Origin of the sequence: Candidatus Chloroploca mongolica (assembly GCF_004762035.2) — a bacterium.
In the GTDB taxonomy this organism is placed as follows: domain Bacteria; phylum Chloroflexota; class Chloroflexia; order Chloroflexales; family Chloroflexaceae; genus Chloroploca; species Chloroploca mongolica.
Genome location: NZ_SIJK02000015.1, coordinates 1 through 57,671, shown reverse-complemented (window position 1 = coordinate 57,671; position 57,671 = coordinate 1). Strand labels below are relative to the sequence as shown.

55 protein-coding genes and 1 pseudogene are annotated in these 57,671 nt (G+C 58.5%); 22 read left to right on the top strand and 34 right to left on the bottom strand.

Annotation, left to right across the window (positions count from 1 at the left end):
- Window positions 1-46 precede the first annotated feature (46 nt).
- From EYB53_RS10375 to EYB53_RS10360, 4 genes are all read right to left on the bottom strand, one after another.
- The gene (locus EYB53_RS10375; protein WP_135478116.1) at window positions 47-826 is read right to left on the bottom strand and encodes an ABC transporter ATP-binding protein; all 780 of its coding nucleotides are present in this window, start codon (window positions 824-826) and stop codon (window positions 47-49) included.
- Between the two features lie 25 nt (window positions 827-851).
- A complete protein-coding gene (locus tag EYB53_RS10370) occupies window positions 852-2,231 on the bottom strand; it encodes a branched-chain amino acid ABC transporter permease (protein ID WP_135478115.1) in 1,380 nt (459 codons plus the stop codon).
- A gap of 2 nt (window positions 2,232-2,233) precedes the next feature.
- Window positions 2,234-3,406, bottom strand: coding sequence for a branched-chain amino acid ABC transporter permease (locus tag EYB53_RS10365; RefSeq protein WP_135478114.1), 1,173 nt, complete (start codon window positions 3,404-3,406; stop codon window positions 2,234-2,236).
- A gap of 150 nt (window positions 3,407-3,556) precedes the next feature.
- Entirely contained in the window at window positions 3,557-6,010 is a 2,454-nt protein-coding gene (locus EYB53_RS10360; RefSeq protein ID WP_135478113.1) for a branched-chain amino acid ABC transporter substrate-binding protein, read from the bottom strand.
- 399 nt (window positions 6,011-6,409) lie between these two features.
- Here EYB53_RS10360 and EYB53_RS10355 point away from each other — a divergent pair, with 399 nt between their 5' ends.
- Entirely contained in the window at window positions 6,410-6,706 is a 297-nt protein-coding gene (locus EYB53_RS10355; RefSeq protein WP_135478161.1) for a DUF952 domain-containing protein, read from the top strand.
- 377 nt (window positions 6,707-7,083) lie between these two features.
- Here EYB53_RS10355 and hisS read toward each other — a convergent pair whose 3' ends face one another.
- From hisS to EYB53_RS10335, 4 genes are read right to left on the bottom strand one after another with little or no spacing between them, the layout of a single operon-like run.
- Window positions 7,084-8,385 carry a histidine--tRNA ligase gene (gene hisS, locus EYB53_RS10350; RefSeq protein WP_135478112.1) on the bottom strand — a complete coding sequence of 434 codons (1,302 nt, stop codon included), beginning with the start codon at window positions 8,383-8,385 and terminating at the stop codon, window positions 7,084-7,086.
- Window positions 8,386-8,399: 14 nt separating this feature from the next.
- On the bottom strand, window positions 8,400-9,554 hold the full coding sequence (locus EYB53_RS10345) for an E3 binding domain-containing protein (RefSeq protein WP_135478111.1): 1,155 nt from the start codon (window positions 9,552-9,554) through the stop codon (window positions 8,400-8,402).
- A 7-nt stretch (window positions 9,555-9,561) separates the two neighbouring features.
- Entirely contained in the window at window positions 9,562-12,111 is a 2,550-nt protein-coding gene (recG, locus tag EYB53_RS10340; RefSeq protein WP_135478110.1) for an ATP-dependent DNA helicase RecG, read from the bottom strand.
- Window positions 12,112-12,132: 21 nt separating this feature from the next.
- Window positions 12,133-12,987, bottom strand: coding sequence for a DegV family protein (locus EYB53_RS10335; RefSeq protein ID WP_135478109.1), 855 nt, complete (start codon window positions 12,985-12,987; stop codon window positions 12,133-12,135).
- 224 nt (window positions 12,988-13,211) lie between these two features.
- Here EYB53_RS10335 and rpmB point away from each other — a divergent pair, with 224 nt between their 5' ends.
- Complete coding sequence (gene rpmB, locus EYB53_RS10330) at window positions 13,212-13,397, top strand: 50S ribosomal protein L28 (protein WP_129671274.1); 186 nt, start codon at window positions 13,212-13,214, stop codon at window positions 13,395-13,397.
- Between the two features lie 116 nt (window positions 13,398-13,513).
- Here rpmB and rdgB read toward each other — a convergent pair whose 3' ends face one another.
- Window positions 13,514-14,110 (bottom strand): RdgB/HAM1 family non-canonical purine NTP pyrophosphatase, encoded by a 597-nt coding sequence (rdgB, locus tag EYB53_RS10325; RefSeq protein ID WP_135478108.1) that lies wholly within the window; start codon window positions 14,108-14,110, stop codon window positions 13,514-13,516.
- A 177-nt stretch (window positions 14,111-14,287) separates the two neighbouring features.
- On the opposite strand from rdgB, the gene EYB53_RS10320 reads away from it, so the two are divergent.
- The 18 genes from EYB53_RS10320 to EYB53_RS10235 all read left to right on the top strand — a co-directional run bounded on the left by EYB53_RS10320 (window position 14,288) and on the right by EYB53_RS10235 (window position 29,195).
- Window positions 14,288-15,268 carry a decaprenyl-phosphate phosphoribosyltransferase gene (locus EYB53_RS10320; RefSeq protein ID WP_135478107.1) on the top strand — a complete coding sequence of 327 codons (981 nt, stop codon included), beginning with the start codon at window positions 14,288-14,290 and terminating at the stop codon, window positions 15,266-15,268.
- Between the two features lie 33 nt (window positions 15,269-15,301).
- A complete protein-coding gene (locus EYB53_RS10315) occupies window positions 15,302-16,120 on the top strand; it encodes an isopentenyl phosphate kinase (RefSeq protein WP_135478106.1) in 819 nt (272 codons plus the stop codon).
- Complete coding sequence (locus tag EYB53_RS10310; protein WP_135478105.1) at window positions 16,107-17,063, top strand: stage II sporulation protein M; 957 nt, start codon at window positions 16,107-16,109, stop codon at window positions 17,061-17,063. The genes EYB53_RS10315 and EYB53_RS10310 overlap by 14 nt, the downstream gene beginning before the upstream one ends.
- A gap of 24 nt (window positions 17,064-17,087) precedes the next feature.
- Window positions 17,088-18,110, top strand: a complete 1,023-nt coding sequence (locus EYB53_RS10305) for a hemolysin family protein (protein WP_135478104.1) — start codon at window positions 17,088-17,090, stop codon at window positions 18,108-18,110.
- 72 nt (window positions 18,111-18,182) lie between these two features.
- Window positions 18,183-18,917, top strand: a complete 735-nt coding sequence (locus tag EYB53_RS10300) for a helix-turn-helix transcriptional regulator (RefSeq protein ID WP_371879093.1) — start codon at window positions 18,183-18,185, stop codon at window positions 18,915-18,917.
- Between the two features lie 29 nt (window positions 18,918-18,946).
- On the top strand, window positions 18,947-19,726 hold the full coding sequence (gene sufC, locus EYB53_RS10295; protein ID WP_097654224.1) for a Fe-S cluster assembly ATPase SufC: 780 nt from the start codon (window positions 18,947-18,949) through the stop codon (window positions 19,724-19,726).
- Between the two features lies 1 nt (window position 19,727).
- A complete protein-coding gene (gene sufD / locus EYB53_RS10290; protein WP_135478102.1) occupies window positions 19,728-20,936 on the top strand; it encodes a Fe-S cluster assembly protein SufD in 1,209 nt (402 codons plus the stop codon).
- 40 nt (window positions 20,937-20,976) lie between these two features.
- A complete protein-coding gene (locus tag EYB53_RS10285) occupies window positions 20,977-22,215 on the top strand; it encodes a cysteine desulfurase (protein WP_135478101.1) in 1,239 nt (412 codons plus the stop codon).
- Window positions 22,216-22,229: 14 nt separating this feature from the next.
- Window positions 22,230-22,631, top strand: a complete 402-nt coding sequence (gene sufU, locus EYB53_RS10280) for a Fe-S cluster assembly sulfur transfer protein SufU (protein WP_135478100.1) — start codon at window positions 22,230-22,232, stop codon at window positions 22,629-22,631.
- Window positions 22,632-22,657: 26 nt separating this feature from the next.
- Complete coding sequence (gene sufB, locus EYB53_RS10275) at window positions 22,658-24,073, top strand: Fe-S cluster assembly protein SufB (RefSeq protein ID WP_129671263.1); 1,416 nt, start codon at window positions 22,658-22,660, stop codon at window positions 24,071-24,073.
- 116 nt (window positions 24,074-24,189) lie between these two features.
- Complete coding sequence (locus EYB53_RS10270; RefSeq protein ID WP_135478099.1) at window positions 24,190-24,507, top strand: non-heme iron oxygenase ferredoxin subunit; 318 nt, start codon at window positions 24,190-24,192, stop codon at window positions 24,505-24,507.
- Between the two features lie 96 nt (window positions 24,508-24,603).
- Complete coding sequence (locus EYB53_RS10265; RefSeq protein WP_135478098.1) at window positions 24,604-25,455, top strand: sulfurtransferase; 852 nt, start codon at window positions 24,604-24,606, stop codon at window positions 25,453-25,455.
- Window positions 25,456-25,548: 93 nt separating this feature from the next.
- On the top strand, window positions 25,549-25,935 hold the full coding sequence (locus EYB53_RS10260; protein ID WP_135478097.1) for an iron-sulfur cluster assembly scaffold protein: 387 nt from the start codon (window positions 25,549-25,551) through the stop codon (window positions 25,933-25,935).
- A gap of 33 nt (window positions 25,936-25,968) precedes the next feature.
- On the top strand, window positions 25,969-26,901 hold the full coding sequence (locus tag EYB53_RS10255) for a PLP-dependent cysteine synthase family protein (RefSeq protein ID WP_135478096.1): 933 nt from the start codon (window positions 25,969-25,971) through the stop codon (window positions 26,899-26,901).
- The gene (locus tag EYB53_RS10250; RefSeq protein WP_135478095.1) at window positions 26,902-27,375 is read left to right on the top strand and encodes a M67 family metallopeptidase; all 474 of its coding nucleotides are present in this window, start codon (window positions 26,902-26,904) and stop codon (window positions 27,373-27,375) included.
- Between the two features lie 64 nt (window positions 27,376-27,439).
- On the top strand, window positions 27,440-27,715 hold the full coding sequence (locus tag EYB53_RS10245) for a MoaD/ThiS family protein (RefSeq protein ID WP_135478094.1): 276 nt from the start codon (window positions 27,440-27,442) through the stop codon (window positions 27,713-27,715).
- A 2-nt stretch (window positions 27,716-27,717) separates the two neighbouring features.
- Window positions 27,718-28,872: a molybdopterin-synthase adenylyltransferase MoeB gene (moeB, locus tag EYB53_RS10240; protein ID WP_135478093.1), complete on the top strand. Its 1,155-nt coding sequence runs from the start codon at window positions 27,718-27,720 to the stop codon at window positions 28,870-28,872.
- A 74-nt stretch (window positions 28,873-28,946) separates the two neighbouring features.
- Complete coding sequence (locus tag EYB53_RS10235; protein ID WP_135478092.1) at window positions 28,947-29,195, top strand: hypothetical protein; 249 nt, start codon at window positions 28,947-28,949, stop codon at window positions 29,193-29,195.
- 141 nt (window positions 29,196-29,336) lie between these two features.
- Here the strand turns inward: EYB53_RS10235 and EYB53_RS10230 are convergent, their stop codons facing one another.
- The 21 genes and pseudogenes from EYB53_RS10230 to EYB53_RS10135 form a co-directional block, all read right to left on the bottom strand.
- A complete protein-coding gene (locus tag EYB53_RS10230; RefSeq protein WP_205712626.1) occupies window positions 29,337-29,495 on the bottom strand; it encodes a DUF4258 domain-containing protein in 159 nt (52 codons plus the stop codon).
- A gap of 4 nt (window positions 29,496-29,499) precedes the next feature.
- A complete protein-coding gene (locus EYB53_RS26600; protein ID WP_135478091.1) occupies window positions 29,500-29,874 on the bottom strand; it encodes a GNAT family N-acetyltransferase in 375 nt (124 codons plus the stop codon).
- A 130-nt stretch (window positions 29,875-30,004) separates the two neighbouring features.
- Window positions 30,005-30,778: an SAM-dependent methyltransferase gene (locus EYB53_RS10220; RefSeq protein ID WP_167857336.1), complete on the bottom strand. Its 774-nt coding sequence runs from the start codon at window positions 30,776-30,778 to the stop codon at window positions 30,005-30,007.
- A 357-nt stretch (window positions 30,779-31,135) separates the two neighbouring features.
- Window positions 31,136-31,396 (bottom strand): BrnA antitoxin family protein, encoded by a 261-nt coding sequence (locus tag EYB53_RS10215; RefSeq protein WP_254151010.1) that lies wholly within the window; start codon window positions 31,394-31,396, stop codon window positions 31,136-31,138.
- Entirely contained in the window at window positions 31,374-31,688 is a 315-nt protein-coding gene (locus EYB53_RS25575) for a BrnT family toxin (RefSeq protein ID WP_254151009.1), read from the bottom strand. The genes EYB53_RS10215 and EYB53_RS25575 overlap by 23 nt, the downstream gene beginning before the upstream one ends.
- Window positions 31,689-32,076: 388 nt before the next feature.
- Window positions 32,077-32,349, bottom strand: coding sequence for a hypothetical protein (locus EYB53_RS10205; protein ID WP_135478088.1), 273 nt, complete (start codon window positions 32,347-32,349; stop codon window positions 32,077-32,079).
- 32 nt (window positions 32,350-32,381) lie between these two features.
- The gene (locus EYB53_RS10200; protein ID WP_135478087.1) at window positions 32,382-33,080 is read right to left on the bottom strand and encodes a DUF6994 family protein; all 699 of its coding nucleotides are present in this window, start codon (window positions 33,078-33,080) and stop codon (window positions 32,382-32,384) included.
- Window positions 33,081-33,137: 57 nt separating this feature from the next.
- The gene (locus EYB53_RS26595; protein WP_135478086.1) at window positions 33,138-33,329 is read right to left on the bottom strand and encodes a BrnT family toxin; all 192 of its coding nucleotides are present in this window, start codon (window positions 33,327-33,329) and stop codon (window positions 33,138-33,140) included.
- Window positions 33,330-33,333: 4 nt separating this feature from the next.
- A pseudogene (locus EYB53_RS26590) lies at window positions 33,334-33,573 on the bottom strand (GNAT family N-acetyltransferase); the annotation flags it as partial.
- Window positions 33,574-33,591: 18 nt separating this feature from the next.
- On the bottom strand, window positions 33,592-33,960 hold the full coding sequence (locus EYB53_RS10190) for a type II toxin-antitoxin system VapC family toxin (RefSeq protein WP_205712624.1): 369 nt from the start codon (window positions 33,958-33,960) through the stop codon (window positions 33,592-33,594).
- A 14-nt stretch (window positions 33,961-33,974) separates the two neighbouring features.
- Window positions 33,975-34,211, bottom strand: coding sequence for a type II toxin-antitoxin system Phd/YefM family antitoxin (locus tag EYB53_RS10185; RefSeq protein ID WP_135478084.1), 237 nt, complete (start codon window positions 34,209-34,211; stop codon window positions 33,975-33,977).
- A gap of 59 nt (window positions 34,212-34,270) precedes the next feature.
- Window positions 34,271-34,522 (bottom strand): DUF2442 domain-containing protein, encoded by a 252-nt coding sequence (locus EYB53_RS10180; protein WP_129671242.1) that lies wholly within the window; start codon window positions 34,520-34,522, stop codon window positions 34,271-34,273.
- 9 nt (window positions 34,523-34,531) lie between these two features.
- The gene (locus EYB53_RS10175) at window positions 34,532-34,789 is read right to left on the bottom strand and encodes a DUF4160 domain-containing protein (RefSeq protein WP_167857335.1); all 258 of its coding nucleotides are present in this window, start codon (window positions 34,787-34,789) and stop codon (window positions 34,532-34,534) included.
- Window positions 34,790-35,016: 227 nt separating this feature from the next.
- Window positions 35,017-35,496, bottom strand: a complete 480-nt coding sequence (locus EYB53_RS10170) for a GNAT family N-acetyltransferase (protein WP_135478083.1) — start codon at window positions 35,494-35,496, stop codon at window positions 35,017-35,019.
- 309 nt (window positions 35,497-35,805) lie between these two features.
- Entirely contained in the window at window positions 35,806-36,270 is a 465-nt protein-coding gene (gene aroQ, locus EYB53_RS10165) for a type II 3-dehydroquinate dehydratase (RefSeq protein ID WP_135478082.1), read from the bottom strand.
- The gene (locus EYB53_RS10160) at window positions 36,267-43,913 is read right to left on the bottom strand and encodes a NosD domain-containing protein (RefSeq protein ID WP_135478081.1); all 7,647 of its coding nucleotides are present in this window, start codon (window positions 43,911-43,913) and stop codon (window positions 36,267-36,269) included. The genes aroQ and EYB53_RS10160 overlap by 4 nt, the downstream gene beginning before the upstream one ends.
- A gap of 12 nt (window positions 43,914-43,925) precedes the next feature.
- Window positions 43,926-48,152, bottom strand: coding sequence for a right-handed parallel beta-helix repeat-containing protein (locus EYB53_RS10155; RefSeq protein WP_167857334.1), 4,227 nt, complete (start codon window positions 48,150-48,152; stop codon window positions 43,926-43,928).
- 153 nt (window positions 48,153-48,305) lie between these two features.
- Window positions 48,306-48,530: a hypothetical protein gene (locus tag EYB53_RS10150; protein ID WP_135478079.1), complete on the bottom strand. Its 225-nt coding sequence runs from the start codon at window positions 48,528-48,530 to the stop codon at window positions 48,306-48,308.
- A 281-nt stretch (window positions 48,531-48,811) separates the two neighbouring features.
- Window positions 48,812-50,083, bottom strand: a complete 1,272-nt coding sequence (locus tag EYB53_RS10145; protein WP_135478078.1) for a M16 family metallopeptidase — start codon at window positions 50,081-50,083, stop codon at window positions 48,812-48,814.
- Between the two features lie 366 nt (window positions 50,084-50,449).
- On the bottom strand, window positions 50,450-50,713 hold the full coding sequence (locus EYB53_RS10140; protein WP_135478077.1) for a hypothetical protein: 264 nt from the start codon (window positions 50,711-50,713) through the stop codon (window positions 50,450-50,452).
- Window positions 50,714-50,895: 182 nt separating this feature from the next.
- The gene (locus tag EYB53_RS10135; RefSeq protein ID WP_135478076.1) at window positions 50,896-52,383 is read right to left on the bottom strand and encodes an MDR family MFS transporter; all 1,488 of its coding nucleotides are present in this window, start codon (window positions 52,381-52,383) and stop codon (window positions 50,896-50,898) included.
- A gap of 150 nt (window positions 52,384-52,533) precedes the next feature.
- Between EYB53_RS10135 and EYB53_RS10130 the strand changes: the two genes are divergently transcribed.
- A complete protein-coding gene (locus tag EYB53_RS10130) occupies window positions 52,534-53,400 on the top strand; it encodes a metallophosphoesterase family protein (protein ID WP_135478075.1) in 867 nt (288 codons plus the stop codon).
- Between the two features lie 7 nt (window positions 53,401-53,407).
- Entirely contained in the window at window positions 53,408-54,298 is an 891-nt protein-coding gene (locus tag EYB53_RS10125; RefSeq protein WP_135478074.1) for a DMT family transporter, read from the top strand.
- A 67-nt stretch (window positions 54,299-54,365) separates the two neighbouring features.
- Here the strand turns inward: EYB53_RS10125 and EYB53_RS10120 are convergent, their stop codons facing one another.
- The 4 genes from EYB53_RS10120 to EYB53_RS10105 form a co-directional block, all read right to left on the bottom strand.
- The gene (locus EYB53_RS10120) at window positions 54,366-55,247 is read right to left on the bottom strand and encodes a DUF4230 domain-containing protein (protein ID WP_135478073.1); all 882 of its coding nucleotides are present in this window, start codon (window positions 55,245-55,247) and stop codon (window positions 54,366-54,368) included.
- A gap of 27 nt (window positions 55,248-55,274) precedes the next feature.
- The gene (locus EYB53_RS10115) at window positions 55,275-55,991 is read right to left on the bottom strand and encodes a ubiquinone/menaquinone biosynthesis methyltransferase (RefSeq protein ID WP_135478072.1); all 717 of its coding nucleotides are present in this window, start codon (window positions 55,989-55,991) and stop codon (window positions 55,275-55,277) included.
- Window positions 55,992-56,122: 131 nt separating this feature from the next.
- A complete protein-coding gene (locus EYB53_RS10110) occupies window positions 56,123-56,920 on the bottom strand; it encodes a class I SAM-dependent methyltransferase (RefSeq protein ID WP_254151008.1) in 798 nt (265 codons plus the stop codon).
- 455 nt (window positions 56,921-57,375) lie between these two features.
- On the bottom strand, window positions 57,376-57,671 hold a 296-nt coding region (locus EYB53_RS10105), incomplete at its 5' end, for a DUF4351 domain-containing protein (RefSeq protein WP_205712623.1).

Here is a 57,671-nt window from a genome sequence, read left to right as displayed (position 1 = left end):
GAGAAGGATGCCCCACCAGGGCGAGCGCGCCACGTTACCGGGGCAGCTAGGCAGCGGCCCCGGCGGCTCCCTTACCGAGGTAGGCCTCGATCACCCGCGGATTAGAACGAATCGTATGCGCATCTCCCTCAGCGATCTTCGTCCCATAATCGAGCACCGAAATGCGCTCAGAAATCGCCATCACGAGGCGCATATCGTGCTCGATCAACACCACAGTCAGACCAAGATCATCGCGGAGGCGGCGAATCAAACCCGTAGCCGCATCGGTCTCCTGGGGATTCATCCCTGCGGTCGGCTCATCGAGCAAAATCAACTTGGGATCACCAGCGAGCGCACGGGCAATCTCAAGGCGACGCTGGTCACCATAGGGTAAATTCTTGGCAAGCTCTTCGCGTTTAGCATCAAGGCCAACGTAGGCAAGGCGTTCGCGGGCCTCATCGCGCGCCTTCGTCTCTTCACGACGGACACCAGGGGCGCTCGCAATAATTTGCCAGAAAGGGACATGGAGGCGGGTATGCATCCCAACCAGCACATTTTCGAGCACCGTCATATTATCAAAGAGCCGAATATTCTGAAACGTCCGACGCATCCCGAGGGCCGCAATCTGATCCGGGCGTGTCCCAGCGATCGACTTGCCATCAAAGAGGATCGCCCCTTTATCGGGCTTGTAGATCCCGGTCAACATATTAAAAAAGGTCGTCTTCCCTGCGCCGTTGGGTCCGATCACACTAGCAATCACGCCCTTTTCGATGATCAACGTCACATCGTTGACCGCAGTCAAGCCGCCAAAGGTTTTGGTAATGTTGGTTGCTTCCAACAGCGCCATAACGGTTCCTCTCGCATCATACAAGCTAGGTAATTGGACCACTACCGGGCGGAGCCTGGGTCGGCGGGGGTGGCTGGCCACCATCAACTTCGCCATCATCGAGGGGCAAATCTACCACCTGATCTTCCACCAGTTCTTCCTTGCGCCGTTCATCGGGAAGAATTCCTGTCGGGCGAAAGATCATCATCAAGATCAGCAGCAGACCAAAGAAGAGGCGCTGATACTGGGTCGGGTCAAAAGCCGACGGAATCGGCGCACCAGCGCGCTGCAGATCACGCAGCACCGTCGCCAAACGAGGCAGGATCTGCAGATCAAGCATCGTCACCAGCACGGCCCCAAGCATAACCCCAGGAATCGAACCCATCCCACCAAGAATGACCATCGCCAGAATATTGATCGACCGAATGAGGTCGAAGGTCGGCGGATTAATGAAGAGCTGCTTGGAGGCAAAGATCACGCCCATCGCCCCGGCAAACGAAGCGCCGACGGCAAAGGCCAGCAATTTGGTGCGCACCAGCGGAATACCCTGGGCAATCGCGGCGGTTTCGTCCTCACGGATCGCTTCCCAGGCACGCCCGATCCGCGAGTGCTTGAGGCGACTCACTACCACCACAGTCAACAGCACAATCAGCAGCACCGTAAAGTAGAAAAACTGCTGATAGAGTTGCTGATCATCGAGGTTGAGACCGAGGGTATTGCGCACAAAATCGGCAAAAATCAGCGGAGGGCGTGCAATCCCACGAATACCCTGCGAGCCATTGGTAATATTGATCGGGCGATCAAGGTTATTAGCCAGCACCCGGATTACCTCACCAAAGCCGAGGGTAACAATCGCCAGATAGTCGCCGCGCAAGCGCAGCACCGGGAGGCCAAGGAGCACACCGAAAATGGCCCCGACGATCAGGCCAAGGAAAATAAAAGGGTAGAACATAATCGGCGGCACCGGGCTCCAGGCCGGATTCATGAGCGTCATCTGTTCGGTGCTCAAGATCCCCCAGAGATAGGCCCCGACAGCAAAAAAGGCCACGTAGCCAAGGTCAAGCAAGCCCGCAAAACCGACCACCACATTGAGCCCCAGGGCCAGCGCCACAAAGATACCAGCCTGGGTCGCCACATCAATATAGAAAGGATTGAGTGTTCCAAAGATCGGCAAGACCACCAGGAGCATCACACCACCGAGGGCCACCTTGAAGCCAAGGGCCACCTGCGAGCGATAAATAATGAGCAGCAGCAGCAGAAAAAGGGCAAAGGCAATATCGGTATTGAGGCTTGTCCGCGGATTCGTCAGCAAGAGCCAGGTACAGATCGCCGCATACAGACCGAGAAAGCTATAGCCGGTCGGCCCACGCGATAATGTAGCCTTCACCTGCTCCCAGAGATTGGTTGGTGGAGACATCGTCGCCATAGCTACACCTTCTGCGTTGTCGACTCACCGAGCAAGCCGGAGGGTCGGAAGATCAGGATCAGAATCAAGATACTAAAAGCGACAATATCGGCATAGGCCGCTCCAGAGAGCGCACCATTGGTAAAGAGCGACAGATACGACGCCACAAACGCCTCGAGGAAGCCAAGCACCAACCCGCCGACCATCGCACCGGTAATATTGCCGATACCACCGAGCACCGCTGCGGTAAACGCCTTGAGACCAGGAATAAAGCCCATATAGGGGTTGACGGTACCGACATTGAGACCAAAGAGCGCACCAGCGGCACCACCCAGGGCCCCACCGATCAAGAAGGTGAGGGTAATAATGCGATTAACATTAATGCCCATCAAACTTGCCGTCGGCATATCCTGTGCTGTCGCCCGAATTGCTTTGCCAAGGCGGGTTGCATTGACCAGATAATTGAGCACGATCAGCATAATCACCGCAGCGGTAATGAAGACCAACGCCTTGGGACTAATAATAATCGGCACGGGACGATCACCGAGGGTCATCTCAAAGAGGCGAATAGGCGGGCCAAAATCAGGGGCATTATAACGCGCATTGAAACCCATCGGGGAATTGGTCATAATCAAGCGCACAACATCCTGGAGCACCAGCGACACCCCAATCGCTGAAATCAGCGGCACGAGACGGGGCGTCCCACGCAAGGGCCGATAGGCGACTCGTTCCACGGTCACGGCCAGCGTCCCACTGACGATCATCCCGATCAGCACCACTAGCAGCACAAAGAACAGTGGGTTCATGCCTTCCAGGAGACCAATACTAGCCAGAAAGAGCCCCACTGCCGCCCCGGTGACACCACCCACCATAAAGATCTCACCATGGGCGAAGTTAATAAACTCGAGCACACCATAGACCATCGTATAGCCGAGCGCGATGGTTGAAAAAAGAAACCCGCGCACCAGACCATCAATAAGCACCTGTGGGAGAATGGTCAGCGTCCGGGTCAAAAGATCGGGGCGTGCGCCAAGTTGCACCAGTGAGAGAAGGATCACCAGCAAACTCAACGCGATGGCACTGCCAACCACAAAGAGCAACAACTGAACAAGCGGGCCAAAGACGGTTCGCAGGGTCTCAACAATGGGGCGTCGAACAGCTTGAGCTGACGTTTGGGCGTTTGCTTCCGCAGCCATGAACCTCACCAGACTATATATGTCGTGCGTACGGCATACCGCACGCACGACAAACTGTTGTGCGGGAGCACCGCACAAGGCCAGGAGTGAAGGTGAGCAAGCGTGTGACCAGGACGCGCCTGGTACACACGCTTGGCCACAGCGTACAAGCTATTGCGGCGGCGCAATATCCAACCGGGTGATCAGGGCATTCTCATTCCAGTCAACAATGTTGGCCTGGAGCACGAAGTAGGTCGCAACCTCGGGATCACCATTCTCATTGAACTTGTAGTCACCGGTAATGCCACCAAGCGCTGGCAAGCCACGGATCGCGTCAACCACCTGGGCACGCGTCGGGGCAGCAGCGGCATCAACGGCCGCCTGGAGAATACCAGCCACACAGAAAGCAGCCGAGTCATACGCCTGAGCCGAGAAAGGTGTAGCAGGCCCATTAAACTGCGCCTCGTAGTCAGTTGCAAACTGGGCTGCATTGGGGAACTGGCTCACCGGTGCGGCCACCGAGGTGTAGTGCATGCCATCAACGGCATCACCCGCCAGCGTCGCCAACTCGGGGCTATCCAGACCATCGGGGCCAAGGAACTGCGCCGTGATGCCACGGTCGCGGGCCTGGCGGAAGAGCGGGCCAGCCTGCGGATAGAGCCCACCGAAGTAGATCAGGTCAGGATTGGCGGCCTGGATCGGGGTCAGAATCGCCGAGAAATCACTCTGCTCTTCGGTACCCTCGAAGCCCAGCACTTCCATGCCATTCTCTTCAGCCGCCAGGCGGAAGAACTCGGCTACACCCTGGCCGTATGCGGTCGTATCGTGAATGATATAGACCGAGGCAGCGCCAAGCTCTTCGCGGGCAAACTGCTCGCCCACGATCCCCTGGACATCATCGCGACCAACGACGCGGAAGGCCACGCCATAGCCACCCTCGGTGATGTTCGGGTTGGTATTGGCCGGCGACACCATCGCCAACGAGGCATTCTGATAATCGGGCAGCGAGGCCAGCGCCACACCCGAGTTCAGGTGGCCAACGACACACAGCACATCGGGATCCGAGACGATGTTCTTGGCATTGGCCGAGCCAACCTCAGCACGAGCCTGATCGTCAAACGGGGCCAACTCAAAGGTCACACCAGCATCAGCCAGTAACTCATTGAGTTGTTCCACATTCAATTCGGCGCCATTGCGGATACCCGTACCAAGCGCGGCCTGCGGGCCACTCAGCGGGCTCTGCGACGCAAGCTTGATTGTGCCAAGGTTCAGATCGGCAACTTCAGCCCCAAGCGCAGCAATCAAATCAACCAGTGGCTCAGCCTCGGTTGCCGCAGGAGGAGGAGTCGTCGTACTCTCAGATCCTGGAGGAGCAATTTCGAGGCGGGTAATTAACGCATTGGCATTCCAATCAGCAACATTGGCCTGAAGCACAAAGTAGGTTGCCGGATTGGGGTCGCCATTCTCATTGAAGGTATAGTCGCCAGTAATACCCTCATACGCAGCCAGACCCTTCAACTCTTCAAGCACCTGGGCACGGGTCGGCACGCCACCAGCGGCCTCGGCAGCAGCGGCAATACCAGTAATACAGATCCCAGCGGCATCATACGACTGAGCCGAGAAAGGTGTTGCCGTGCCATTAAACTGCGCCTCGTAGTCAGTTGCAAACTGGGCTGCATTGGGGAACTGGCTCACCGGTGCGGCCACCGAGGTGTAGTGCATGCCATCAACGGCATCACCCGCCAGCGTCGCCAACTCGGGGCTATCCAGACCATCGGGGCCAAGGAACTGCGCCGTGATGCCACGGTCGCGGGCCTGGCGGAAGAGCGGGCCAGCCTGCGGATAGAGCCCACCGAAGTAGATCAGGTCAGGATTGGCGGCCTGGATCGGGGTCAGAATCGCCGAGAAATCACTCTGCTCTTCGGTACCCTCGAAGCCCAGCACTTCCATGCCATTCTCTTCAGCCGCCAGGCGGAAGAACTCGGCTACACCCTGGCCGTATGCGGTCGTATCGTGAATGATATAGACCGAGGCAGCGCCAAGCTCTTCGCGGGCAAACTGCTCGCCCACGATCCCCTGGACATCATCGCGACCAACGACGCGGAAGGCCACGCCATAGCCACCCTCGGTGATGTTCGGGTTGGTATTGGCCGGCGACACCATCGCCAACGAGGCATTCTGATAATCGGGCAGCGAGGCCAGCGCCACACCCGAGTTCAGGTGACCAACAACACACATAATCTCGGGATCCGAGACGATGTTCTTGGCATTGGCCGAGCCAACCTCAGCGCGCGCCTGATCGTCAAACGGGGCCAGTTCGACCGTAAAGCCGAGATCGATCAACGGCTGAGCCAGTTGCTCAATCGCCAACTGGGCACCATTGCGAATACCCGTACCAAGGGCGGCCTGCGGGCCGCTAAGGGGACTCTGTGAAGCAATCTTAATCGTTGCACCAGACGGAGCCGTGGTCGGCTCTTCAGCCGGAGGGGTCGTGGGCTGCTCGGGCGCGGCCGTCGCAGCGGGATCACCCGGAGCCGCTGTCGGCTGGGCTGCGGGAGCACCACCACAGGCCGCGATGAGCGCCCCGAGCAGTGCAATGAGAACCAAAAGACTTACACGCTTCATAAACGTAGGACTCCTTACACAATCTGTAAGCTACCGTATCGGAAACGAAACTAACGTCATCGTAAACCGGGGTTGCCAACCCACACCTGACTGACGCTCATCGAGATAGCGGCACAGGCACAGACACCTCCTTTCGGTGTTGTTGGCCCTGACGTAGGGCAGGTTTGGATTCAGCGTTGACGTGTGAGAAACTATGGTGCCACTGTGCGGTAGGGTACCACACATAGCCCTATTATACACTTTTTTGTTGGGTGACAGAACGCGAGTCTACCGGATTGTGTGCTGATTGTCAAGCGTGGCTTGACAATCAGCACGAGTCGTGCCAAGGTTTGGGGTCACGCTATAGGGACTGGTTTTTAGGGCGTCAGCCCTACCATTTAAAGGAGTTTCTCTGTGACGATGATCCTTCACCTTGCTCACGCCGCCGCATGGGCTGAGGCACAACACGTGGGGTTCTATGCACCTCGGTCGCTGGACAGCGAGGGGTTTATCCATTTTTCCACCGAGGCGCAGTTGCCCGGGGTGGTCGAGCGTTTTTATCAGCATCAGCCCGAGATGATCCTACTTGTCGTGGCGGTTGATCGCCTCGAGGCTGAATTGCGCTATGAGGAGGCGGAACCAGGCGAAGCTTTCCCTCACCTCTATGGGCCGCTGAACCTTGATGCTGTGGTGGAAGTACGTCTGTTTGCGACGTGACTGGCAGGGGTTCGGGCGATGCCGAGCACGGGCAAGCCGGGCACGGCGGCGCGGTAGGGGCACGGCTCGCCCGTGCCCCCCTACGCCGGGCACGGCGGTGCGGTACGGGCACGGGCGAGCCGTGCCCCTGTACGGGCACGGCGGCGCCGTGCCCCTACGCCGGGCACGGCGGCGCGGTAGGGGCACGGGCAAGCCGTGCCCCTACGCCGGGCACGGCGGTGCGGTACGGGCACGGGCGAGCCGTGCCCCCTACGGCGGGCACGGGCGGCGCGGTACGGGCACGGCTCGCCCGTGCCCCCTACGCCGGGCACGGGCGGTGCGGTACGGGCACGGCTCGCCCGTGCCCCCCCCACGCCGGGCACGGGCGAGCCGTGCCCCTACGGGGTCAATGCGGCGACAACGTCTGCGCGGGCGACGCTGCGCTGGCTGCCGTCGCGCAGGTCTTTGATCACAACTTCGCCACGGTCGCGTTCGTCGGGGCCAAGCACGAGGGCATAGCGGGCCCCTTTACGGTCGGCCTCTTTGAATTGTTTGCCCAGGCCCTGGGCTGGATCAAGGCTCAACAAGGTGTTGACCCCGCCAGCACGTAGTTCGCTGGCAAGTGCCATCGCCTCGCCGGCCAAGTCAGAACCAAAGATCGTGACAAAGGCAATCGCAGTTGTGGTCAGGCGGGGGCCTAGCCCTAGCTCTTCCATGACATCGTGCAGGCGATCAAGGCCAAAGGCAAGCCCCACGGTCGGAATGGCGCGTCCGGCAAACTGGCCGATCAGTTCGTCATACCGTCCCCCACCCAGCAATGAGCCTTCCGGCCAGTGCGGGGTGATGGTCTCGAAGACAAGCCCGGTGTAGTACGAGAGCCCACGGGCAAGCCGTGGGGCGATGCGGTAGCGCTCCGGGGGGACACCCATGGCATCAAGCGCTGCGATGATTGCGTGCAGGTTGTCAAGCGCGGCCACGGCTCGCTCGTCACCTGCCAGATGCTCACGCAGGGTCGCCAGCACGGTCGCAGGTGAACCTTCGGTCTGCACCAGGGTGAGGATCTGCTCAGTTGCGGTGGCGTTGACGCCCATTCGTACGAGTTCCTCGCCAACCCCGCTTGCGCCAAGTTTGTCGAATTTGTCAATGGCCCGGTAGACGCCGCCCGCCGCTGCTTCATCGAGGCCACTGGCACGGGCAATGCCGCCGATCACCTGGCGGTGGTTGAGCAAGGTGACAAAGTCGGGAAAACCGAGTTCGGCGAGCGCCTCACTCAAGAGTGCGACAATCTCGGCGTCGGCCAGCGGCGAACTGCTGCCGACAATATCGGCATCAAACTGATAAAACTCGCGGTAGCGCCCACGGGCCGGACGTTCGCCACGGTAACTCGGTCCATAGGCGTACCGACGCCACGGGAAGGCGAGTTGGCCCGCATACTGCGCGACCACCCGGGCAAGTGGAACTGTCTGGTCATATCGGAGCGCCAAACTCCGCCCGCCGTGGTCTTCAAACCGGTAAATGAGCTTTTCGTCGTCGCCGAGCTTGCCTTCCAACACTTCGGCATACTCGATCACCGGTGTTTGCAGTGGATCAAAACCGTGACGCTCGCAGACGCGTTGTACCACCGTCAGGATGTGCTGCCGGAGCAACATCGCCTGGGGCAGATGGTCGCGCATGCCTTTGATATTTTGTACTTTTGCCATGTCTCTACTTTATTTTATCGCGTTGACGGCGCTTCAAGGTGCGTACAGAGGGTACGCAGAAAGGTGTTCGCCAGTTGCTCATCAATGATACGGGCATCGTAGCTGATGGTCAATACGCCAACAGGCCGAATCGCCAGGCTGTCGTTCACGACAAGCAGGCGTCGCACCGGAGGCGTGACGCTCACTACAGCCAGGCAATGCGGCAACGGCGACATCCCTTGCCAACCAGCAGCGCCTTCGGGCCGAAACACGATGGCAAAGGTGGCCTCATCGAGCGCGGGAGCCACCTGGTGCGCAAGCGCCCTCGTCAGGCCGCGCTGATTGAGATCGCTGGCATCGTACACGAGATGCCATTGGTAGTGCGCAGTGTCTGGCAAGCCAATGGCAAAGTGCAGGCGCCGCCGCAGGACAAGGTTGCCATCTTCACCAGGCGCACCGTTGAGCAACGGGTAGGCCGGCAGCAACGCGGCAAGCGCTTCAAGCACCACCGGAGCAATAAAGGGCGTGACTTCCAGACGGGCGAGATGCGCAGGCAAAGCGGCACTTTGTGCGAGTGTGGCGGTTGCGTCAAACTCCATTGTCAGGCTAGCAACCGGACGCAGGCCAGATTCAGGATCAACTGAGACCGGGGTGAGTGCTGGTTGCGGTGCCGCATCAGCGCAACTGGGCTCTCGCTCATTATCGGTGAGGTGGGGAGGGTGCGTAACGTCCTGCGACTGCGATTGTCCATCCTCCCCGGTCTCTCCATCAGCATGCTCGGCAAGCAGCGTCGCGGGCGGGGGCAACAGGGCACGCACATCAGCGGCCCGGATCTGACCGTGCGGGCCACTGCCAGTGACTTGATCCAGCGCGATGCCATGCACCAGCGCGATGCGGCGAGCCAGCGGAGTCGCTTTGCAGCGCGCAGGGGCAGCAGGCAAAGCCAGCGCAGGCTCGGCCTCGGCTAGAGCCTCGATGCGAGCCAGGAGGGCACCAGGAGCCACGCGCATCCCTGTGGGCACAGGATCGCACAGGCGTCCCGTCACATCGGCAGGAATGAGCACCTCGACCGACGACGTGACCACAATCACGAGGGGCGTGCCCAGGGTCACGTGGGCATCGGGTTGAACGAGCCACCGTGTGACCACCGCCGCACCACCTGGCAACGCTGGCAGGGAAAGAGTATGCATGAAAGGTTCATCCCGCCTTCGCGGCCTCGGCCCAGAAGGCGTCTACTTTCTGTTTCAAAAGGGCATGTTCAGGCTTGCTCAAACGGACATCATCGTTCAGGATCAACTCAGCTTCATTGCGGGCAGCGTAGAGCAGACGGGTATCGGCCAGGCGAGCGACCTTCAGATCTGGCGTCCCACTCTGGCGCGTGCCAAAAAACTCACCGGGGCCACGAAGTTGCAGATCAACCTCCGAGAGCTTGAAGCCATCGTTGGTCTGTTCCATCGCTTCGAGGCGCTGACGCGTGATCACATTATCATCTTTATCACTAATCAGGATGCAATAGCTCTTGTGTGCACCCCGTCCAACGCGGCCACGAAACTGGTGCAACTGCGCCAGACCAAAGCGTTCGGCCCCTTCGATCAGAATCGTCGAGGCATTCGGAATATCAATGCCAACCTCGATCACTGCCGTTGCGACCATAATATCGTAGGCGTGGTCACGAAACGCCAGCATCACCTCATCCTTTTCGCGTGGCAACATCCGCCCGTGCAGCAGGGTCACACGCAGATCGGGGAAGACCGAGCCTTGCAGAGTTTCGTACATCTCTTCCGCCGACGGCAGATCGACCTTCTCACTCTCTTCGACGAGGGGACAGATCACAAAAGCCTGGCGGCCATGCTCGATTTCACGGCGGAGATGGCGATACGCTTTCGAGCGTTCTGCTTTGCGCACCCAGCGCGTACGGATCGGCTCACGGCCCGGGGGCAACTCATCGAGGATCGACGTATCGAGATCGCCATAAATGGTCATTGTGAGCGTACGCGGAATCGGCGTCGCCGTCATCACAAGCAAATGGGGATTAAAGCCCTTATCACGCAGGCGTTGACGCTGCTCGACGCCAAAACGGTGCTGCTCATCAACCACCACCAGTCCAAGCGACTGAAACCGCACCCCTTCGGTAATGAGCGCGTGCGTCCCGATGACCAGATCAATCTCACCATTCGCAATGCCCTCGAGCACCCGTCGGCGCGCCCTGATGCCGAGGCTCCCGGTCAAGAGCGCGACCCGAACACCCTGACCGGCCATATCTTCCTCATCGGTCATCCCGAGCAGCGCCTTGATCTCGGCGAGTTTGGCGGCCTCTTCAGGCTCAAGGCGATCCTTCCACGTCTCACCTTCCGCCTCTTGGCGAGCGGCACGGGGCACGGCAAGCTTGCCAAGCAACTGCTTGAGCCCCTTGTAGTGCTGTTCAGCCAGGATCTCGGTGGGGGCCATCAACGCCCCCTGAAAGCCATTGCCAATCGCCTGCACCAGCGCCGCCGCCGCGACCACCGTCTTACCCGAACCAACATCGCCCTGGAGCAAACGCGCCATCGGAAGCGGGCGGGCCATATCGCGGAAGATTTCATCAAGCACACGCTGCTGGGCATTGGTCAAACGAAAGCCAACATGATCGAGCAACTGCTGGTGGAGATCGGGGAGGAACGCCAACTGATAGCCGAGTTCGCCCTGCCAGAGCAACTTGCGCTGCAGCACACCCAACTGAATAAAGAGGAACTCATCGAACCCAAGGCGTGTACGTGCCTGTTGCAACTGTTCGGGCGTATCGGGATAATGGATCTGCGCCAGCGCCTCGCCGAGGGGCAACAGATTACAGCGTTGCCGACTCATTTCGGGCATATGATCGACCATACGAGGCGTCATCGCATCAACAACAAACTTGATCGTCTTGCGGGCATTGCGCTCGTGCAGACCCTTGCTGAGCGGATGGACGGGCACGAGACGCCCAGTATGGAGCATCGTCCCATCAGGCACATACGGCTCCCAGGTCGGACTCGTCATCTGGCGCATCCCCTGATAGGACGACACCTTGCCACTGAGCACAAGCTGGCGTCCGACGGTCAACTGTTTGGGCAACCAGGGCTGATTAAAAAAGACCGCCTTGATCGACCCACTCGTATCACTAAACGTCACCTCAACGCGCGAGCGCGGCCCACCGCCCACGAGCCGGACATCGCTTACTTCCGCAATAAGCGTACCAACCGCACCGACTTCGAGATCGGCAATGCCGTGCTGCGACGAAAAATCATCATAGCGATGGGGCACATGGTACAGCAGATCCTCAACGGTCTTGAGGCCGAGGCGGCGAAACGCAGTGACGTCACGGCGCTCGATCCCCGGCACCAGATCGAGGGGATCAGTGAGCGCGAGATCGGCGGCCGTGCGGACAGGAGCAGGAGGTTGAGGAGGCGAAGCGGGCGGGCGGGCACGCTTCTTTTTGGCCGGTGGCGCAGGAGGAGGAGGAGGCGCAGTCTCGTGACGAAAGAGCCCGCGCAGATCCTCGACCGCGCGGGTCACGCGGGCACGGCGCTCAAGGATCGACTGGGCCCCATAATCAGCGAGCAAGGCAAGGGTCGCCTGAACGGCAGGGAGATCGAGCGAACCATCAGCCTGAGCCTGCCACTGCGCAAGGAAGTGGTCGAGGCCGTCATCGGCAGCGGTATCATCGCAGCCCCGGCGCAACTCAGCGGCGAGGAGACGCCCGAGACTAATAATATGGTCGCGATCCTGCATAACCCCCAACGTAGCGACGCCCTAACCCTCTTCAAAACCTTCAAAGACCGTCACCCCCATCGCACCAGGGCCGAGATGCGCGGCAACAGCAGAACCAAAGCGAGCCACCTGCACGCGTTCACGAGGAAAAATAGGATCGAGCTTCTCGAGCAACTTCTCAACATCTTCGGGGGTTGTCGCATAGAGCACGATCACATCCTGGACACGGGGAAAATCCTCAACGAACGTAAAGAGGCCCTCGATCGCCTTCGCGCGCGTACGAGTACGCTCGTAGGGCACAATCTCGCCCTCATCGAGGATCATCAGCGGCTTGATGCGCTGCATCGAGCCAAGCACCGACCCAGCGAGCGTCAGGCGACCAGTGACCTCAAGATACTCCATGGTATCGACAAAAAAGACCACGTGCGTATGGCGGATCGTCGCGTGGATCAAACGGCTGACCTCCTCGGGATGGGCGCCATCAGCAGCGGCGCGGGCGGCACTGATCGCCACCGAACCAAGGCCGAGCGACGCCGATTTGCTATCAACCAATTGCAAACGCGTCGTACTAGCGGGGAGGCGCTGCTTGGCGGCCACAGCCTCACCAAGCACCGAACCAAGGCGTGTACCCAGATGAACCGAAAAGACATAATCCACCGTCCCGATCATGCTCCGATAGACCTGCTCGAAGACCGAAGAGGAAGGCGTTGCCATACGCACCCGGTGATGACCACTCACAATAAGATCATAGACTTGATCATCACTCAGGTCGATACCAACGCGATACACCTTCTCGTCAACATGAGCGAGAATTGGCACGACCTCAATACCCAATTCATGGGCTATATCAGGAGGAATATCCGCCGATCCATCAGTCACAATTTTAATCTTGGTCATGAAAAAAACCTACCGATCTGCCCTACAACCTCATCGCAAAGCGCACCCAAAAGCATTGGTTTGCCAAAGATCCATCAGTATGGTATAGTCTCGCAGAGATGTGCATCTATTGAACAAGGTGTGCGGATATCTGTTTGTGCGCGGATACGCAACATGCCAACCGTCGCTCGCAAGAAAAAACCAGTATCCTGAAATCCTTGTAAACAAAAGCCTGGAGTTACCCAATGGCAAAGTGTCAAATCTGCGGAAAAAAGCCATCCTTCGGTCACAACGTCAGCTTCTCGAAACGTCGCACAAACCGGATGTGGCGGCCCAACATTCAGAAGACAACCATCACCAACAAAGATGGTTCGTCGGTACAGGTCAAGGCGTGTACGCAGTGTATTCGTACGATGTCTAAAGTTCGTTAAGCACCGGCCACAGCGTTGCCCATTATAGCCGAACGCCAGAGCCGATGCAATAGGAATTTTCCACCGAATCACCGCGAAGCCCTGAGGCTTCGCGGTGATCGTTTGGGGGAGGTTGGCTACAGCAGCGTGGCCCAGCGGGCGAGGATCGCACGGGCGGCGTGGGCAGCGCGGGCACGATGGCTAATGGCATTCTTACGTTCGGGGGGCAATTCAGCCATGGTCTTATCTTCATCGATCAGATAGAAGAGCGGATCATAGCCAAAGCCCCCGGTGCCTTTTGGCTCACACTCGATCACCCCTGGCAGCACCCCTTCCACCAGTTCAGTCGAATGCGAGGGATGGGCCAGGGCAATCACGCAGACAAACCGAGCGAGGCGAGCATGCCAGGGCACATCGCGCAACTGATCCAGCAAGTAGCGCAACTGAGCCTCGCCGGTGACGCCGCCATAGCGCGCCGAATAGACGCCCGGTGCCCCATTGAGCACCGCCACTTCGAGGCCACTATCATCGGCAAGCGTCGGCAAGCCGCTCAGGTCACGGTACTGTTCAGCTTTGAGGGTCGCATTGGCGGCAAACGTAGCCCCCGTCTCATCCACGTCATCAACAATGCCCAACTCATCAAGCGTCCGCAACTGCAGATCGAGCCCGGCAAAGATCGCCGCAAACTCACGTAGCTTACCGGGATTACGCGTTGCGATCAAGAGTTCTTGCATTGGTCTGTCTCCAGGCTAAGCCCAATACCTGGCAAATACGTCAGGTTATTTGACGCAAAGGCGCCGAGGCGCGAAGGTTTAAGGTGATTGACGCATAGTGTAGATATGCAGTACAATCCCCTGTGCATAGTATATACAATCTTGAGGCATGATACCACAGTAGCACTCTTACGCTGTATGAATAATGTTTCGACCGATCGTGCGACACCCACGCTCACAACGGGAACCGTCAACCCCTTGCGCGAACTATTGCGAGCAATGCGTCCACGGCAGTGGGTAAAAAACGCTTTTGTCTTTGCGGCCCTAGCTTTTTCTGAGGATCGCCTCTGGCAATTCTGGGGTGAAGCGGGGCCCATACCTCTCTTACGGGTGATCGGGGCGTTCATCGCCTTTTCGATGGCCGCCAGTGCCATCTATCTGGTCAATGATCTCGTTGATATCGAGAAGGATCGCGCCCACCCTAAAAAACGTGAGCGGCCCTTTGCGTCCGGGCGCCTCGATCCACGCATAGGCATCGTCGCGGCAGCCGTACTGATGCTCGCCGTGATCCCGCTCGCCATCGTGCTTGATCGCGATCCGCCACCCGCCCCGCTCGATCTCGACTTTCTTGCGGTGCTCGTGCTTTATATTGTCATTCAGGGCTTCCTCTACACCTACTGGCTCAAAAATGTGGTTATCTTTGATATCCTCGTGCTTGCGGCTGGTTTTGTCTTGCGCGCCGTGGCAGGTGCCGCCATCCTGGATATCCAGATTACGCCGTGGCTTCTGCTCTGCATGCTCTTGCTGGCGCTCTTCCTCGGCATTGGCAAACGGCGCCACGAGTTGACCCTGCTTGAGCATGGCGCGGGTGAGCATCGCCGGATTCTCCAGGAATACTCGGTGCCAATGCTCGACCAGATGATGTCAATTGTGACGGCAAGCATCATTATGGCCTATAGCATTACCGCTTTTCTGGCCCCGGTGGCCCCTCAGGAACCGTACCCGATGTTGATGATGACGATCCCGTTTGTGATCTACGCGATCTTCCGGTACCTCTATTTGATCTATCAACGCGGCGAAGGCGGGGCACCCGAAGATCTGTTGCTCCGCGATCGACCGCTGGCGAGCAGTGTAGTGCTGTGGGGAATCACGGTGCTTGGGGTGTTGTTCTTTTTTTAGTGGGCTTGCGCCCGTGTAGCCATCAGGTGCGGTGTGTATACCTTTATCAAACTTGGTGGTTCCGTCATTACTGATAAGCGCGGCGAGGAGGCTGCCGATCTGCCGGTGATCCGGCAACTGGCGGCTGAACTAGCGGTGGCCCGCCAACGCAGGCCCGAGGTGCGGGTGATTCTGGGGCATGGGAGTGGCTCGTTTGGGCATGTCGCGGCGACCCGCTACGGGGTGCATCGCGGTCGCGCTGCCGGGGTTGAGCCATTTGGCCTGGCGATGACCGCCGGTGCCGCGCTGCGCCTCAATCGCATTGTGGTTGAGGCCCTGCTCGACGCGGGTTTGCCCGCGATGGCGTTCCAACCCTCGGCCACGCTCTGGGCCGAGGGCGGCCAGATTGCGTCGTGGGCGACAGACCATATCGAGCACGCCCTGGAAGAGGGGTTGCTGCCCGTGATCCACGGTGATGTCGCCTTTGATCATCAGCAGGGGACGGCGATCATCTCGACCGAGTTGTTGCTGGCCCATCTGGCGCTGAGCAGCAATGTCGTCCCCAACCGGATCATTCTCGTAGGCGAAGATGCGGTCTATACAGCTGACCCGCGCCGTGATCCGGAAGCGACCCGCATTCCAGTGATCAGTGCCGACAACCTCGCAACGGTGCTGCACGGAGCCTCTGGGTCACACGGGGTCGATGTGACCGGCGGCATGCGGAGCAAGCTCGAACTGATGTGGCGGCTCGTGACAACCTGCCCCGGGCTCGAAGTCCAATTGATTGGCCCTACCCCGGGCAATCTGGCAGCGGCGGTGAGTGGAAGCCCTCTGGAGAGCGGAACAATCATCAGAGCCTATGCGCCACGATGAGTTTATTGCGCAGCGTCGGGCCAACTGGGAGCGGCTCGAGCGCCTGATTGAGCAGGCCGGGGCTGGTCTGGCTGGGCTATCGGCGAGCGAACTCCGCGAACTCGGGCGGCTCTATCGGCAGGCTGCCGCCGACCTGGCGACGGCCCGACGCGATCTGCCTGGGCACACGATTGTCGGCTTTCTCAATGGCCTGGTTGCCCGCGGGCATAGCGCCGTCTATCGCGAGAGTGGGGCTGGTGGCACAACGCGGATCCGCACCTTTTTCCGCACCGATCTCCCCCAGACCTTTCGCGCCACATGGAGAGCAACGCTGATCGCCTGTCTGATGTTCCTGGTACCAGCGCTCATCGGCTTTGGCCTGACCATGAATGATCCGGCCCTGGCGGGGGTACTGATGCCTGGGGCCGACCTTGTCGTGGGTGAAGTCCAGGCGGGCAACGAATGGTGGCTACGCATCAACGAAGAAGGACGCTCGCTCGCCTCGGCAGAAATTATGACCAATAACATCGGCGTCGCCTTTCGCGCCTTTGCGGGAGGCGTAACGCTTGGCATCTATACGGGCTACATTCTGATGATGAATGGGCTCTTTCTCGGCATTATCGCCGGTGCCGCGCAACGTTTTGCCTTTGCCGGCAACCTCTGGGGGTTCATTGCCGCGCATGGGGTGGTTGAACTGAGTGTCATCTTTATCGCGGGGGGGGCCGGATTGCAACTGGGCTGGGCGATCCTGCGCCCTGGCCTGTTGACCCGCCGGGGGGCTCTGGTGGTTGCCGCACGCCGCGCCCTGATCTTGATCCTCGGCTGTATCCCCCTCTTGATCATTGCCGGCCTGATCGAGGCCTTTATCTCACCCTCGGCTCTGCCGCTAGCGATCAAATATGCCGTCGCAATCGGCTCGGGCATCGCGCTCTACACCTACCTGCTTGGCGTCGGGCGTACCTAAACAAAGCATTCGGAGCACCGCCGTATGGAGCAACTCTTTCTCTTCATTGCCCTGGTTCTCATCATCTCGGCCCTCTGTTCGGGGGTCGAGGCGGCCTTCTTTTCGACCAACCTTGTGCGGGTACGCCAACTCGCCGAAGGTGGGAGTGCTTCGGCAAAGACCCTGCTCAAAATCCGTGAAAACATGGGGCGGCCCATCAGCACCATTGTGGTCTTGAATAACATTGCCAATATTGGTGGCAGCATTATCGTTGGTGATCTGGCCACAACGGTGTTTGGCAGCCAATGGATCGGAGCCTTTTCCGCCGGGTTGACCCTGGCGGTCATTATTTTTGCCGAGATTATCCCCAAGAATGTTGGTGAACGGTATTCTGAGCCAATTGCACTAGTGGCGGCCCGCCCGGTGGCAACGCTGACCATGCTGCTCACGCCACTTGTCTGGATGATCGAGCGCCTTGTTGCGCCGATTGTGGGAAGCTGGAAAGCGCCGACCACCACCGAAGCCGAGATCCGGCTCCTGGCGCGGATCGGGCAACAGGAGGGCATCATTGAGCGCGATGAGTCTGAGATGATCGAGCGCGTCTTCCGGCTCAACGATACCATTGCCGAAGATATTATGACCCCGCGGGTCAGCCTTTCGTACCTGTATGCCGACGAGAGTCTTGCCGAAGCGCGTGAGCGCGTGCTCGCCTCAGAACACACGCGTATGCTGGTCATTGGCGACTCGATTGACGAAGTACGGGGCATTGCCTTGCGTCAAGAGATCCTGGCGGCCCTGTTGCAGGGGCGCGGCGACGAATTCGTTACGACGGTTATGCGGCCAGCCAATCTGATTCCGGCGAGCGTACGGGCCGACCGTCTACTTGAAGTCTTTCGCCAGACCCGCCAACACCTCGCGGTGGTCATTGACGAATATGGCGGGGTGGCCGGAGTGATCACGCTTGAAGATGTGCTCGAAGTGATCACCGGCGAAATTGTGGATGAAACCGATCGCGTCGCCGACCTACAGGCCGAAGCACGCCTCAAAAATCGCCGCCGGTTTGAATAAAAACGGTATTTTCCGTTTTTATTGACAAAAAGAAGCGAGGTCGGTACAATACTTCTATACGTGCAGCACAACATGCTCATCAAGTTGATGATGCGCCCCAGGCGGGGCCATACCGAAGGCCATGGCCTTCGCAAGAGGCGAACAACAGCTATGCCCGTCATCGGTTATGCCACAACCAGCGCCTCGGGCCAGATCCTGCAACACTTGCAGCGTCAGGGCGAGGCAACCGTGAAAGAACTGGCGACGGTGCTTGGGGTCAGCACCACGGCCGCGCGTGAACATCTCGTTCATCTGCAGGCCGAAGGGCTCGTGGCAGTACGAGCCGAGCGGTACGGACCAGGGCGACCACGTCTGATCTACATGCTCAGCGACGAAGCCCATAGCCGCTCTCCCAAGCAGTACGATCGCCTGATCAATGGCCTGTTACGAGAATTGATCGCGCTCGAAGGTCCTGATAAAGTCGGTGAACTGCTTGAACGGGTAAGCCGACGCCTGGCCAACGAGTATGCCGACCGCATGGCAGGCAGCGATGTGCCTGAACGTCTTGGTGAGTTGCGCCGCCTGCTTGAACAGCGCGGTGTACCGGCTGAAGTAGCCGAGAGTGGTGACAGCATTCGCCTCTTTGCGTGTCCGTTTTATGATATTGCTCAGGATCATCCTGAAGTCTGCTCGATGGAGCGGCAGATGATCGAGTTTGTCCTTGGCGAGAAATTACAGCTCGAGAGCACCATCCGGGAAGGGTCGCACACCTGTCGTTTTGTGGTACGAAGCGGAGTGATTCCGCTTGTGCCAGTTCAGTCTGAGTAAGGGTTTTGATTTTTTGTAATGAGGAGCACATGAGCAACGATCTGGTCATCAAGGATCTCTGCGCAAACATTGGCGACAACGAGATTCTCAAAGGCGTCAATCTGACCATACGCGGCGGCACCATTCACGCCATTATGGGTCCGAATGGCAGTGGCAAAAGCACGCTCGCGCATGTTATTGCCGGGCATCCCGACTACGAAGTAACCGCTGGTGAGATCTGGTATGGTGGGCAGAATATTCTTGAACTGGAAGCGGATGAGCGAAGCAAGCTAGGTCTCTTCCTGGCCTTCCAGTACCCAGTGGCCGTTCCTGGGGTAACCGTCGCGAACTTCCTGCGCGCCGCGATCAATGCGCATCGGGCCGAGGAGGGTAAAGATCCCAAAGCGACCGCTATTCCGATGGCGGAATTCCGCAAGATGCTGCGCGAAGGGATGAAGACCCTCGAGATGGACGAAGGCTTTGCCCGCCGCTACCTCAACGAAGGATTCAGCGGTGGTGAGAAAAAGCGCCTCGAAATCCTGCAGATGACCATGCTCAAGCCAGGGATGGTGGTGATGGACGAGACCGACTCGGGGCTCGATATTGATGCGCTGCGCATCGTCGCTGAGGGCGTCAATCGCCTCGCCGGGCCAGAGCTAGGTGCCCTCGTGATTACGCACTATCAGCGCTTGCTCAACTATATCAAACCCAACTTTGTTTCGGTGATGATGGACGGACGCATCGTGCGCGATGGTGGCCCCGAACTGGCCCTGGAGCTGGAAGAAAAGGGCTACGACTGGCTCCGCGAGGAACTGGCTGGAGCAGCGTAAGATGAAGCAAAGCATTACTCTCAAAGACCTGACCGCCGACCTGATTGTCGAGCAGGCTCACGCCGAGCAGGAGCCGGGTTGGCTTGCCGAGCGTCGCCACGAGGCATGGACGTTTTTTGCCCAGTCAGGGCCACCCGAGTGGCGCCGAACTGACCTGAGCGGGTTGGCACCCGATGCCCTGACCCTCAGCGGATCAGTAGGTACCGAGTTGATCTGGGATGCATCGCTGGCCGATCAGGGGATCGTCTTCAAACCACTGCGCCAGGCACTCAACAGCCACGAAGAACTGATCAAGGCGCATATGGATACCGCCGTTGCGCCGCTTGACCACAAATTCAGCGCGTTGCGTGCCGCCCTCTGGACCGATGGCGTCTTGCTCTATGTGCCAAAAAATGTCGCTGTCGATACGCCGATTCATGTGCGCTACACACTGCCTGCCGACCACCACATGATCATGCCGCGCACCCTGGTGATCCTGGAAGCCAACGCCAGTGCGACGGTGATCGAAGAGTTTGTCTCGGCTGATCGCAGCGAACAGGCGCTGGCCGCGCCGGTTACTGAGCTGATCACTGGCCCCAATAGCACCCTGCGCTTTATCAGTGTGCAACAATGGGGCGATGGTGTCTATCATATCGGTGGACAAAAGGCTGTGCTTGGCAATAACGCATCGCTCGAGTGGACCTCGCTGGCGCTCGGGGCGAAAGTGCAGCATATCGAAGCCGAGACGACGCTCAAGGGCAATGGCTCACGCGTCAACTGGCTTGGAGCCACGTTTGCCAATGGCTCACAGGTGCTGGTCACCGCACCCTGGCTGCGCCACATCGGCCACAACGCCGAGAGCTTTATGCAGTTCAAGACGGTGGTCAACGATACTGCCTACAGTGTCTTTGATGGGATGATCAAGATCGAGCACGAGTCCACCGCAACCAGCACACGGCTCGAAGAGCATGCGCTGCACCTCAAACCGGGGGCACGCAACGACTCGATCCCGGGGCTGAAGATTGACACCAATAGTGTGCTCAAGGGCGGTCATGCCTCGACCAGTGGCGATGTGGACGACGAGCAACTCTTTTATATGCAGACCCGCGGGCTCAGCAAAAATGAAGCACGCCGTATGATCGTGATGGGCTTCTTTAGCCCGGCCCTTGATACGATCCCGGTTGAAGCGCTGCGACACCAGCTCGAAGCGGTGATTGAAGCGAAGATCTAGGCACTGGGGCCACGGCCCACCAGTTGCGAAGCGAGTGGTTATGTCAACTCTAACCCAATTCGATGTGCTGGCAATTCGGCGTGAGTTTCCGATCCTCCAGCAAGAGGTGCATGGTCATCGGCTGGCCTTTCTCGACAGTGCGGCCTCGTCGCAGAAACCGCGGCAGGTGATTGATTGCCTGGAAGATTACTATCGCCGCTACAACGCCAATGTGCATCGGGGGGTTTACAAATTCAGCGAAGAGGCCACCTTTGCCTACGAGCGCGCACGGGGCAAGGTGGCACGCTTCATCGGGGCCGCCAGTCAGCGCGAGATTATCTTTACCCGCAATACGACCGAAGCGATCAATCTGGTGGCCCAAACCTGGGGCGCAACCAATCTGCGTCCCGGCGATCGAATCTTGCTCTCGCTGATGGAACATCACTCGAATATCGTGCCCTGGCAGATGATCGCGCAGCGTACCGGAGCCATCCTCGATTACCTCAGCATTGATGGCGAAGGGCGACTCGTGCTCGAAGAGCTTGACCAGAAATTGACTGAGCAGACCAAATTAGTTGCGCTGACGCACCAGTCCAACATGCTTGGAACGATCAACCCGGTGCGGATGATCGCCGAACGTGCGCACGCGGTTGGGGCAGTGATGCTAGTCGACGGTGCCCAAAGTGTGCCGCATATGCCCGTCAATGTTGCTGAACTCGGTTGCGATTTTCTTGCCTTCAGCGGGCATAAAATGTGTGCCCCAACCGGCATCGGGGTGCTCTGGGGGCGCCGCAAGTTGCTTGAGGCCATGCCACCATTCCTCGGGGGCGGCTCGATGATCAAGGTGGTAGAGCTTAACCAGAGTACGTATGCTGATGTGCCGGCACGTTTTGAAGCCGGAACGCCCGCAATTGGCGAAGCGATCGCGCTGGGCGAAGCGATTGATTACCTCAGCGCCATTGGGATGGAGGCGATCTATCAGCACGAGGTCGAATTGATGGCCTACGCGCTCGAGCGGCTGGGCAATGTGCCAGGGTTGACCCTCTATGGCCCGTTGACGACTGAACAGCGTGGAGGTGCCTTTAGCTTTACTCTCGAGGGCGTGCATCCCCACGATGTCGCCGCTATTCTCGACGGACAAGGCATTGCCGTGCGGGCAGGCCACCATTGCACGCAGCCACTGCATCGCCACTTTGATGTGCCAGCAACCACTCGCGCGAGCTTCTATATTTATAATCTGCCCGAAGAAGTGGATCGGCTGGCGGTCGGCCTCGAAAAAGCGAGCAAGCTCTTTCAATAAGAATAGGCCAGAATATGGACGATCTCTATCAACAACAGATCCTTGAACATGCGAAATATCCGCATAATTTTGGACGACTCGAAGAGCCGGACATTTCGCATGAAGAACATAATCCACTCTGTGGTGATCGGGTACGGATTGAATTATTGATCGAGAATGACATCATTACTAATGTACGTTTTGAAGGGCGCGGATGTGCGATCAGCCAGGCTTCGGCCTCGCTTTTGACCGATGAGCTCAAAGGGATGCCGGTTGAGGCCGCCAAGGTCTTTCGCAAAGAGGAACTGCTCGATCTGATCGGCATTCCGCTCACCCGCAATCCGACGCGGCTCAAGTGTGCGCTGCTCTCACTCAAAGCACTGAAAGCCGGGCTCTATGGCATCGATCATCTCAATGAGGACGACGACGATCTGTAACAAGATATATTTCAGGAGGATAGAAAATGGTCGCAGAAGCAACCAATCTCCAGTTTGATTACACCAAGTACGGGTTTCGGAACGAAGAGAACTACCTGTTCAAGGCTCCCAAGGGGCTGAACGAGCGGGTCGTCCGCGAACTTTCGGGGATGAAGGATGAACCCGAGTGGATGCTGAAGCGACGCCTGCGTGCGCTCGATATTTTCAATAAGAAGCCCGTGCCCCTCGCAGGCATGTGGGCGAACCACGAGCTTGCCGACCTCAACCACGACGAGATTCACTATTTTGTGCGCGCCGGTGAGCGCCCGCAGACTGATTGGGACGCGGTGCCGCAGGAGATCAAGGACACCTTCGAGAAACTGGGCATTCCCGAGGCCGAGCGCAAGTTCCTCGCGGGTGTTGGTGCGCAGTACGAGTCTGAAGTGGTCTACCACTCGCTGCGCGAAGAGTGGTCGAAACTCGGTGTGATCTTTCTTGATACCGATACGGCGTTGAAGGAGCATCCGGAATTCTTCAAGGAGTATTTCGGCACGATCATTCCTTCGGCTGACAACAAGTATGCCGCGCTCAACACTGCCGTCTGGTCGGGTGGCTCGTTTGTCTATGTGCCCAAGGGCGTCAAGGTTGACATTCCGCTGCAGGCCTATTTCCGCATCAATGCTGAGAATATGGGCCAGTTCGAGCGTACGCTGATCATTGTGGATGAAGGAGCCGAGGCGCACTATATCGAGGGTTGTACCGCGCCAATCTATTCGACGAACTCGCTCCATTCGGCTGTCGTCGAAATCGTCGTCAAAAAGGGTGGCAAATTCCGCTACACCACAATCCAGAACTGGGCGAACAACATCTTCAACCTGGTGACCAAGCGCGCCGTCGCCCACGAAGAGGCGAGCATGGAGTGGGTGGACGGCAATATCGGCAGTAAGCTGACGATGAAGTATCCGTCGGTCTACCTGATGGGCCGCAAGGCACGGGGCGAAGTGTTGAGCGTCGCCTACGCCGGCAAGGGCCAGCATCAGGATGCCGGTGCCAAGATGGTTCACCTGGCTCCCGAGACGACGAGCCGCATTACCAACAAGTCGGTCAGCAAGGATGGCGGCAAAACGACCTATCGTGGTCTCGCCAAGGTTGCGCGTGGGGCCTACGGGGCCAAGATCAACGTCAACTGTGACGCACTGATCCTCGATGAGCGGTCAGCCTCCGATACGATCCCCTTTATCGAGATCGAAGAGGATCGCTGCACCCTCGCCCACGAAGCGACCGTCGGACGCATCGGTGCCGAGCAACTCTTCTACCTGATGAGCCGCGGTTTGCCCGAGGCCGATGCGCTCTCGATGATTGTGCTTGGTTTTATGGAGCCGTTCACCCGCGAGTTGCCGATGGAATACGCGGTCGAGTTGAACCGCCTGATCCAGATGGAGATGGAGGGGTCGGTAGGCTAAGGATAGCGGGCTGACGCCCGCAGCCGTAGCCTGCTGGTGAAGGCTAGCGGGCTCACGTCCGCAGCGTTCGCCTCTGGCTGGGGAAATGACGTCCTTGTTGAAGAAGAAGAGAGTTGATGAGCGCAATTCAGATTGGAACGCTGGCGGAGGTGCCCGAAGAGGGCGGCAAGGCCTTTATGGTTCAGGGCCATGCGATTGCGGTCTTTCGCGTTGAGGGCGAACTCTTTGCGATTGATGATACCTGTACCCACGATGATGCCTCGTTGAGCGCGGGCGAGCTTGATCCCGACATGCTCTGTGTCGAGTGCCCTCATCACGGGGCGCTCTTTAGCCTCCGTACCGGCGAGGCGCGTACCCTGCCGGCCTACAAGCCGGTCAAGACCTACCGTGTCTATGCCGAAGGCGACGCCTTATTTGTTGAGTATTCTACTTAAGAACTTGACTTTACACCAGACCAGCGGTATACTGCACAAGAGGGAGGGCGTTGCCTTCCCTCTTTCAAATATGAAGCTTTTGGCGAGGAGTTTCCGATGAATGCATATGCCCATCCCGAGGTGCTGGTTGATACCACCTGGGTAGCTGACCATCTCAATGACCCGGGAGTGCGCCTGGTCGAGAGCAATGAAGATGTGTTGCTCTATGAGACAGGGCACATCCCCGGTGCGGTCAAGCTTGATTGGGTTGGCGACTTGAATGATCCCGTGGTGCGCGACTATCTTGATGCACCACGTTTCGCCGAATTGATGGCGAGCAAAGGGATTAGCAACGATACAACCGTGGTACTCTATGGGGATCGCCACAACTGGTGGGCGACCTATGCCTTCTGGGTCTTCAAGCTCTTTGGACACAAGGATGTTCGCTTGCTCAACGGCGGGCGGGCGCGTTGGATCGCCGACGGGCGCGAGTTGACCCGCGTGGCACCAACCTATGCACAGGGCACCTACCACGCCCCCGAGCGCGACGATACAACGATCCGCGCCTTCCGCGACGAGGTGCGTGAGCAGATCAAGCATGCCGCAGGCACCGCGCTTGTGGATGTCCGTAGCCCGCAGGAGTTCAGCGGCGAACGCACGCATATGCCCGAGTACCCGCAGGAGGGTACGCTCCGCGGGGGGCATATCCCAACCGCCGTCAGCATCCCATGGGCGCAGGCTGTCAACGAGGATAGCACGTTCAAGAGTGCTGACGAGTTGCGGGCACTCTATGCAAGTCAGGGCGTCACGTCTGACAAGCAAGTGACAACCTACTGTCGCATCGGCGAGCGCTCGAGCCATACCTGGTTTGTGCTCACCTATCTGCTCGGTTTCCCACAGGTACGCAACTACGACGGAAGTTGGACCGAATGGGGCAACGCGGTTGGCCTTCCCATCGAACGCGGGTAGGATGTCTAGTTGCGGTTGGTGGCAGCGGCTAGCTTCGCTAGCCGCTGCCACCAACCGCAACGTAGGGTTAAACGATGACCAAGCGAGACACCAATGGATCGCCAGGCTATCATTGAGCGGCTGCTTGAGCACTATGACCATCCCCGTCACCACGGGCCGCTCGCCGAGGCGGATATCACCCTCTCGGGAGGCATTCCTGATTGCGGCGATATGATTACCATCTATCTCAAGGTTGCTGCCAGTGGCGAGCATGTCGCTGCGCTCAGCTTCGAGGGTCAGGGCTGCACAATCAGTCAGGCGGCAGCCTCATTACTCAGCGAGCAATTCCAGGGCCAGCCGCTAACGCTCATTGAAACCATGGACGACAGCGAAGTGCTCGATCTCCTGGGACGCGAAGTTGTCCGTGCCCGCCCACGTTGTGCAACGCTCGCGTTGAACACGATGAAAGCTGCCGTGCAAGCGTATCGGCGTCGGCATTGACGCAAAGGCGCTGAGACGCGAAGGTTTAAAGGTATGCGCACAACGCCACTGGATCTGATTGGCAACACACCACTCTTGCGTTTGACCCGCCTAACAACGGGGCTTGCCCCGGGGGTCGAGGTCTACGGCAAGGCCGAGTGGTACAACCTCGGGGGGTCGGTGAAAGACCGGCCAGCCTTATGGATGGTACGCGACGGTGAGCGGCGGGGTGCGTTGCGCCCGGGGATGCGCATTGCCGACGCCACCAGTGGCAACACCGGCATTGCCTATGCGACGCTTGGGGCTGCGTTGGGCTATGGCGTCACGCTGGCGCTGCCGGCCAACGCGAGCCCTGAGCGCATCCGTACCCTGCGTGCCCTCGGGGCGGAACTGATCCTGACCGACGCGAGCGAAGGGATGGATCTGGCGATCACGACGATTCGCGAACTGGTTGCCGGGCAACCCGAGCGCTTTTTTTATCCTGATCAATACAGTAACCCAGCCAATCCACAGGCCCACTACGAGACAACCGCGCCCGAAATCTGGGCGCAGACGGATGGTCGGATCACCCATTTTGTTGCGGCGCTGGGCACCAGTGGCACCTTTATGGGCAGCAGTCGCCGCCTGCGTGAACTCAATCCGCAGATCCAGGCACTTGCGGTGCAACCCGACAGCCCCTATCATGCGCTCGAAGGGGTCAAGCATATGGCCTCGACCCGCCTGGTGCCAGACATTTACAACCCCGCAGCGCCTGATGCGGTCATCGAAGTGCGCAGCGAAGAAGCTTTCGCAATGGCACGCCGCTTGGCGCGCCGCGAAGGGTTGCTGGTAGGCATCTCGGCGGCAGCAAATGTGGCCGCCGCCTTGCGGGTAGCGCGTGAACTGGAGCATGGCGTGGTCGTCACCATTCTCTGCGATAGCGCCAACCGCTATCTCAGCGAACGTTTCTGGGAAGATAGCGATCTGATAGAAGGGGCGGGCATCTAAATGATCCGTGTAGCCTCTGAGGCGGCGAACACCATTGCCCGCCACGCCGAAGCAACCTACCCTGATGAGTGTGTCGGCCTGCTGCTCGGCCACTTCGACGGCGAAGATAAAGTCGTCAGCGAAGCCTTTCCGGTCGAAAACCGCTGGGCAGGCCAGATGAGTCTGGCTGAGACCGACGATCCAACCTCGCGACGGGATCGGTTCTACCTCGATCCCCGCGATTACATGCGCGCCGACCGCGCCGCGCAGGCTCGTGCACTCGACATCGTTGGGTGTTACCATTCGCATCCCGATCACCCACCAACACCCTCGGAACGCGATCGCGTCGGGGCTCAGGCGATTGCCGGCCCCGGCTTTGCCTTTGCGATCCAAACCGTTGAAGCTGGACAGGCAACCAGCCTTGCCTCGTGGTGTCTACTTGATGGCGGCGAGGCCTTTGTGGAAGAGACTGTTGTGATTGGAGATGGGGGCTAGCGGTGTCGGGTATGGGCCGCGATACCGCTAACCCCATCTTCTGTCCAAGCAGAAGGAGAAACCAATGGCGATTACCATTACGATTCCAACGGCCCTGCGCCAGTATGCAGGGAATAACGCGACGGTGGCCCTTGAAGCCGATACAGTCGGTGCGCTCCTGCACGGCCTTATCGAGCAGTATCCCACCCTTGGCAAGCACATCTTTGATAGCGGCAAGCTCCGCAGCTTTGTCAATGTCTATGTCGGCGACGAGGATATTCGCTACCTCCAGGGCGAAGCGACCCCGCTCAAGGATGGCGAGACGGTTTCGATTATTCCTGCGATTGCTGGAGGAAGGTGAGCATGGCACCACCAGACTTGTCGAATGAAGAGATCCGGCGTTATAGTCGCCATTTGATTATGCCCGAAGTGGGGATGGGGGGCCAGCGCCGCCTGAAGCAGGGCAGTGTCTTGCTGATCGGTACCGGTGGCCTCGGCTCACCGCTGGCGCTCTATCTCGCCGCAGCGGGCGTCGGCCATATCGGGTTGGTTGACTTCGACGTGGTTGACGAGAGCAACCTGCAACGCCAGATTGTACACGGTACCTCGACGGTTGGTCTTGCCAAGACCGAATCGGCCCGACGGCGCCTCCACGATCTGAATCCGCTGGTTGAAGTGACGACCTACGAGACCCCAATCACCTCGGCGAACGCACTTGACCTGATGCGGCCTTACGATATAATTATTGACGGTACCGACAATTTTCCAACTCGTTATCTGACCAACGATGCCGCCGTGATGCTCGGCAAGCCGAATGTCTATGGCAGCATCTTTCGTTTTGAAGGGCAGGTCACCGTCTTTTCACCAAAAGATGGCGGGCCGTGCTATCGCTGCCTCTATCCCGAACCACCGCCTCCTGGCCTGGTACCGTCATGTGCGGAAGGAGGCGTGCTCGGTGTCTTGCCTGGGGTCATTGGCACACTGCAAGCAACTGAGGCAATCAAATTGCTCACTGGCATTGGTGAGCCGCTGATCGGACGTTTGCTGCTCTATGATGCCCTTGAGATGCGTTTTCGTGAGTTGAAGCTACGCCGCAATGTCAATTGTCCCGTCTGTGGCGACCACCCAACCGTCACCGAGTTGATTGACTATGAACAATTTTGCGGCATTGTCCCTGAGGTACAGACCTTGAGTAGCCAGTATGAGATTACCCCGGTCGAATTGGCGGCATTGCTTGAGACGCCCGAGCGACCGTTCCTGCTTGATGTACGCAATTCGTATGAAGTTGAGATCGCCAGCATCGAAGGAACCGACCTGCTTATTCCGGTCGATCAACTTGCTGAACAGATCAATAAGCTCGACAGTTCCGTCGAGATCGTTGTCTACTGCCGCAGTGGGGCTCGCAGTGGGCAGGCCGTCGAGATGCTCAAAGCCGCCGGATTCCGCAAGGTCAAAAACATGGTTGGCGGAGTGCTCCGCTGGAGCGACGAGGTTGATCCGACCATGGCGAAGTATTAGGTAGCACCTTCTTGCGGGGCAGTTTCGTACACACCGGACTGCCCCCGCTGCATTGCCCACGAGAGGATCTTCGCATGACCCTGGAAGACGCCATCACCGAACTGAGTCAGCGCATCACGACGATTTGCCCCGAGGCGGTGCTGCGGATTGCCCGTGCTTCCGAGGAAGAAGCAAGCATCCGTGTCTATGCTCCGGCAGGCGTCGAAACGGCGATCAAAGCAGCGACCCACGAGGACACGATCGACCTACTCACCAGCGAGGGCCTCGACGTGCAGGTGCTTGTCTACGACATCGCCACGTCGCTTCCGCCCACCGAGGCGTGACGTTGTGCTCCTCGCCACAAGCTATAGCAGTCCTATCTGGGTTGTCAACAGGAGTGCCGACTAATACCAATTAACCTTGACGACACCGCATTACGGTGATGCACGAGGCTACCTGTTTGCATATCGAAATCAAAGTCACCTTTATAACCGATAGACCGTGATGATCACCAACTTGCCCGTAGGGCTGATTTTTGCAACGGTCGTCATTTCATCGCCTGCAACCGTGTCGCCTTTGACCAGATACTTCCACTCACCAGTAACAGCGTCTTTTTGGCGTTCAACAATCTCACCTGTGAGCAAACTGTCAGCATGGGCAACACACAAGAGCCGACCCACGTCCGATATGCCAAGGATGATCCAACGATCCTCGGTTACTGTACATTGGTCTTGGCGTACATGAATTGATCGAGCACTCGCCCGTGAATCGGTGAACATCGCTGCCGATCATCAGGCCAATGCTCCCGATGGCCTCCTCGTCACGCGCAATGGCGAAGATGGTACGTGGCGATCGAGCGATTGCGTTGCGCAAGAAGGCTTCGGCATCAGACTTTGGATACGGATGCGGAAATCCATCGCGAAGGTTCGCCGCAACGTTGGGGTTGTTGGCATATCTGGCCAGTGCCTCAGCATCATCCAACGCCCAAGCGCGAATCGTGGAGTGGCCGATGGCAATGCTCATGGTCAACTCGCATAGCAGATAGCGGTACCTCGTTTGTGGGGAATGGGCGTGATAGTGGCTGCTTCTAACGCTCAGCGTCAGCTGCGGCGCGAAGCGCCGTCGGCTGCATGCTGTTGTTGGGCCGCTCACCTCACCTCGCCTTTTGCCCGCTCCGAGCGAAGAGCAGATACCCGCAGTGTGCCTCTTTGGTGAGCAGCTGGTTCTCCGCTTCCTGCTCCATCACGTACGCCTCGAATGCCGCTGAGTGTTCCGGGTATCTTATCGCAAGTTCCTTAGCTCGGCGACGGATGAGCTCAACATGCCGCGACCCTTCGGTTGCCACCCAAGCAGGATCCAGCATTTCCCGATCAACCAACCGGAGTCCCACCGCATGAGCGCTGTCGAGCACTTGCGCTTCGGAAGGTAAATCGGCCGAGTGTCCTGACCGCGCCCAGGCAAGATCGACCAGAAGGTGCCCCGACAGTGCGACACACGCTGCGATGCGAGCAAGTGCCTCTTGAAGTTCGCCAAGCGCCTCGGAGTCGAAGCCGAAGAGGACGAGGTTCCGTTCTCCGCCCTTGGCTAACTCTTCCCCCATGTCCTTGACCTCGAAGTCGAGCGCGTCAGCGACCCCCCAATCATTGGCGTACCTGCGAGCCTCCGCAATGAATTCCGGTACGATATCGACTCCACGTCCGTGCCAGCCGAAGCGTTTCGCGAGGTGGATCAGCAGTGCTCCTTTGCCGCACCCGAGATCCACCACATGCTGCGGAGCCTCATGGAGATTCCTTTCCAGAAGCCGCAGAGGAGCCTCTGGCGAGAACCCGAGCGACCAAAGGTCCTGCAACAGGTGCGGAACGAACGGAAGCAAGGCTTCCTCTGCATCGAGTGACGCTGCTAGGTGCTTTGTCTGGTCATTAGTCACAAGTTTCCCTTCCCTTCGTGCGGCCCAACATGAAGTAGACGGCGATTCTGCGGCCTCGATCAGCCTTAGCCGTGCGATATCGCGATGATGCCACCTCAATCGGCCCTGTATGGTGCGACGCCGCACGGTTGCCGCCTATCCACGCTCCTGGTCGGTACGATGGTGCTTGTGCCGTCTATCCACCGCTAAGCCACCCCATGCGGCTCGCTACAAACTCGACTCTGGGATGAGGTATGCCTTTCCATGCCAACCCTCAGCTTTCTGGCGATTTGATCGTGTGGTTGCGCTGGTACTTTTCATAAATCATGCGCAATGTCCCTCGGCCACATACCGATCAGGGTTGGGCGGCACGGACGGTTAGGGTTGGGCAGTTTTATGGGCTTCCGCATAGATACGGAGGGCGGCATGCATACGTTGCTCGTAGCCCTCACCCTGCGCTTTGAACCAGGCCAACACCTCAGGGTCAACCTGCACGGTCACCGCAATCAGATGCCGTGGCATCCGTACGTTGGCCCGTTTGAAAAACGCTTCCGTGAGCGGCGGAATGTCCGATGTGTCGATCTCCGCATCGGTCATCGCGTCGATGCGCGCCCAATCAGTTTCCGAAGGCTTGTTCATAGGTTTGTCGCTCATGGCTCAAGGCCTTTCGCAGCGAGATGAGCATGGGTGCTGCAAAGATTTCCCAAGCATCGGCGAAACTAAAGCCGTGCTTGCGCATGTTGCTTTGGTTCTTCTGCTCATCCCATGCAAACTTCATAGACGCAGTATAGCCGGGGACACCGAGAAAGGCAAGCACACCAACTGGTGAGATGCAGCAAGCAAGGGTGCCAGAACGGATGGCGGCGACGCGAGATAAACAAGTGTACTCACATTGGGATGATACTTCAAAAATCGATTTGAAATCGATCAAGGTAAAGTACCACTCCTAACGTGAAGCAGACGGCGATTCTGCGGCCTCGATCAGCCTTAGCCGTGCGATACCGCGATGATGCCACCTCAATTGGCCCTGTATGGTGCGACGTCGCACGGTTGCCGCCTAGCCACGATTTGGATAAACCGCCGGCATGGCGTTACGGGCTGCCGCCGCCGAACGGTTAGCTGTCAGCCGCCGGTGATCGCGAACACTCGATGCGAAACCTGGCCCATGCGCCGGTCAACTGGACGGGGTGTTGAGCGGCGGCCTACGCTAAAACCAGTGCGCCGTCCTGATCAAGGCTGAGCCCAGAGACCCGCTGCATTCCACGTTGCGCTCACGTTGAGATGTTGCAGACCGCATCAGTCGGATTGCTCGTCGCTGCTCATGCGGCGACATGCTCGGTCTTCTGCACCAATGACAACAGGAATGCGGGGGCAAAGTCCGCGCCGTTGGGCCATTCAATGGATAAACATTTCACCTCTTCAACGGAACGGTTCCACGGGTTTGAGTGCTTGTCGCACTTGCGCCCGTTCCCAATTGGCGATCGCAATTGATGAATGAAACAAGCCGTGTTTACCACACCCATTTCTTGAATGAGTACCCGGATCGCCCGCGTATTTAATTCGGCTAGCGGCAAGGGCTGGGGACTGCTCACGAGAACACCTCCTGAATGAACGCCATCGGTTGTTAGGCCGCTGTCGTTGCCGACTGAATGCGCTGATTGCGCGCATTGATGAAGGCAACAGCGTCGTCACGATACGCCCTATATTCATAGGCATCCTTTGGAACCGGCGAACTCCTGAAGTTGTCGTAAGGCCCTGAGATTTTTACCTCATTTCCGATGACAAGATCCTGTAGCAGAAAGAACTCGACGTAGCCACGGAAGTCAGCAAAGAGCATGAAGAAGTCGGAATACCGACGCAACGGTTCGCTCAATGGACTCGCTTCGCCGGCATAGTGTCTGCGGATGCATTCCAAGGTAAGATCAAACCGATCCCTGATCAGCGGGTGGAACCCGCGAGCACCATTCATCGTCATCTTCCCGTCGATCTTGTTTCCTGGGAACACCATCATTCCGCCAATCGTGTATCCGATTGTGTTGAAGGCCTCAATTTCTTTTTGCGGTATAAGCGCCTTTATGTGCGGAACTTTCCGAAAGGACGGGATCACCGTATCGCTGGCCAGGAAAAACTCGCCCAATTCTGATCGGTGATACAAATAGCAATCCGTCCTTGAGTCGCTGAGTTCAAAAGGAACTCCTCCAGGCAACGGTTTGCTCCACAGAAGCTTATGGTAGCGCCGCAGCGTAGGGCTCGCGACATCTGGATCCTTTCCCACAGGCGTATCGCTACGAAAGTCGAACGCGATGTTGATTGCGTGCCTCATGTCCTCCACTTTTGCGGCCCAACGAACTACGGATTCATGTGGCGCGAAGCCGCCACATCATCCTTGTTCGTTAGGGTTCACCGTCCGTGCGCTAATGATGCGGAGGTGATCGCCACGATCCGTATGGGCAACAAACAAGAGCCGACCCACGTCCGATGTGCCGAGGATGATCCAACGATGCTCGGTTATTGTACATTGGTCTTGGCATACATGAATTGATCGAGCACTCGCCCGTGAATCGGTGAACATCGCTGCCGATCATCAGGCCAATGCTCCCGATGGCCTCCTCGTCACGCGCAATGGCGAAGATGGTACGTGGCGATCGAGCGATTGCGTTGCGCAAGAAGGCTTCGGCATCAGACTTTGGATACGGATGCGGAAATCCATCGCGAAGGTTCGCCGCAACGTTGGGGTTGTTGGCATATCTGGCCAGTGCCTCAGCATCATCCAACGCCCAAGCGCGAATCGTGGAGTGGCCGATGGCAATGCTCATGGTCAACTCACATAGGCGTTACCAAGCCATACGAACCGGATAGGATTTGAAAATGGGATCGGCGCTGACCAAGGTCGCGCCTTCACTGTTCGCTTGCGCAACCAATAAGCGATCAAATGGGTCTTTATGAACTGTCGGCAGACCATCCAATGCGAACACATGCGTAGGCAGAATTGGCAAGACGTTCACGCCATTCGTGGCTTGTTGATGCGCGACAATATCGACCAACGGCAGCCGCAGGCTCAATTTCCCAAGCTGGTGCTTGATGTACATTTCCCATAGACTTGTGACACTGAGGATGAGATCATTGGCGGGATCACTGCATAACGCCAGCGCGGTGGCGGATAATTTGGCAGGATCGCTGTCCCACCAGATAAACGTATGCATATCGAGCAACAGCTTCACGGTGTTCCGGTCCAGAACTCATCGGGCAAAGGCTGATCAAAATCGGGGCTCATCGTCATACTACCGGCATGTAACCCTGGGACTCGCCGTGCGGCGTGCGGCGTGATGGGCACCAGGCGCGCGCGGGGTGTCTGACCATCCAGTAAGATAATTTCCTCTCCGGTCACGACCTGGGCAACCAATTCCGCAAGGTGCTGCTGTGCTTCGTGGATCTCAACTTCTTTCGTCGTCATAGCGTCCTCCCGCGATATGTACAAATTGTAGCCCAGGATCGCGGATTGCGCGTCGCCGCTCATGCGGCGACATGCTCGGTCTTCTGCACCAATGACAGCAGGAATTCGGGGGCAAAGTCCGCGCCGTTGGGCCATTCAATCGTGCGACTGGTCAAAGCTACTTGCCGAAACACCTGCTGATCGCGCAGAGGTTCGAAGACCTCTCCGTAGAGTTCTGGTTCCAGATCGACAACACCCTCAACGCCGTTGTTGAAGTGCAGTTGGAGCCGATAGCCGTCCAGGTATTGCACATTTGTTACATGGATAAACATTTCACCTCTTCAACGGAGCGGTTCCACGGGTTTGAGTGCTTGTCGCGCTTGCGCCCGTTCCCAGTTTTCCATAACTTCGTCGCGATGTTCGTCCAACCATGACCAGATCAGATTCAAGGCGCGTCTGGGCATCCTGCCCGTAACCAGTCCACTGGCGATCTCAATGGTCGCCTCGAAGTCTTGATATTCTGCATGAAAGTGAGGTGGCAGATGGTCGTTGTAGTTCATCGTGATCTTAATGCCATAGAACGTTGACAACGTTGGCATTGTCGTTCCTTCCGAATCATTGCATCGTTCCTCAAACAGTCACTTGACGCCCGCCTAACGGGGGGCTTCAGGTGCGCCACGTAGCAAAAGGCTTCATTTCTTTCTCCTGATGCGCCAATCAATAACATAACCTTGCCAAACGGATTCTACTTACCATTGTAGCGCGACATGCCGAGATTGCAAAGGGCTGGCTAACGTTCGAGCTACGTTGCCCGCGGAGGCAGGTGTTAGGCATCACTGAACACCAGTTTGAACATGTTGATATTCGTGGCGGTATAGCCTAACTTGGTGTAGAGCGCTTGGGCTGCAAGATTATGGCCGAAGACGTGCAATGCGACTCCCGATAGGCGAAGTCTTGCAACTTCCACTTCCAAAGCCTGAAAGGCCCGAGAAGCGTGACCCTGCCTTCTGTGCTCAGGCTTTACATAGATGTCGTAGACATAAGCGATGCGGCTGTTCGCTCTTTCCTGCTCGACAAACCACAACGTTCCGACCGGAAACCCTTCTGGGCTTAGAACGGTGAAGATGTGGTTTTTGTCGGTGTCCTTTCCATTTGGCAGCAACTCGGCATAGTCCTTTCGAGCTGAGTCGAGCGCTGAATCCTTTGGCCATTGGCCAGAGGAAACCTTGTCTTTGGCATAGGCCGGGATAACTATCTCAAGCCAGACTACATACTCGGCTTCTGTGATTGGTCGTAGAACTGTCACGCAGTCTCCTTGTAATGCCTAATATGAACTAGGCAACACTTTTGCCACCTATACCCACTATACCCGTTCTACGAAGTAACTGTACCACCGAAATCGGTCTTGTCTATGCTACGCCGCGAACACGCCGCGTTCACCGGTGCTACGCGGCGCATGCGACTCCAATACCAAGCAAAGAAGCTCACGCGAAGCCGCGAAGCCGCGAAGGGGGAGCGCTCCTAGAAGCTCACGCGAAGCCGCGAAGCCGCGAAGGGGGAGCGCTCCTACGCTCCAACCTTTGCGCCTTTGCGCCTTTGCGTCAAAAAAACCGCCTTATGTGCTGAGTTGTGTGGCCTGGGAGGGGGGGAGCAGCGTCGGAATGAGCCATTCGAGCGCGAGCATATACCCCTGCCAGCCAAGGCCCGTGATTTGTCCGGTGGCAACTGGCGCAACGACCGAGGTGTGGCGAAATGGTTCGCGGCGGTATACATTCGAGATATGCACCTCGATGATCGGGGCGCTCAGCGCGGCCAATGCATCGCGTAGCGATAGGCCGTAGTGCGTCAACGCACCAGGGTTGATAATCACCCCGTCGGCCTCCCACCCCTCGCCTTGCAAGAAGTCGACCAGGGCACCTTCGTGATTGGACTGGAAAGCGATCAGGCGCATCCCCGCCGCCTCGGCGCGTGCGGTCAGGGCGGCATTGATGTCAGCCAGGGTGGTATGCCCGTAGATCGCGGGTTCGCGCCGCCCGAGCATATTGAGATTCGGTCCGTGGATGACGGCAAGCGTCTTCATCGGCGCACCAGCGGCAGGAAGACGCGTGAAGGCGTCTGCCCACCCGTAAAGTAGATCAGCGATAACTCAATCGCATCAGTAACAGTTTCGTCATTGGTCGAGCGCCCTTCGATGCGCAGGGTTTTGATGGTACCGGGCGCAATGCGTTCAGGTACCACGACGCGCATCGAAACGCGGGCGGTACTCGTATGATCAACCCATACACTGCTGCGACTCAGATCAACCTCCCAGCCATCACTCTCACCAACAACCGTCAAGGTGATGGTATCGCTGCCACTACCAAGATTGGTCACCGCAAGATCGCTCATACTGATCAGGCCTTGCCCTGGTTGCACCCGCCGCACCTGCGACGAGGCCAGTTTGAGACCGGCAACCAGGGTCACCCGCAGGTCGATCCGAGCCTGCGCTTCGACCAGCACCGGTGTGTCAAGCTGTTGCGCGGTCACGATCGCAACATTCGGCGTGTCAGCCCGCACCCCTTCAGGGATACGTACCAACGCAAGGATCTCGATCTCTTCATCAGGACCAAGGGTTACAAGGTCAGGGGTGACGTTGGTAAACCAGCCGAGCGAGTCGGCCACGCGCAGGCGGAACGTCCCTTCGGTGGAGCCAAGATTGGTCAGGGTATGCCTGCTCTCGACCAGCGTGCCTGGCGCACCAGCAAGCGCTCTATCAGGGGTCAGGATGAGACTAAAGAGCGGCCCGACCCGCGTGACGGCTTCACCCTCATCAAGGATGACGGCCGGCACACCCTCTTCAACGAGCCGCAAGACGGTTGTATTCGTATCGCCGCGCACAGCTTCGGACGGCGCGGTGACGTTGATGGTTACCGTGCCGGTCATCCCCGGAAGCAAGGCAGGCGTCGCCGCACCCACCTCAGAACGCCATCCCGGCAGCGTATCGCTCAAGACCAGCGTATAGCTGGTGCGTTCCGTCCCCGTATTGCGCACAGTGATGGCATAGGTGGTGCTTGTCCCACCGACATTGACGTTGCCACGGGGGCTGTCGAGCAATTCGCCCGCAACCAGCGACCCGATCGTCACTAGAGCGGTCACTTCCGCGACCGGACCCTCATTGACGCCAACCGTGCGCACGGTCAAGCGCTGTTCCTCACCCGCTAACAGATTCGCCGGCACCACCGTCGTTGTCGTGAGCGTCTGGGTGCCAGCACGCGGCAGATCACTCACCTCGGTTGGCGTCAGATTGACTGTCCACGCTGGCAGGGTCGCCGTCTGGCTCACGCTGAGCGTATAGCTATCGGGCACGTTGCCGGTGTTTTCGAGTGTATGCACAAACGTCACCGTCTCGCCAGGCAAGGCCTGTTGCGCCAGATCATCAGGGCGCAAAGCAACGCCGCGCACCACCGCAACCTGCAGACGGAGCGTCGCTTCATCAGTGACATCAGGCACCGTCGGATTCGTCTGGGCACTATTATCTGCGGTGGCCGCGACGATCAGATCCGTCACCCCCGCATCAGCCGCAGGCGGCACCGTAACCGTCACGGTAAATTGACACGACGCCGCTGGCGCAAGACCGGGAAGACCAGACGGACAGCCATTGCCCGTCACGTCACCTGTCCAGCCAGAGGGCAGACCAGTCACCGGCCCGGGCAAGATTGGCGCAGACGCATTGCCCGTATTGGTCGCCGTAAAGAGTGCCGTCACCGCGACGGGTTGCGTTGCCCCGGCAAGGTCAACCTCGGGCGGTGCGACCAGATCAGGACTCAACACGACCGATCCTCCGGCGACCACGCCAAGTTCAATTGAACGCACGGCTGGCGCAGGCGGCTCAAGGCCACCGACCGACCGCGCCGTGATCGTCAACGGGTAGGTTCCCGCCAGCGCCGCCGAATCAACCGCATACCTGATCTGAACTTCGGAACTGACTCCCGCCGCCAGATTCACCAGACTCGGCGTCGCCGTCACATCGAGCAGCGCCACTCCGTCAGGCGGCACCGAGCTATCAAGGGCAAAGCTATCGAGCCCATTGCCGGTATTGGTCAAGACATACGTGAAACGCACCGTCGTGCCAGGAACCGTGGTACGGCGCTGGAGTGGCTCGGGGGTAAAGACAAAGTCACGCACGACCTGTTCCGTGACCGTCACGAGCGCCGTGACCTCGGCCACCGGGCCAGCATTGACACCGGACGCACGGATCGTCAGGCGCACACTTTCGCCCGGCAGCGCCGTCGCAGGAACTACCGCTGTCGTGGTAATGGTACGGGTTCCATCACGCGCCAGATCGCTGACCACCTCAGGGCGCACCTCCACTGCCCAGACTGGTTCAGCCTGGGGCTGGAGCACACTCAGGTTAAAGCTATCGGGCGCGTTCCCCGTATTTTCGAGCGTATGGACAAACGTCGCAGTCTGACCGGGGCCGGCTAACTGGGCAAGCCCATCAGGCCGCAACGCGACGCCTCGTTCGATCGCTACACGAACCCGCAACGTGGCTTGATCAGTAACATCCGGTACAAGCGGATTGGTGCGTGCGCTATTATCTGCCGTCGCCGCCACCGTCAGATCGGTCACACCACCATCAGCATCGACGGGGATAGAGACCGTAACGGTAAAGCGACACGTCGCCGCCGGGGCCAGGCCAGGCAATGCAGCGGGACACGCATTGTCTGTCACCTCACCTGTCCAGCCAACCGGCAGACCAGTCACCGGCCCCGGCAGGATCGGCGCAGGTGCGTTACCCGTATTGGTTGCCGTAAAGACCACCGTGAGCGCGACTGGTTGCGTCGCCCCGGCCAGATCAACCGCAGGCGGCTCGGCCACCTCGGGCGCAAGCGCCACCGCACCACGCCCACGCACCACAATCTCAGCGGCACGCAGGGCATCCGGGGGAGGATCATCGCCCCCGTTCACGCGAGCGGTAATCGTCAACGGATACGTTCCCTCCAGCACGCCAACCCCAACCGTGTAGCTCACATGCACGGTCGAGCTAGCGCCAACGGGAAGATCATTCAGACTCGGCGTTGCCGACACCCCTGCCACACTGAATCCGGCAGGCGGCACCGCTGGAACGATGGTGAAGCTATCGGCCACATTGCCGGTATTGGTCAACCGGTAACTGAAGCGTACGGTTGTCCCGGGGTCGGTGGTCACACGCTGGAGCGTTGCGGGGGTAAAGAGGAAGCCGCGTACCACCGGCCCAATGCGCGTAGTTGCTTCCCGTTCATCCAGGATGAGCGTGGGTGCGCCATCCTCGACCAGGCGCAGCCGCGTTGTATTCGTCGCGTCAGGAGGCGCATCGGCGGGTGCGGTCACACTGATCACCAGCGTGCCGGTCATCCCCGGTAGCAAAGCAGGCGTCGCCGGGCCAACTGCAGAACGCCATCCCGACAGCGTATCGCTCAAGACCAGCGTATACCTGGTACGTTCGGTGCCCGTATTGCGCACTGTCACCGTATAGGTCGTTGTCTCACCAGGATCAACGCTGCCACGCGGGCTGTCAAGCAACTCGCCCGCAACCAGTGACCCGATCGTCACGACTGCGGTCACTTCTGCGGTCGGCCCATCGTTCACCCCGGCGGCCCGCACCGTCAACTGCTGGACATCTCCCGCCAGCAGATTCGCCGGCACCACCGTCGTTGTCGTGATCGTCCGTGTGCCATCACGCGCCAGGTCACTCACCGCTGTCGGCGTCAGACTGAGCGTCCAGGCGGGCAATATCGCCGACTGGCTCACGGTGAGCGTATAACTATCGGGCGCATTGCCGGTATTTTCGAGCGTATGCGCAAAGGTCACCGTGTCACCAGGCAACGCCGCCTGCGCGAGGTTCGCAGGACGCAAGGCCACCCCACGCACCACCGCAACCTGCACACGGAGCGTCGCTTCATCGGTGACATCAGGCACAGCCGGATTCGTCTGGGCGCTATTATCCGCCGTGGCCGCGACCGTGAGATCGTTCACCCCGGCATCAGCGGTAGGCGGCACGGTGACTGTCACGGTAAAGAGGCATGAGGCCGCTGGCGCAAGACCGGGGAGGCCAACCGGACAGGCATTGCCCGTCACATTCCCCGTCCAGCCAGACGGCAGACCGGTCACCGGCCCGGGCAGAATCGGCGCAGACGCATTGCCCGAATTGGTCGCGGTAAAGACCGCCGTCACTGCGACCGGCTGCGTCGCCCCGGCCAGATCGACGGCGGGCGGCTCGGCCAGTGGCGGGGTCAGCGTCACCGCCCCGCTCCCACGGACAACCACCTCAAGCGAACGCAGTGCCGGTGCAGGTGGATCAACTCCACCCGTCGCACGCGCCGTCACCGTCAACGGATAAGTCCCGGCGAGCGCATCATCCGCCACCGCATAGCTCACCTGCACCGTAGAAGTGATGCCAGCCGCCAGATTGCTCAGACTCGGCGTCGCAGTTACGCCTGTAAGGGTCAAGCCAACAGGTGGTACCGATGTCGCAACGGCAAAACTATCAGCGGCATTGCCGGTATTGGTCAAAACGTAGCTAAACCGCACCGTTGCGCCTGGATCAGTGGTCGCACGCTGCAGCGTCACAGGGGTAAAGGCAAAGCCACGGACCACCGGCACGATGATCGTATTGGCGGTCTGAGCCACCCGCGTCTCGTCACCCGTCACCAAGGCCCGCAGCCCGAAGACCAACGGGCCGGCGGGGGGCGTACCAGGCGTATTGACCAGCACCGTGACCGTCATCGTCTGCGTAGGAGTCAGCGTAAATGACGCTGGTGTCACCGACGCCACCGACCATCCGGGCGGCGCATCGCCAACAAAACCGGTACTAGCGACCGTGAAATCACCGACCACATCGCCGACATTGCTCACCGTATGCGTAAAGATCGTCGTCGGCCCGGCGAGCGTCGTCGTCAGGGGACCGGTGAGCGCAGGGAAGGCAGGGCCAGGCAAACGCACCGTCGTCGTATTCACCACCACATTCGACGAACGCGCCGTCCCGACGAGCGCACGGACACTCGTCGTTTCGGTGGCCGCCTCGGCCTGGGTAGCAGGCACCGTCACCGTCACAGGAATCTCGGTTGACGCATTGGGAGGCACCGTAACCAGGGTTGGCCCATTGGCCCAGCGCTGGGTCGAAGTCAGGGCCACCGAGAACGTCAGGGTGATCGGAGAAGTATTATTGAGCGTATGCAGATAGGTCGTCTGCTCGCCAGGAGCCACGGCACGTTCGGTACCAGCCGGATCGGCGACGAGATCAAACGCAATTGGCGCACAGGGATTATCAACTCCGAGGTCAATGCGGGTACTAAAAGGCGACGTATTGCCAGTAGCATCAGTCACCGTTGCATTAAGATAGCGCTGACAGACGGGCAACGGAATATTGAAGGTTCCATCAGCCAGCGTTAAGCCCGACGCCAAATAGATCGGCCCCTCGTCGGCCTCGGTGCCACGCGAAGTTGTAAAGATCTCAACCGTGCAACCGGGGCCACAGGCGGGATCCGTCGAACCAGTAACACTGGGAGGCTCAGGCTCGGGATTCTGTTGCAACTGCGGATTCAGCGTCGGCGGGGTACGCCCGGCATTGCCGCCGTCAAGCAGGGCAATGCCTGGCCCCTGATGAAACTCGGTCGTCGTCTGCGAAATCCGAATGCCAGTCGCGCCGCGAATCTGAATACCGGGTGCATCGACACCACCATTGCGCACCAGACGATTGCCAAGCAGATCATTATTGCTCGCGAGATTGCCATCAAACAGCGAACCAATCAAAATACCAGGTACGACATCAAACGTCTGGCCGGAGCCATTATAAGCAACGAGGTTTTGACGGATCACATTGTTAGAGCCATTGTAGAGACGAATGCCAACCGAGAAATTGCGTGGTGCAGCGGCGAGATTGGCATCAAGCGGCAACTCGCCTGTTGCCGGGGCACCAATAAGATTGCCCTCGATCAAGAGATTCGTGACCGCGCCAGCAGCCTCGCTCGGTTCACCCAGGGCAAGACCCTGGCCAACCCCACCAATCAGATTATTGCGCACCGTCACGCCGGTCGTGCGCCAGATCCGCATGCCCTCGGTCCCGGAAGGCGACGCCGCATTCAACGGCGTCACGCCATCGGGGCGCACCCCGAGATAATTGCCTTCGATCACGTGACCACTCGTGGTACAGGTCCCATTGCAGCGATTGGTTCCCAGCGCCACCGGATTGATCAGGATCGCGGCACGCGCACCGCCGATCTGCGAGCCACCATATGCAATCACATTGCGGTCAGCTGTCGTCGTCCCACCAATGGTAACTCCGGTACCATGCTCAAGAAAAACACTCGCGCCACCGAAAGCCGTCTGGCCGGTTTGAGAACGATCGCCAGAGAGACTTGTCCCAATATAATTGCCTTTGATAACATGGTTACTCGAACGAACATGAACGCCAAAACTACGGCTCGCCGCGATCACATTCTTGGCGCCAACCGTGACGCGACCAGGAGGAAACTGGGCGGTACCACCGCCAAGCCGACCAATGAAGATCGCCCCGGACGAGCTATCACTGGTTGTCCCATTCGGGAGTGGCGTCCCATCGGCAGTCAAACCGATCAGATTGCCAAGAATAGTCGCATCGCCCCAGACAAACCCTGTATCGAGAAAGCGAATACCGTAACTGGTATTGCCGGCAATGATATTGCGGTCAAGTAGATCGAGCCCACCAATCGTCGTATTGCGCGGGCCATAGGCATTGCTCCCAAGCTGAAGACCAAATTTATTCGGGACGGGTATCCCCCCACGCGTCACCCCAATCGCATTGCCCACAATCACGTTGTCACGCGCAATGAGCGGGTTGGTCGACACCTGACCAAGGCCGGGCATAAAAATCCCAAACGACTGGGGGAACCCCCCGATGACATTGTTGCGGATCGTCGTCTTGACCGCACCGGCACCCAGGCTAATGCCCGCGCTATCAGTGCGAGTTCCATTATTGCCGGCAGCATCGCCCGCGGGCGTCGTCCCAATATAGTTGCCCTCGATCAGATTATTCTGGTTTAACGCCGTGTTGCTCGCCGTATTGATGCGAATACCGCCCATGACATTCGACGTCAAGACATTGCGTTGATCATCACGGTCAGCCCCAATGATATTATTGCTCGCCCCATTGCCGATAAGCAGGCCATAGCCCTGATTGCCCTGGGCCGTCCCATCGGCAGCGAGGCCGAGCCAGTTCTGATAGAGTTGATTGCCGCTCGCGCCATCAAGAAAGATGCCCGCCCCAGCGACATCCGCCGACATACCCGCTGGAGCACGAATAATCGCCAGGCCCCGCACCACATTGTTGTTGCTCTGGAGATGCAAGCCATGCGAGCCCGGCGCAATGCCCAAGGCATTCAGCGTCACATTGGGCTGTGTCGCCGCAGGATCGGCGCTGGTCGCATCAAGCGTCGTCTCGTCATCAGTCAAGATGGGCAAGGCCGATTCGAGGGTAAGCGTCCCAGTCACCGTAAACGTGATGCTATTTGGCCCATTGCGGCTATTCGCCAGGCGGATCGCCTCGCGCAGGCTACACCCATCAGAGCCACAATCATTGGCCCCACCATTGTCAAGGTCATTGAGATTACTGACGACAATGCTCGCTTGAGCAGCGACAATCGACCAGGGCACCGGCAGTGGAGCAAGCAACGTGAAGAGCAGCGACAGCACGAGCACCAGCGCGAGACGACGATTGAGTGATGCCACGGCGCCCCTCCTTTATTTTTGCACCAGCGGTAACCATACCCTTGGCAGCCGGTTGCCACGCACAATCGTGATCTGATTGACCAGCGTTGCATCGCTGATGACTTCCTCGGTTGAGGCTTCACGCAAGGTCAACGTGACAATCTCGCGCTCGTCGGGCAACAGACGAGGATCAAGCGAGACGATTGTCCGGAACTGGGCTTCACGGAAGCGCGGTGGCTGTTGACTACCATCATTGACCAGATCGAGGCGGAAGCAACCATTCGCATCAACCACAAAATCGCGGGTTGCCGACTCGAAGCGCACCGTACTGCCTTTGGTCGTCGAAGCAACCAGACAGAAAAAGGCCGTTCCGTTACTCTGATTGATCACCGTATGGATAAAGATCGCCTCGCCACCGGCAGCAGCCTCAGCGGTCTCATCACGTTCAAGGTCAGCATCAGGAGCAAGGCCAACGCGGGTTGTCGCGGTAAAGGGCAGAGTCAACTCAGGGTAACTGAGCAACGGATTCGCCTCCTCAAAAGCTGGCACCGTTGCGGTCACACTCGTGGTCGCCTGCACCGGATTGCCCAGCGGATCGAGCACCTGGGCACCAGGGGGCACACGCACCAGCACGGGCAGGGTAACCTCGGTCTCGGGCGCGAGGGTCACCGTCGTCGTCGGCAACGTCGTTGTCCAGAGCTCGGTGATCCCGATGGCATCACGGGTCACGGCGGCAAGATTGGCCGTAACCGTTACATTGCCTTGATTGCGGAGCGTATGCAGATGTTCGACCAAAGCCCCGGGTCGGGCAGCGCCCACGGCCACCAGTGGATCAACCTGGAGGATTGGCTGCGCCCGGACGCGCGTCTCCAGCCGAGCGGTTGTCGGTGGGCCATAGGCATTGCGAACCGTCACATTCAGCACATTGACCAGACCAGCGCGTGCATTCGGGTGCGCCCCTGGGGGCAAGGTCAACGCGAACGTCAGTTGCTTGACTTCACCATCCGCCAGGGTCAGAAGGGTACTCGTCACCGGATCCGTCACGAGCGTCCAACCCTCGAGCGGAGCCGACACATCGACCTGCAGGTCAACGAGGTTCAAGGTACCCGTATTCGACAAGGCAAGCGTAAAGAGCAGCGTCTCGTCGGGGATCGCCTCGCGGATTAGATTCGCTTCCTGGAAGACCATGCCACGCCGCACCGGAAAGACACCATACTCAGAACTATTGCTGAGCACATCAGTAGCGATGAGCAGCAACTCGAGGGTGTCGGTCAGATTCTCGAACTGGCCGCTATAGAGACCTTCGGGCGAGGCTGTGACCGTCACAAGCGACGTCAACCCCTGGCCGAGTGACTCGGGATCAGGGCGGAAGACTTCGATCGTACAGGTGACACAGCCATCAAGGGGCGCGGGCAAAGCCCCGGGTTCCAGCGTCGCGGTGATCACCTGTCCCTGGAACGTTCCATTATCAAAAACCCGCAGGCGCATCGGATCAGTGCCGGTGAGATCGATAATGGGCGGGGCAAGATCATGATTAGGATTGGTTGCAGCGGGCGAAGGAGCCGCACGCACAAAATTGATGCCACCGGCCTGATTGAAACTGAGCCGATTACCGGGGAGTTTCACCCGCTGGACATTGCCGTTGAGCAGAATCCCAAACCCCTGATTGGCCCGTAGCGTATTTTCGCGCACCAACACATCGGCGATCTGGCCGACCGTCTCGAGCGCAATGGCATCGCCACGATTCGCCACAAGCTCATTCTGGGCAAGCGTCACAAACTGCGTATTGCCGGTGACCACAAGACCACGGCCATTCTCAAAGATCGCCCGATCCGCCGAATGATCAGTCACCGTCGCCGACATCACATCAGTGAGGCGAATCGCCGCCCCATCATTGCGGCGAATACGATTATTATTCCGAATCTGGACATAGTGCGCACCCTCAACGACAATGCCCTCGCTATGACCAAAGCTAAGAAAGGGTTCGCCATCGGGTGGTGCAGTGGGCACAAAACCAATGCGATTGGCCTCGACCGTCGCGGTGAAGGTCTGCGTCCCTGAAATGACAATCCCGGGATAGGCGGTGAGCGGATCATTATCACCCGCGAGGGTATTGCCACTGATCAACGTCAGATAGGGCCCCTCGGCGACAAGGATCTGTGGCCCAAGGTTGGGGCTAGCCACGCGGGCAAAACCTTCGGCATTACGCAACAACCCGGTGACATTGCCTTGCACATTCGTGGCGCGGGTCTTGGTTCCCGTGATCACAATGCCAGGGCCGCCATTGCTCGCCACAAAATTATTGGTAAGCGCGGTCGTCTGCGCATCAAAGACCTCGATACCCGTACCGAGGTTCCCCAGCGCAGTGCGCGTATCCATCGTCAACCCAACGCGATTGAGGTCAACCGTCGTCGTCATACTCGCACTGATACGCAGCCCAAAGGGAGCGTTCGTACCAAAGACATTCTCGGTGATCGTAGTATTGCTGGCCGCCTGCACGACGAGCCCACCGGCGGCATTGCCAGTCAGCGTATTGGTAATGAGCGTTGTATTGCTAGCCCCATCGAGCCAGACCCCAGCAAGGGTCTGGTCAGCGACCGTATTGCCCGCGAGGCTCGTGCGTTGGACCCCGGCCCCAACGTGAACCCCATACGTGGCATTGGCGCTGATCGTATTGCCAATCAACGTTACATCAGCCGCATCAGGCTGGATCAAAACCCCACTCGCCGTATTGGAAGTAATGGCATTGCCCGTCAACGTGACACCGGTCGCGCCAGGGCCAATCTTCACCCCACTAGTCGTATTGCCACCAATCCGATTATTGTGCAGGAGGGTCATCGTCGAGGTAACGATCTCGACCCCACCGAGCGCATTAGGGCGAGCCTGAAACCCATCAGGGGCAGGCACCAGGCCAATAAGTGCCTGTTCGATCCGATTATTGGCGGCCAATTCACCAATGCCACCAACAATCACCCCGGGGCCGCCATTAGCGGCAATGCGCAGACTATTGCCAACACCCTGAATCTGCGTTCCTGTCACCCCGGGGGCAATCAGCACCCCACCGCGGCCATTGCCAAAGGCGGTCACCCCATCGGTGCGGGTTCCAATAAACGTCGTCCCGGCGATCACGTTATCACGCGTGAGATCGCCATTGAGGCGCAAATGGATGCCATAATTGACATTGTTGCTGATCACCAGCGGGGCCGCCCCCGAGCCACCAATGCGGTTATTGCGTGCGCCAGCCTCAAGGAGAAGACCATCAGCACGGTTCTTGAAATCATTATTCGCACTATCGAGGCCAACATAATTGGCCTGAACAAAATTAGTAATGGTACCCGAACCGCGCAGCAGAATGCCGGCCTGACCATTATCAGCAATCACATTCGCGAGTTCGGCACTCGTACCACCAATCACATTATCGGTACTGAGGCTATTGCTAATACTCGCAATTTGCACCCCATACTGCCCATTACCACGGGCAACGAGCGTCGTTGACTGATTCTCACGGACAATGCCAATGAAATTATTCTGGACAAAATTGCCTGAGGCATTACGAATAATGACCCCATTTTGCGTATTGCCACTAATATAATTCGCCACACCAGGCCCACCGGCCCCACCGATCACATTGCCAGTGGCACTGCCCTCGATCCGAACGCCACTAAAATTCTGCCGCCCGGCAAGCGTCTGCCCATCCGGATTGACCCCGATAAACGAGCGCTCGACACGATTATTATTGCCGGTAATATAGATCGCCGAACCAAGAAATTCCTCAATCCCAAAATCCGAAAAGCCATAGAGACTTAGGCCCCGGATCAAACTCTCATTGCCAGCAAGTTGAAAGCCGACGTCGCGGCCATTGCCATCGAGCTGAATCTTGGGAATCCCAAAGAGATCGTTCGCAATAATTTCAACGCGATCCGCCGTAAGCTTGGGCAACACCGGCTTCAAGGGGTCAAGCCGGACAATGCCCCCCTCGGTTGCGAGCGGGCCATCGGTAAAATAGCGGAAGGTAATGACTTTATAATCACTACTTGAGGGATGCGCATTCGCACTCACAATCGCCTGACGGAGGCTACAGGTACGACCGGGGCCAGGTTCCACGCATCCATTGTCACCGTCAAGATCTTCCAGGGTGTCAACAAAAAAGACGACCTCGGAACGACCAGACTGTGCGGGAAGCAGGGCGACCAGACCAAACGAAGCAACGACCAGAGCAACGACCGTGAGGAGAAGAAGAGTGTGCCTGCGCGGAGCCATGCCGAACTCCTTGTGCCGCCGCCGGGGCAACGGCGATACCATCGGGAGGAGAGCAACAGAGGATATGCCAAAAAAGCGCATCTATACGCGCTGTTATTTTAGCACGAGTCGTAGCCATATGATAGAGGGTCTCGATAGGAATCGAGTCCTTATCTACCCCGTACGATGCTCTACCGTAGTAGCGACATTCATCATATACTGCACACGAATCAGATCACCCGGTTGCGGTTCAGCATAGAGACTCTCACTGCCGAGGCGAGCCTGACGCGGTTGTGTTTCGCCTACATGGGTATAGACAAGATCATAGAGGATCGTGCCATGAATACTGACCACCTGAACCTGATTCAGCACGGCATCACGGGTACCTGCAACAATCATTAATTGTTCCTCTTTGCGTCAAAAAGACTGCCTTATTCAAAGACTGCCTTATTCATGGTTGGATCGCAACGCCTCCGCTGTCATTCCGAACGAAGCCGCAGGCGCAGTGAGGAATCTGCACGGATCATCATGGAAGACCCCTCACTCCGTTCGGGGTGACCATGCAGGCTGCACACATGCACTGGTTTCTCTCCATACCACTGGCCCGTCGGCCATATGGTACTCAGCATGACAATGCGGGGGTACGAACCGTCATTGGTATTATGTGCAAGGGATTGGCGTTAGACCGCTGGAGGGCCAGCGACTGCCAGGGCATAGCCAGCACCACCCAGATAGCGCCGGGCCACATTCAGGATCTGTTCGTGGGAAACAGCGGCAAGCAACGCCGGGTAGCGCTCGATAAAATCCAAGCCAAGTTGATAGCGTTCAATCGCCAGCAAGGTTCCGGCCATCCCATCGTTGGTCTCAAGCCCAAGCACAAGCATGCCGGTGAGAAAATCACGTGCATCGGCCAATTCTTGTGCCGTTGGCCCTTGGTGGGCAAAAAGACGGATCTCGTGCAGCATCGCCTCGATCGCCCGTTCGACATCATGCGGGTTCACCCCGGCCACGGCTGACCAAGGGCCAGCGCCTAGATCAGCGTCGAGGCTGCTCGAACAATAGTAGGCCATCCCCTGGTTCTCACGCACCTCTTCGCCCAGTCGCCCCCCGAGCCCCAGGCGACCGAGGATCAGATTGGCGAGCATCGCAGGATAAAAATCAGGATCATTGCGGGCCAGGCCGTGGACAGCCCAGATCACATCAGACTGAAGCTTGCCCTCCATCACGATATCGCAACGCTGCGGTTCCTGCAGCGGCGGCACAGCGGAAAGGGTAGTTTTGGGCGGTGGGTTGCCGGGGTTCCATGAGCCAAAATGGCGTTCCAGCGACTCAAAGACAGCGTCAGGCTCAACATCACCAACCACAGCAATGATCGCATCGTGGGGGTGATAAGCACCATGAAAACGCACGAGATCGTCACGCTCTAGCGCCTGTACCGTCATGAGCGTCCCAGTCGAAAGGCGGCTATAGGGATGTTCGGGCGGATAAAGCAACGTGTGGATCGCCCGTGACGCCCTGGTCATCGGCTCCTCTTCCTGTTCACGAAGGCTCATCAGGAACTGATTGCGCAGTTTCGTGACCTCGTGGAGCGGAAAAGTCGGACGGATGAGCATATCGGCCAGAAGTTCAAGGATGAGGGGCAAATCTTCGACCAGCGCCCGCCCCCCAAAACTCGTCGTGTGGAGCCCACCGGCAGCACTGACCCCACAGCCACGGGCCTCGGTTTCCGCCACCAACTGTTGAAAAGTACGCTCACCGGCACCACGGATGAGCGCAGCGCCGGTCAGCAACGCCAGGCCATTGGCGGTAGCCGACTCATCAACCGCCCCAAGGCGCAACTCACCCCGCACACTGACCGTAGGTGTACTGGGATTACGATGCACGAGAGCAATCATGCCATTCGCGAACTGATACCGTGATGCCTGAGCAATACCACCGACACTCCTGACCATACGGGTCTCCTCTCGACATAGACACGGTTGTATAGTACCACGTTTGCCAGCGATGTTGGAGGTCTGTTGGGGCGTGGATTAGGGCGATTGCATCATACGAAACCGGATACAAAAAAATACGCTCTCTGTGGCAGCATGTGCATGCAACCAGCGCCGCAAACGGCGACCCCCGGCAACAACGGGGCACCCGTAAGGGGTGTCCCGTTGTTGCCGGGGGCCGGGCCCGGTGTACGGGCACCCCTTGCGGGTGCCCTGGTGGGATGCATACACAGAAGATGCAATCGCCGTGGGGCGTGGATAGGCAGCATAAAAACAACGGGCCGTCCAGTTTGGACGGCCCGCAGATAGCAAACGAACGAGGAGGAATTAGACGAACGACATCTCATCTTCTTCTTCGTAGACCATCACAAACTCAACGGGCTGGATATGCGTGCGGCGGGCCTCACGGCGGAGGCGAGCCTCGATCTGCGCAAGCAGTTCATCCGCGTTGGTCGAGGTAGCATTGGCAGCCTCACGCAGCGACATCCGCGCCGTGCGGTCAATACGGGCTTCACGCAAATATTCACGCGACTCGGGAAGGCGACGAGCCACAGCATCAACCGAAAGATTCTCGTAGTTACCGTTCCGCATGGTGATATCTCCTTCTGTCTTCATTGTCGAGGTTACGAGTTCTGGCACCGTTGCCCTAACCCTGAGTTGTGCAGCAGCACTGCCGCCTTGTTGTAGTTAGTATACCCGATCTTTTAGTCAAAAGCAACAAGTCAAGGGGCTTTTCATTTGTACATTTTGCACAAATCGAGCAACTTTCTGACTTAATCGGCCGTGATCGCAGGCTCAGGATCGGGTTGCGAAGACGACTGGATCTCGGTACGTGGGGTGAGCAAGGCGACCAGCAGCGCAAGCACCGCGACGACAAAGGTCGTCTGGAACATTGCCCTCATCGCCAGCGCAAGGGCATCGCGGGCCTGCGCACTCAACTCGGCGGCACCGGTAGCACCTTCGCCGATCAGGGCATCCAGGGGCACCGAGTCAGGGCTGAGCCCATACGAAAGCAAGATCGCCGTCAACTGCGACGCAAGGATCGCGCCGAGCACAGCAACGCCGAAGGTTCCGCCGATCGTGCGTGAAAACTGGAGCATCGCCGTCGCCGAGCCAAGATCGGGCTTGTTGACACTGCTCTGCACCGCAATCAAGAACGAAGGGATCGAGGCACCCATACCGAGGCCCATCAGGCTCAGCGCAACCATGATCTCAAGCTGAGTTGTGGTAGGGCTCACGCGGGCCATCAAGCCGGCACCAATGACAAATGTGACCATGCCAGTGATAATCAAGGTACGGTAGCCAACCTTCAACAAGAGCCGACTCGCCACAATGCTCGAAAGCACCCACGAAAGCAGCATCGGGGTGAGCGTTGTGCCTGCCTGTGTCGCCGAGGTTCCCAGGACCCCCTGCACAAAGAGTGGCACATAGCTCATGCCACCAAAAAGCACCCAGCCGGCGAACACACCGTGAACACAGGCTACCGCAAAGAGCCGCCAGCGAAAGAGATGGAGGGGCAAAATTGGGGCCTCGGCACGACGTTCAACGAGAAAGAGCGCCGTCAGGGTTGCGACGGCAAGCAGAAGCAATCCATTGCTCTGGAGGCTGCCAAGCTCATTGAGGCCCAGCAACAACGAAGCCACCCCGATGCTCAACAGGATCGCACCAGCGTAATCAATCGCGGGACGCACGCCTGCGGGGCGGGGGACACCGCGCCATGCCATCCAGACCAAGCCAGCGGCAACAACAGCCGCCGGTAAATTGATCCAGAAGACCCACTGCCAGGCCACGCGGTCAACGAGAAAGCCACCAATCAATGGCCCCAGGATCGAACTGACGCCCCAGACACCCGAAAAGAGCCCCTGCACCTTGGTGCGTTGCTCGAGCGTAAAAATATCGCCCACAATAATGAAGGCGAGCGGCAACAAGCCACCGGCCCCCACACCCTGGATCGCCCGCGCCGCGATCAACTGACTCATACTAGTCGCAAGACCACACAAGAGCGAGCCAAGCATAAAGACGGCAATCGCAACCATATACAATGGTCTACGGCCATAGAGATCCGAGAGCTTGCCAAAGATCGGCCCCACCGTAGTCGAGGTCAGCATATAGATCGCAAAGACCCAGCTGTAACTCTGGATCCCCCCGAGCTCAGAGACAATCGTCGGCATTGCCGTCGCAATCACCGTGCTCTCCATCGAAGCCATAAACAGGCTCATCATCACCCCAAGCGTGATCAGCACGACACGTCTGCGGGTCACAGGCCGCCTCCTTCGCGCACAGAAAAGTGCTCGGTATCTGCTCAGTCAAATATTTCTAGGTTTGACTATACCATATTTTCGCAAGCTTCCGGGAAGCTGTATACTAAGAGAGTGACCTGAAGCATACCCTGGCTTGAGTAGCCTTTTTCTATGGATAAAATTGCGCTTCTGGCGGATATTCACGGGAATCTGGCCGCGTTGCACGCGGTTGTTGAGGATCTTGAACGATGGGAACCCGACCTCGTCATTGTGGCGGGGGACATCCTGAATCGCGGGCCGCTCTCGGGGGCCTGTTTTGACCTGGTGAGGCGTTTTGCGGCTGAGCATGGCTGGTTGGTGATGCGCGGCAATCACGAGCGCTATGTGCTGCACTATGATGAAGAGCATCGCCGCCCCGATTTCCCCACGAGCGGCCCTCGTTTTGAGGTAAGTCGGGTCATTGCCTGGACCCATAGTCAGGTTGCCAATCAGATCGCCTCCATTGCCGAATTACCCACCCACCTGACCCTCAACCTCGACGGAACAACGATGATGGTCTACCATGCATCGGTGCGCCATGATCGCGATGGCATTGACCCTTTTGCACCCGCCGAGATCTTGCGTGAACAAATTGATGCACGCGCCCACATTTTTTGTGTTGGGCATACCCACGCCCCGTTTGTGCGCCGGTTTGGGCCAACCCTGGTGGTCAATGTTGGCTCGGTCGGGCTGCCGTTTGACGGTGATCAGCGGGCCGCCTATGCCCGACTGAGTCGGCAACGGACAGGATGGCAGGCCGAGATTGTTCGTCTACGCTATGATGTGGCCTCAACCGAGCAACTCTTTCACACGAGCGGGATGGCCGAAGCCATCGGTGCCCATAGTCGGCTCATGATCCGTGAACTCCAGACGGGGCAATCGCTGCTCTTTGATTTTGTACCGGCCTATCATGAACGCATTATGAGCGGGAAGATAAGCATTGAAGACGCCGTGCAAGATTTTTTGAACCGCTATCAACGTAGCCGAGAAACGAAATGAACTGACGATGCAGCGTTCGATGTGGCCTTACCTGATTCTCTTTAGTGGTGTCTTGATCGCTTCGACGGCTTCGATTATGATCCGGTATGCGCAGGCGGCGGGCGTCCCGTCGCTCAGCATTGCGGCGGGCAGACTGGTGATCGCCTCGCTGATCCTCACGCCGCTGGTGCTCGCCAGGGCACGCCCCGAGTTGCAACGCTTGAGTCGACGGGATCTGTTGCTGGCGCTTGGCTCGGGTACCTTTCTGGCGGGTCACTTCGCGAGTTGGATCAGTTCGCTCGCCTACACTTCGGTGGCCTCGAGTGCCGCCCTAGTCGCAACCAATCCACTCTGGATTGCCCTGGCTTCATTTTTCTTCTTCCGTGAGCGCCTGGGTTGGCGCACGATGGTGGGCATTAGTCTGACGCTCCTTGGCACCATCGCGATCTCTTTTTCTGACAGTGCCGAGAGCCTTCAACCTAACCCGATGCTCGGCAATCTACTGGCGCTCGTTGGGGCGGCGACGGCGAGTGGCTACCTGCTGATCGGGCGCTCGCTACGGCGGCGGCTAAGCATTCTGGCGTATATCTATGTAGTCTATAGCACCGCAGCCGTCGTGCTGGTGGTGTGGGTGCTGCTCGCAGGGCAACCGCTCTTCGGCTTTCCCCCGTACGCCTACCTGCTTGTGCTCGCACTTGCCCTTGGCCCGCAATTGCTGGGACACACCGCCTTGAATTACGCGCTTTCGACCCTCTCGGCAACCTTTGTTGCCATTGCCCTGCTCGGCGAACCAATCGGCTCGGCGATCTTTGCGCTCGTCCTCTTTCAAGAGCAGTTTGCCCCTTTGCAACTGATCGGCTTCATGCTGCTCCTCGCGGGCATCGTCCTGGCCTTGCAGGCCGAACAGGGCAAGGGGTGATTTCGGTTGCGGTTCGGGCAACCAAGGCCAGCTTTGCTGGCTTGGTTGCCCGAACCGCAACGCTTCTTCAGGGGGCGGGGCACGGGCCTGGAGGGGCTGGAACGACCGTCACCACGATATTGTCAAAGAGCCCAACGAGCTGGGTAAGCGAAGCCTGAGCCTGCTCGGTTGCCTTGCTGAGCACACCATCTTCGCAAGCTGCGAGCAAGATCTGCTGTTCGGCCTGACGGCGGGCCTCGGTCTCGAGATCTTTATTTTCTGGGGCAAAGATGCCCCGGCTACGGCTATAGACGCGGGTACGCTCATTATCGAGGGTGGTCGCAAAGATCATCGCCGGCGGCAAGCGCAGCGTCACACTCCGGCCATCAGCAGCAACCGTCACATCGTCGGTCGTAAGCGTATTAAGATCAACGCCCGCGATCACGGTACCATGCGCAATGAGTAACAGCGCATCGCCCTCAAGAAAATCACCGACAACAGGAATATTGCTGCCCTGGCGAACATCAATCACCGTCTGAATGCTATAGGACGCCGTCTCGAGGCGGCTCAACTGCTGCACCCGCTGCACCACAGCAGCACTCGTAATAATTTGCGGCGTCGGGGTCGCGATGAGCGTCGCCACATCGGGAAGCGCAGGCACCCCAGCAAACATGTCACCAATGCGGCCTGCAAACTGATTCAAGGCAAAAAAACCAATCAACAGGGACACGAGGGCACCGATCGTCAGATAGAGCACCGCCTGCGCACAGCCACCCCCGCCACCCGAACCACGGCGATAACGGGGATACGGTGGTCGTTGATCATAGCCCATGCCCGGCGCACGAGGATCGTCAAAATCATCAAAGTCCTGATCATCCGCCAACTCATCAGGCACTTCTTCGCCACGCGCCTTACGGAGGCGGCGCTGCATCATATCTTCGCGTTGTTCACGCGCATCATAGTCATTCATAGTCTTGCAATTGTTAGCATCAAAAGATTAGGTTTTGGCACCCACATGGATAGCCACAGCCCCCAGGCCATAGAGACGATAGGCGACATAGTTCCAACCGGCCTCACGCATCAGATCAGCAAGGCGGTCGGGGGAGGGGAACGCCCGGGCAGACTGAGGCAAATAGGTATAGGCACGGCGATCACCGCCGAGCAACTGCCCAATCCAGGGCACCACCCCTTCAAAATAGAGCCGATGGCCCAAGCGAATCACCGGATTACGCGGGCGAGCCACTTCCAGGCAGGCGACCATCGCACCGGGGCGAGCGACGCGATGCATCTCGGCGAAAGCCTGGCGAATATCGGTGACATTGCGCATCACAAAGCCCGTCGTAATCGCATCAAATGTCTGATCGGGAAACGGCAAACAGAGTGCATCGCCCCCGACAAAATGACTGGAACGAGCACCGAGCGCGTCAAGTTTTGGTTGGCCAGCCACCATCATCGGCAGCGTAAAATCCACCCCAACGGCCAAGCCATCGCGACTCCAGGCGGCGAGTTCAGGCAAAAAATCGCCCGTACCGGTACCAACATCAAGCGAACGCCCCCCAACCGGGGGTGCAACATACTCAACCACACGCCGACGCCAACCCTGATCGAGCCCGAAGGTCATGACGCGATTGACCCGATCATAGCCCGGCGCAATCTGGGCAAACATACGCTCAACATAACGAGCTTTTTCTTCAATTGGAGGGAGAACTGTCATAGGTATGTTTCTTTTTTTGGCTGCCGCAACATGCCAGTGAAGCAAGCACACTGCGGCAGCAAGATGAAAGCTCTGCTGAACCATCCTGCCAACTTTGCGGGCAACGTGGTTCAGTGAAAAACCGATCAGCCCTACCAGGGCTTGCGAGCAACCCAAAAGATCCGCTGGGTTTCTGGCCCAGGCGAACTCAACGTAAAACTATCATAGCTTGCTTCGACAGTGAGCCCGGCGCGCTTGAACAAAGCAGCAACCTCATCAGGCGGATACGCCCGTTCAACGTGGAGCTCATCGAACCGTTCGTAGCCACTGGTCTCATCACCAAGAAAACCGGTCAAGAGCATCGTACTGATAGAGGACGTCGGCTCAAAATGGCTCCGTTCAAGCTGGACATAGCCAGATTGCTCATGGATCGCACACGTGCCCCAGGCAAACTCAAGAAAATGGCGCGTATTCATATCAGCCACATAGAGGCCCCCCGGAGCCAGGGCGAGCGCCGCTGATGCAAAACAGGCAGCGAGATCGTCGTGCGTCAGCATATAGTTCAGGCTATCGTAGGTACATGTTACCAGATCAAAAGCAGCAGGCGGCACGGCCCCGGCGAGGGTACGCATATCGCCCTGCAGAAACTGCACCGTTGCACCAGGGTTCTCGGCCACGCGCTCGGCAGCCATCGCCAGCATTGCAGCGGAAGAATCAACCCCAACGACACTCCATCCACGTTCAGCCATCAAGAAGGCCAGCGTGCCTGTGCCACAGGCAAGATCAAGCAAGCGACGACCCTGCACGGGATGCAGGGCGAGAATCTCACGCAGATAGATGTGGACCAACAACGCAAAACGCACCTGACCACTCTGATCATAGGCCTGCGCATATCGCTGATAGGGCGGCATCGTGGATGTCTGTCGATACGTGCGATGAAACCGTGTCATTCCTTTGCCTGAACCTTGCAGCGGCGTCCCATTGAACCTCAATACAGGCAGGATACCAGGGTTGATGATCTGATGCAACCCTGGCGGATTGCGGAGGCAGAGCGGTTGCATCTTGCCTTGGCACGTGCCACCAGGCTAGCGGATCGCCCTCACACGCCCACACCGTCGACGTGAACACCTCGGCTACCGAGGGCGAAGCCGGCCTTCGCCGGCTGGATCAGGCCACGAAGGTGGCCTTCGCTCCCCAGGAGCCGAGCCGTTGACGGCCACGGCAGGAAGATGCAATCGCCCTAGTGGCGCAGCAGGGCTTAAGCAAAATCCGTCGGGCCGATGGGCTTTTTGCGTTCAACTTGACCGCGTGTGCCGCTTGCCCCAGCAACCCGTGAACGTGGAACTGACCGGTGCGTAGAAGGGGCACCGCTGCCCCCGGGCCTCACCAACCCTCCCAGGAGACGTTATGCGTCAGACTTCTGCTGGCCAAGCCAGGCCGTCAGATCGCTACGCGTGGCAAACTCCAGCAAGGCCTCACTTAACGTGAGTAACTGCTCGGGTGTCAAGGCCAAGACCTCACGCATGGTGACTTCAGAGAGACGCCCCACTTTGCGCTCGAGCAAACGGAGGATTAACGCCTGGCGTTCCTCTTGCCGCCCTTCTTCCCGCCCCTTCAATTCCCATTCTGTGATCAGTTCCACGACTGCCTCCTGGATTGGTGTCTGCCACGTGGCAACTTCCGCCTCAAACCGACGCGTCT

Bases quoted from the DNA above. Each gene is read 5' to 3' on its own strand.
- EYB53_RS10245 (WP_135478094.1), top strand. From the start codon at position 27,440: ATGGCGATTACCATTACGATTCCAACGGCCCTGCGCCAGTATGCAGGG.
- EYB53_RS10355 (WP_135478161.1), top strand. From the start codon at position 6,410: ATGATCCTTCACCTTGCTCACGCCGCCGCATGGGCTGAGGCACAACAC.
- EYB53_RS10185 (WP_135478084.1), bottom strand. From the start codon at position 34,211: ATGACGACGAAAGAAGTTGAGATCCACGAAGCACAGCAGCACCTTGCG.
- hisS (WP_135478112.1), bottom strand. From the start codon at position 8,385: ATGGCAAAAGTACAAAATATCAAAGGCATGCGCGACCATCTGCCCCAG.
- rdgB (WP_135478108.1), bottom strand. From the start codon at position 14,110: ATGCAAGAACTCTTGATCGCAACGCGTAATCCCGGTAAGCTACGTGAG.
- EYB53_RS10260 (WP_135478097.1), top strand. From the start codon at position 25,549: ATGGATCGCCAGGCTATCATTGAGCGGCTGCTTGAGCACTATGACCAT.
- EYB53_RS10110 (WP_254151008.1), bottom strand. From the start codon at position 56,920: ATGACACGGTTTCATCGCACGTATCGACAGACATCCACGATGCCGCCC.
- EYB53_RS10200 (WP_135478087.1), bottom strand. From the start codon at position 33,080: ATGAGGCACGCAATCAACATCGCGTTCGACTTTCGTAGCGATACGCCT.
- EYB53_RS10265 (WP_135478098.1), top strand. From the start codon at position 24,604: ATGAATGCATATGCCCATCCCGAGGTGCTGGTTGATACCACCTGGGTA.
- EYB53_RS10345 (WP_135478111.1), bottom strand. From the start codon at position 9,554: ATGCATACTCTTTCCCTGCCAGCGTTGCCAGGTGGTGCGGCGGTGGTC.
- EYB53_RS10120 (WP_135478073.1), bottom strand. From the start codon at position 55,247: ATGAATGACTATGATGCGCGTGAACAACGCGAAGATATGATGCAGCGC.
- EYB53_RS26595 (WP_135478086.1), bottom strand. From the start codon at position 33,329: ATGTTCACCGATTCACGGGCGAGTGCTCGATCAATTCATGTATGCCAA.
- sufU (WP_135478100.1), top strand. From the start codon at position 22,230: ATGGACGATCTCTATCAACAACAGATCCTTGAACATGCGAAATATCCG.
- EYB53_RS10115 (WP_135478072.1), bottom strand. From the start codon at position 55,991: ATGACAGTTCTCCCTCCAATTGAAGAAAAAGCTCGTTATGTTGAGCGT.
- sufC (WP_097654224.1), top strand. From the start codon at position 18,947: ATGAGCAACGATCTGGTCATCAAGGATCTCTGCGCAAACATTGGCGAC.
- recG (WP_135478110.1), bottom strand. From the start codon at position 12,111: ATGCAGGATCGCGACCATATTATTAGTCTCGGGCGTCTCCTCGCCGCT.
- EYB53_RS10150 (WP_135478079.1), bottom strand. From the start codon at position 48,530: ATGATTGTTGCAGGTACCCGTGATGCCGTGCTGAATCAGGTTCAGGTG.
- moeB (WP_135478093.1), top strand. From the start codon at position 27,718: ATGGCACCACCAGACTTGTCGAATGAAGAGATCCGGCGTTATAGTCGC.
- sufD (WP_135478102.1), top strand. From the start codon at position 19,728: ATGAAGCAAAGCATTACTCTCAAAGACCTGACCGCCGACCTGATTGTC.
- EYB53_RS10190 (WP_205712624.1), bottom strand. From the start codon at position 33,960: ATGCATACGTTTATCTGGTGGGACAGCGATCCTGCCAAATTATCCGCC.
- EYB53_RS10125 (WP_135478074.1), top strand. From the start codon at position 53,408: ATGCAGCGTTCGATGTGGCCTTACCTGATTCTCTTTAGTGGTGTCTTG.
- EYB53_RS10155 (WP_167857334.1), bottom strand. From the start codon at position 48,152: ATGGCTCCGCGCAGGCACACTCTTCTTCTCCTCACGGTCGTTGCTCTG.
- EYB53_RS10300 (WP_371879093.1), top strand. From the start codon at position 18,183: ATGCTCATCAAGTTGATGATGCGCCCCAGGCGGGGCCATACCGAAGGC.
- EYB53_RS26600 (WP_135478091.1), bottom strand. From the start codon at position 29,874: ATGAGCATTGCCATCGGCCACTCCACGATTCGCGCTTGGGCGTTGGAT.
- EYB53_RS10235 (WP_135478092.1), top strand. From the start codon at position 28,947: ATGACCCTGGAAGACGCCATCACCGAACTGAGTCAGCGCATCACGACG.
- EYB53_RS10305 (WP_135478104.1), top strand. From the start codon at position 17,088: ATGGAGCAACTCTTTCTCTTCATTGCCCTGGTTCTCATCATCTCGGCC.
- EYB53_RS10145 (WP_135478078.1), bottom strand. From the start codon at position 50,083: ATGGTCAGGAGTGTCGGTGGTATTGCTCAGGCATCACGGTATCAGTTC.
- EYB53_RS10255 (WP_135478096.1), top strand. From the start codon at position 25,969: ATGCGCACAACGCCACTGGATCTGATTGGCAACACACCACTCTTGCGT.
- EYB53_RS10215 (WP_254151010.1), bottom strand. From the start codon at position 31,396: ATGAACAAGCCTTCGGAAACTGATTGGGCGCGCATCGACGCGATGACC.
- EYB53_RS10335 (WP_135478109.1), bottom strand. From the start codon at position 12,987: ATGACCAAGATTAAAATTGTGACTGATGGATCGGCGGATATTCCTCCT.
- EYB53_RS10365 (WP_135478114.1), bottom strand. From the start codon at position 3,406: ATGGCTGCGGAAGCAAACGCCCAAACGTCAGCTCAAGCTGTTCGACGC.
- EYB53_RS10285 (WP_135478101.1), top strand. From the start codon at position 20,977: ATGTCAACTCTAACCCAATTCGATGTGCTGGCAATTCGGCGTGAGTTT.
- EYB53_RS10270 (WP_135478099.1), top strand. From the start codon at position 24,190: ATGAGCGCAATTCAGATTGGAACGCTGGCGGAGGTGCCCGAAGAGGGC.
- EYB53_RS10310 (WP_135478105.1), top strand. From the start codon at position 16,107: ATGCGCCACGATGAGTTTATTGCGCAGCGTCGGGCCAACTGGGAGCGG.
- EYB53_RS10250 (WP_135478095.1), top strand. From the start codon at position 26,902: ATGATCCGTGTAGCCTCTGAGGCGGCGAACACCATTGCCCGCCACGCC.
- EYB53_RS10175 (WP_167857335.1), bottom strand. From the start codon at position 34,789: ATGCCAACGTTGTCAACGTTCTATGGCATTAAGATCACGATGAACTAC.
- EYB53_RS10320 (WP_135478107.1), top strand. From the start codon at position 14,288: ATGAATAATGTTTCGACCGATCGTGCGACACCCACGCTCACAACGGGA.
- EYB53_RS10375 (WP_135478116.1), bottom strand. From the start codon at position 826: ATGGCGCTGTTGGAAGCAACCAACATTACCAAAACCTTTGGCGGCTTG.
- EYB53_RS10180 (WP_129671242.1), bottom strand. From the start codon at position 34,522: ATGTTTATCCATGTAACAAATGTGCAATACCTGGACGGCTATCGGCTC.
- aroQ (WP_135478082.1), bottom strand. From the start codon at position 36,270: ATGAAGACGCTTGCCGTCATCCACGGACCGAATCTCAATATGCTCGGG.
- sufB (WP_129671263.1), top strand. From the start codon at position 22,658: ATGGTCGCAGAAGCAACCAATCTCCAGTTTGATTACACCAAGTACGGG.
- rpmB (WP_129671274.1), top strand. From the start codon at position 13,212: ATGGCAAAGTGTCAAATCTGCGGAAAAAAGCCATCCTTCGGTCACAAC.
- EYB53_RS10140 (WP_135478077.1), bottom strand. From the start codon at position 50,713: ATGCGGAACGGTAACTACGAGAATCTTTCGGTTGATGCTGTGGCTCGT.
- EYB53_RS10370 (WP_135478115.1), bottom strand. From the start codon at position 2,231: ATGGCGACGATGTCTCCACCAACCAATCTCTGGGAGCAGGTGAAGGCT.
- EYB53_RS10130 (WP_135478075.1), top strand. From the start codon at position 52,534: ATGGATAAAATTGCGCTTCTGGCGGATATTCACGGGAATCTGGCCGCG.
- EYB53_RS10360 (WP_135478113.1), bottom strand. From the start codon at position 6,010: ATGAAGCGTGTAAGTCTTTTGGTTCTCATTGCACTGCTCGGGGCGCTC.